Raw genomic sequence first — 53367 nt, forward strand, 5'->3', positions numbered from 1 at the left:
GCAACCTCGACGAGTGCGAGATCGCCACCGGGGTGCGCGAGCCCGAGGCCTGCGCGGAGGCGCTGCTGGCCGCCGGGGTGGAGCTGGCCGTGGTCAAGCAGGGTCCCCGGGGCGTGCTGGCCGTGCACCGGGACGGCACCCGCGCCGAGGTGCCTCCGGTGCCGGTCGAGGTGGTCAACGGTCTCGGCGCCGGGGACGCCTTCGGCGGCTCGCTCTGCCACGGTCTGCTCGCCGGCTGGGACCTGGAGCGGACCATGCGCCACGCCAACGCGGCCGGTGCCCTCGTCGCCTCGCGCCTCGCCTGTTCGTCCGCCATGCCGACCGAGTCGGAGGTCGCGGACCTCCTCGCGCGGGCCGTGGAGCCGGACGCGGCGGACCGGCCGAGCCAGCCCTGAACGGAGCCCTTCCCTTGAATCTGAGCATCCCCGACCTCACCACGGTCCGCGCCCGGCATCCCGAGGCCGTCGCCGAGGCGGCCGCCCGCCGGGCCCGCCGTCCGCTGATCGGCGACAGCGGACGGCTGCTGATCGTGGCCGCCGACCACCCCGCCCGGGGCGCGCTCGGCATAGGCGACCGGCGCCTGGCCATGGCGGACCGGGCCGACCTGCTGGAACGCCTGTGCGTCGCGCTGTCCCGGCCGGGTGTGGACGGGGTGCTGGCCACCGCCGACATCCTGGAGGACCTGCTGCTGCTCGGCGCCCTGGAGAACAAGGTCGTCATGGGGTCGATGAACCGCGGGGGCCTGGCCGGGGCGTCCTTCGAGATGGACGACCGCTTCACCGGCCACCGCGCCGAGGACATCGAGCGGCTCGGCTTCGACGCGGGCAAGCTGCTGGTCCGCATCGACTACGACGACCCCGGCTCGCTGGCCACGCTGGAGTCCTCGGCCCGCGCCGTGGACGCGATGGCCGCGCGCCGGCTGCCGGTGTTCGTGGAGCCGTTCATCTCCCGCCGGGTGGACGGCCGGGTCCGCAACGACCTGTCCGCCGAGGCCGTCACCCGGTCCATCGCGATCGCCTCGGGGCTCGGCGGCACCTCCGCCTACACCTGGCTGAAGCTGCCGGTCACCGAGAACGTCGACGACATGGCGGAGGTGCTGCGCAGCTCGACGCTGCCGGTGGTGCTGCTCGGCGGCGAGGTCGGCGACCAGGAGGCGGCCTACGAGCGGTGGGGCAAGGCGCTGCGGCTGCCCACCGTGCAGGGCATGGTCGTCGGCCGCTCCCTGCTCTACCCGGCCGAGGGCAGTGTGGAGACGGCGGTGGACACGGCCGTCGGCCTGTTGTGACAAGCCCGTACGACGACGTACGCAGACGGAGGCACCGCATGACCCATCACCTTCCCGCGGGCAAGGCCGTCGCCGGCCCCTACACCGTCGACGTCAGCCCGCACAGCGCCGGCTGGGGACACTCCTCGCTGCGGGTGCTGCGACTGGAGCCGGGCGGCTCGCACACCTTCGACACCGGGGACAGCGAGTGGATCGTGCTGCCGCTGAGCGGCGCCTGCACGGTCGCCTCGGACGACGACTTCGGCCACGAGGAGTTCGCGCTCACCGGCCGGACGAGCGTGTTCGACGGCGTGACCGACTTCGCCTATGTACCGCGGGACGCCCGGGTCACCGTGTCCTCGGCGGAGGGCGGGCGGTTCGCGCTGACCGGCGCCCGCTGCACGCGGCGGCTGCCCGCGCGGTACGGCCCGGCGTCGGACGTGCCGGTGGAGCTGCGCGGCAGCGGGAACTGCTCCCGCCAGGTCAACAACTTCGGCGCGGCCGCCCCCGCCGGAGGCGGTGACGGACAGGGTTTCGAGTGCGACAAGCTGATCGCGGTCGAGGTGCTCACCCCGGGCGGCAACTGGTCGTCGTTCCCGCCGCACAAGCACGACGAGCACCGGCCGGGCGAGGAGTCCGTGCTGGAGGAGATCTACTACTTCGAGTTCGCCGCCCACGACGGCACCCCGGGCCTCGGCTACCAGCGGGTCTCCCCGTCCGGGCCCGGCCGGGACACCGACGTGCTGGCCGAGGTGCGCGACGGCGACGTCGTCCTCATCCCGGACGGCTGGCACGGCCCGTCGATGGCGGTGCCCGGCCACCACATGTACTACCTCAACGTCATGGCGGGACCCGAGGACGAACGCGCCTGGCTGATCTGCGACCACCCCGACCACGCCTGGATCCGCGACACCTGGCCGCAGCAGCCCGTCGACCCCCGACTCCCCCTCTACACCGCACCGGAGAGGTCCGCATGAGCGCCACCACCCGCCGACTGACCACCGCCCAGGCCCTGGTGCGGTTCCTGTCCGCGCAGTACACCGAGCGGGACGGCGTGCGCCGCCGGCTGATCGCGGGCACCTGGGGCATCTTCGGCCACGGCAACGTCGCCGGGCTCGGACAGGCGCTCGTCGAGTACCGCGACGCGATGCCGTACCACCAGGGCCGCAACGAGCAGGCGATGGTGCACGCGGCCGTCGGGTACGCCCGCCAGCTCAACCGGCTCTCCGCGCAGGCGGTGACGACGTCCATCGGCCCCGGCGCGACCAACATGGTGACCGGCGCCGCGCTCGCCACCATCAACCGGCTGCCGGTGCTGCTGCTGCCCGGCGACTACTTCGCCTCCCGTGCCGCCGACCCGCTGCTCCAGCAGCTGGAGCACCCCGTCGAGGCCGACGTGTCCGTCAACGACACGCTCCGCCCGGTCTCCCGCCACTTCGACCGGATCACCCGTCCCGAGGCGCTGATCGCGTCCGCGCTGAACGCGATGCGGGTCCTCGCCGACCCGGCCGAGACCGGTGCGGTCACCCTCGCGCTGCCGCAGGACGTGCAGGCGGAGGCGTACGACTGGCCGGAGGAGTTCTTCGCCGAACGGGTGTGGACGGTACGCCGGCCCGCCCCGGACCCGGTGGAGCTGGACGCGGCCGTGGCGGCGGTACGGGCGGCGCGCCGGCCGCTGATCGTCGCGGGCGGCGGCGTCCACCACAGCGAGGCCGAGGACGCGTTGCGGGCGCTGGTGGAGGCCACCGGCATCCCGGTCGCCTCCACCCAGGCCGGCAAGGGTTCGCTGCGCCACGACCACCCCGCCGACCTGGGCGGCATCGGCCACACCGGCACGGCGGTGAGTGACGCGCTGGCCCGCGACGCGGACGTGGTGATCGGCGTCGGCACCCGCTACACCGACTTCACCACCGCCTCCGGCACGCTGTTCCGCGACCCGCACGTGCGGTTCGTGAACGTCAACGTCACCGGCTTCGACGCCCACAAGCTCGCCGCCCGCACCCTGGTCTGCGACGCGCGGACCGGTCTGGAGCGGCTCACGGAGGCGCTCGCCGGGTACCGCGTGGACGAGGCGTACGAGGCGGAGTACCGGGCGGGCAAGGAACGCTGGGACGAGGTCGTCGAGGCGGCCCTGAGCGCCGACGACGACACCGCCGTGCCGACCCAGACGCAGGTGGTGGGCGCGCTGGACGCGGTGGTCGGCGACGACGACGTGGTGATCAACGCGGCGGGCTCGCTCCCCGGCGACCTGCACAAGCTGTGGCGCGCCCGCGGCCCCCGCCAGTACCACCTGGAGTACGGCTACTCCTGCATGGGCTACGAGATCCCGGCCGCGCTGGGCGTCCAGCAGGCCGCGCCCGGCACGCCCGTCTGGGCGCTGGTCGGCGACGGCACGTACCTGATGATGCCCACGGAGATCGTCACGGCCGTCCAGGAGGGCCTGCCGGTCAATGTCGTACTGGTGCAGAACCACGGCTACGCCTCCATCGGCGGCCTGTCGGAGGAGACCGGCGGCGAGCGCTACGGCACCGCCTACCGGTACCGCGCCCCCGACGGCTCCTTCACCGGCGCCCCGCTGCCGGTGGACCTCGCGGCGAACGCGGCCAGCCTCGGCATGGACGTGCTGCGCGCCAAGACGGTGCGGGAGCTGCGCACCGCCCTCGCCGAGGCCCGCGCCTCGGACCGGCCGACCTGCGTCTACGTCGAGACCGACCCGGCGCCGACCGCTCCCCCGGCCGAGGCGTGGTGGGACGTGCCGGTGGCCGAGGTCGCCACCCGCGAGCCCGCGCGAAAGGCCCGCGAACGCTACGACGCCCAGGTCGCCGGGCGCCGCCGCCACCTGTGAACCCGTCGTCCCCCGCGCCCCGGCCGGGAACCCCGACAGGAAGGCACGTCCATGGCGAAGACCGGTGACCCCGCACGCGCGGCGGCCGGACCCGCGCTGCACTCCCTGGACTTCGCCCTGGACCGGGGCAGTCCGGTGCCGCTGTACTACCAGCTCGCCCAGCAGCTGGAGGCGGCGATCTCGCAAGGGGTGCTCGCCCCGGGCGACCTGCTGGGCAACGAGGTGGACCTCTCGGTGCGCCTCGGCCTGTCCCGGCCGACCGTCCGCCAGGCCATCCAGTCCCTCGTCGACAAGGGGCTGCTGGTCCGGCGGCGCGGGGTGGGCACCCAGGTGGTGCACAGCCAGGTGCGCCGCCCGCTGGAGCTGACCAGCCTCTACGACGACCTGGAGGCGGCCGGGCAGGCCCCGACCACGGAGGTCGTCCGCAACGAGACCGTCCCGGCCCCGCCCGGGGTGGCCGCCGCGCTGGGGCTGGCGGAGGGCGGCGAGGTGGTGCTGCTGGAGCGGCTGCGCCGCACGCACGGCCTGCCGGTCGCCCTGCTGAGCAACTACCTCCCGGCGGGCCTGCTCGACCTGGACAGCGCCCGACTGGAGGCGGGCGGCCTGTACCGGATGATGCGGGCGGCCGGCATCACCCTGCACAGCGCCCGCCAGACGGTCGGGGCCCGCTCGGCCACCGCCGAGGAGGCCGAGCGCCTCGACGAGAAGGAGGGCGCCGCCCTGCTCACCATGCAGCGCACGGCGTACGACGACACGGGACGGGCGGTGGAGTACGGCAGCCACATCTACCGCGCGTCCCGCTACTCGTTCGACTTCCAGCTGCTCGTCAGACCGTGAACCGGGAGGCGGTCCCCGCTCGTCCTGACGATCAGAACTGATCACCACGACGTGTGAAGGGGATGCCCGGGTGGACATCGTGAGAACCCGCCCGACCCGGGGGCGGGTGCCCGCGGCCCTGGCCGTACTGACGGCGGGGCTGATGGCGTTCCACCGGGCGGTGCCGGACACGCCGGGCCGGGTGGGGAGCGTGCTGGAGTCGCTCCTGCCGTGGCTCGGCCTGGCGGTCGTGCCCCTGTTCCTGTACGGCCTGCTGCGCCGTGCGCCTGCCACACTGGTGTCGCTGCTGCTGCCCGTGGCGGTGTGGACGCACCTCTTCGGCGGGCTGCTCCTGCCCCCGGACGCGGCGGGCCCGCGCGACCTGGTCGTCGTGCAGCACAACGTCGCCGACGACAACCCCGACCCGGCGGGCACGGCCCGCGCCCTCGCCGGAGCCGGGGCCGGGGCCGACCTGATCGCGCTGGAGGAACTGGTGCCCGACGCGCTGCCCGCGTACGAGCGGGTCCTCGCCACGCGCTATCCGCATCACGTGGTGCGCGGCACCGTCGGGCTGTGGTCGCGGCACCCGCTGAGCGGCGCACGGACGCTGGACATCAAGCCGGCCCGCCTGACCGAGCCGTGGAGCCGGGGCCTACGGGCGGTGGCGGCCACGCCGCACGGCGAGGTGGCGGTGTACGTGGCGCATCTGCCGTCGGTCCGGATCGTGCCGCGCGGGATGACGTCCGCCGGGCGCGACGAGAGCGCCGCGCTGCTGGGGCGGGCGGTGGCGGAGGAGCCGCTGGCCCGGGTGATCCTGATGGGCGACCTGAACGGCACGGTCGACGACCGGGGTCTGGCGCCGCTGACGTCCCGGCTGGAGGTGCCTCGGCGCGGGTTCGCCTTCAGCTTCCCGGCCGGGCTGCCGCTGGTGCGGATCGACCAGGTGATGGCCCGCTCGGCGACCGTGGGCAGGATCGACACCCTGCCCGCCACGGGGAGCGACCACCTGCCGGTGCGGGCCCGGATCGCGCTCGACCGAGGCGCGGACGCGGAAAGGCCGTACCGGAATGCTCCGATACGGCCCGACGACCTGCTGTGTCGCAAGTCGGGACGACAGGATTTGAACCTGCGACCCCTTGACCCCCAGTCAAGTGCGCTACCAAGCTGCGCCACGTCCCGGTGCGCGTCGCGCGGGTGAACCGCGTGATCGCGCGAGAAGCACTTTACAGCACACTCCGCGCCGGACCGAAGCCGGGCGGTGAGCGGGGCGGTGAGCTGTGCGGGCCGCCGGGGCACAATCGGCCGTATGGGCACCACGGACAGCACATCCACGGACCGGGCGGGCGCCGCGGGGCGCGACCGCGACACTGAGGGCCGGGCGCGCAACGCCCGCCCGCGCGACGGACTCGGGCGGCCCCTGCCGTACGGCGAGGAGGGCGTGCCCCGGCAGCCGGAGGGAGTGGTGCGGCGGCCGGAGGAGAGCGTCGCCGAGGCGCAGCGGCTGCTGGACGAGGGCAAGCCGTTCCACGCGCACGAGGTGTTCGAGGACGCCTGGAAGTCGGGTCCCGAGGAGGAACGGGAGCTGTGGCGGGGGCTGGCGCAGATGGCCGTGGGGCTCACCCATGCCGCCCGCGGGAACGTGACCGGCGGGGCCCGGCTGCTGCGGCGCGGGGCGGGCGCCGCCGAGGCGTGGGCGGAAGGGGCGCCGGAGGCGGGGTCCGGGCCGCACGGGATCGACCTGCCCGGGGTGGTCGCGTGGGCGCGGGAGGTGGCCGCGGAGGTCGAGCGGGGTCAGGGTGACCCGGTCGACCCGGCCGCCCGTGCGCCACGGCTGCGGGGCTCCGCCTGACCTGCGGGGGCGACGGCACCTGACCGTGCGTGGGCCGGCCTCCGGGTGCGATGTGATCGTGCCCGGGGGTGTGCGGCAGACTCGGGGCGTGCGGACTATTCATGTGATCGGTATCGGCGCGGGCGACCCCGACCAGCTCACCCTCCAGGCGGTCAAGGCCATGCGGAGCACGGACGTGTTCTTCATCCTCGACAAGGGCGAGGCGAAGGCGGACCTGACCGGGCTGCGCCGGGACATGCTGGACACACACCTGGCGGACCGGACGTACCGCGTCGTCGAGGCGCGCGACCCGGAGCGGGATCGCTCGGCGGGCGGCTCGGCCTACTCCCCCGCCGTGGGCGACTGGCGCAGCGCCCGCGCGGACATCTACGAGCGGCTGATCGCCGACGAGCTGGGCGAGGACGGGACCGGCGCGTTCCTGGTGTGGGGCGACCCGGCGCTGTACGACAGCACCCTCGCCGTCCTGGAGGAGGTGCGGGAGCGGGGCACGGTCGCCTTCGACCACGACGTCGTGCCGGGCATCAGCAGTGTCTCGGCGCTCGTCGCCCGGCACCGCACGGGCCTCAACCGGGTGGGGCGCCCGGTGCAGATCACCACGGGCCGGCGGCTGGCGGAGGAGGGCTTCCCGGACGGCGTGGACGACGTGGTGGTGATGCTGGACGCCCACCAGCGCTTCCGCGCCTTCACCGACGAGGACGTCGACATCTACTGGGGCGCGTACATCGGCACCCCGGACGAGATCATGGTCTCCGGCCCGCTCGCCGAGGCCGCCCCGCGCATCGAGCGGCTGCGCGCCGAGGCACGGGAGCGCAAGGGCTGGATCATGGACACCTACCTGCTGCGCCGCTCCCCCGACGAGCGTTAGGCCGGCTACCGGGGCCCGCGAGGACGTCGTCCAGCCGGCGCAGTGCCGACGGCACGTCGAGGGCGGCGGTGATCCCGGCCGGCAGCGGTGGGCGCCTGACGACGACGACCGGGAGCCCGAGGTCGCGCGCGGCCGTCAGTTTCGCGGAGGTCGCCGCGCCGCCGCTGTCCTTCGTCACCAGCACGTCCACGCGGTGCTCGCGCAGCAGCGCCGTCTCGTCGGCCACGGTGAACGGGCCGCGGGCCTGCAGGACATACGTGTGCGGGGGCAGCGGCGGTTCGGGGGGCTCGACCGACCGTACGACGAAGCTGAGTTCCGTGAGCCCGGCGAAGGCCGCGAGGCCGAGGCGCCCGGTGGTCAGGAACACCCGGCGCCCGAGTGCGGGCAGCGCGGAGGCGGCAGCCTCCAGGGACTGGACCGGGTGCCAGCGGTCGCCGGGGCCGGGCCGCCAGCCGGGGCGGCGCAGCACCACCAGGGGCACCCCGGCCGAGGCCGTGGCACGGGCCGCGTTCGCGGTGATCGTCGTGGCGAACGGGTGGGTCGCGTCGACGACGGCGTCCACGCTCTCCTCACGCAGCCAGGCGGCCAGTCCCTCCGGGCCGCCGAAGCCGCCGACGCGTACCTCGCCGTCGAGCGCGCCGGGCCGGGACACGCGTCCGGCGAGCGAGGTGGTCACTTTGGTGCCGGGGCGGGCGGTCAGTCCGGTGGCGAGCCGGCGCGCCTCGGTGGTGCCGCCGAGGATCAGCACGTGCGGGGACATGCGCCGAGCGTACGAGGACCGGGTACGGCGATCGGCGGCGCCCGTGCGCCGATGATCGCTTTCGGCCCGCACGCGTGTGCGTGCACGCCCTACGATGACGCCGGACGATCGAAGGAGTCATGGCCGTGGACTGGAGCAGGCGGGGCTATCACGCCCAGCGGTGGGCGGCGCGGGGGGCGTTGCTCGCGGCGGCGCTCGCGGTGGCGGCGCCCCTGGTCTACGGCGGGCTGCGCGGACTGCTGCTCCTGGTGCTCGGGGTGGCCGGGCTGGGGCTCAGCGCCGCGGCCCTGTGGTGGACGCTGACCCTGCGCGGGCCGCTGCGGTGGGGGGCGGCGCTGGTCGCCGTGTGCGTCCCGGCGGGCCTGCTGACGCTGTTCGCGGTGACCTTGTTCTGGGCGCTGCTGGTGTCGTTGGCCCTGTGGGGCCTGGCGGTGTGGAGCGGCAGGTACGCGCTGCGCGGGACCGGGGGCCACACCCCGGTGCGCGAGCGGCGGCTGCCGCCGCCCCGCAAGCCGGTGCTGATCATGAACCCGCGGTCGGGCGGCGGCAAGGTGGGCCGGTTCCGGCTGCGGGAGAAGGCCGAGCGGCTGGGCGCCCGGGTGGTGCTGCTGGAGCCCGGCGAGCAGCACGACGTCACCGAGCTGGCCCGGGCGGCCGTCGCGGACGGCGCCGATCTGCTGGGCGCGGCGGGCGGCGACGGCACCCAGGCGCTGGTCGCGGCGGTGGCCGCCGAGCACGGCGTCCCCTTCCTGGTGATCAGCGCGGGCACCCGCAACCACTTCGCGCTGGACCTCGGCCTGGACCGGAGCGACCCGGCCGCGTGTCTGGACGCGCTGACGGACGGAGTGGAGATCCGGGTCGATCTCGGGTTCGCGGGCGACCAGCCGTTCGTGAACAACGCGTCGTTCGGCGCGTACGCGGCAATCGTGCAGAGCCCCGCCTACCGCGACGACAAGCTCGGCACGAGTCTGGAGATGCTGCCCGATCTGCTCACCGGGCAGCAGGGCCCCCGGCTGGTCGCCCGCGCCGGGGACACCACGCTCACCGCGCCGCAGGCGGTGCTGGTCAGCAACAACCCGTACCGCACCGGCGACCCGTTCGGACTGGGCCGGCGCGAGCGGCTGGACTCCGGGACGCTGGGCGTTCTGGGGGTGCGGGTGGAGGGCGCGATCAGTGCCGCCGCGCTGCTGCTGAACCCGGATCCGGCCGGGCTGACGGTGCTGACCGCGCCGGAGGTGGTCATCGAGGCGGACCGGGAGGAGATCGAGGCGGGTGTCGACGGGGAGGCGATGATGCTGCCCGCGCCGGTGCGCTGCCGTACGGCGCCGGGCGCGCTGCGGGTGCGCGTGCCGCGAAGGCGGCCCGGTGTCGCTCCGGCCCCGCCGAAAATGGACTGGCGCCGGCTGCGGAAGCTCGCCGCGACGGTCGGCCGCACGGCGGCACCGACCCGGCTGCACCGCCCGCACGCGGGGCGGCGCGAGTCGTGAGCGGAGCCGCGCGGGGCGGCTCCTGATCAGCGCAGCAGCAGCTGCAGCCCGCCCAGGACGGTCGCCGCGATCACGAGTTGCTCGAAGAGCCGCTGGTTGATCCGGGTCACCGCCCACTTGCCGAGGAACGCGCCGGGCACCACGAACAGCACCAGGGCCGCGTCGAGCAGCAGCGAGTCGGCGTCGATGAGGCCGAGCCCCGCGCTGAACGGCAGCTTGGACGTGTTGACGATGAGGAAGAAGAACGCCGACGTGCCCAGGAAGCCCAGCTTCCGGAAGCCCGCCGAGAGCAGGTACATCGACATCACGGGGCCGCCCGCGTTGGCGACCATGGTGGTGAAGCCGCCGAGGACCCCGTAGGAGCGGGCCTTGGCGCGGCCTGCCTTCGTGGTCACCGCGTCGGGTTCCTCCTCCGCGTCGGCACGGCGCCGCCGCCACACCGTCACCGCGGACATCAGCAGCAGGATCGCCCCGATCGAGGTCCGTACGATGCCGTCGTCCGCCCACATCAGGAACACGGTGCCGACGACCACGCCCGCCGCGACGGCGGGGAACAGCCGCCACAGGGTCGGCCAGTGCGCGTGCCGCCGGTAGGTCAGCACGGCGAGGACGTCCCCGGCGATCAGGATGGGCAGCAGCACGCCGGTGGAGGCGCGGGCGGGCAGGACGGCGGCGAACACGGCGAGACTCACCGTGTTCGCCCCGCTGACGGCGGTCTTGGAGAAGCCGACGAGCAGGGCGGCGAGGGCCAGTGCGGCGAACTGCCAGCCGGTGAGGTCCCAGAGGGTCATGGTGTTCATGCGGCGACCGATGCTACGTGCGGGCATCGGCCGCCTGTACGGCGCCTCCCACCCGGTGACCGCCGGGGGCGGTGCCCCGGCGGCCGCCCGTCAGTGCCGCTCGACCAGCACCGCGCTGCCCTGTCCGACGCCCACACACATGGTGGCGAGGCCCCGTTCGGCGCCGGTGCGGCGCATGCGGTGCAGCAGGGTGGTGAGGATGCGGGCGCCGGAGCAGCCCAGCGGGTGGCCCAGCGCGATCGCGCCGCCGCTGACGTTGACGAGCTCCGGGTCGATGCCGAGCTGGTCCACGCAGGCCAGGGCCTGCGCGGCGAACGCCTCGTTGAACTCGGCCTCCTGGATGTCGCCGATGTCCCAGCCGGCGCGGGCGAGCACCTTGCGGGTGGCGGGGACGGGGCCGATCCCCATGACGTCCGGGTGGACACCCGCGGAGCCGCCGGCGACATAGCGGCCGAGCGACTCCAGGCCGAGGTCGTTCAGGGCCTCCTCGCTGACCAGGATCAGGCCGGCGGCGCCGTCGTTCATCGGGGAGGCGTTGCCCGCGGTGACCGAGCCGCCCGCCCGGAACACCGGCTTCAGCCGGCCGAGCTTGTCCAGGGATGTGTCCTCGCGGACGCACTCGTCGGCGTCGACGACCACACCGTCCGGGCGGGTCACGGGCAGCAGTTCGTCGTCGAAGTGGCCGTTCTTGCGGGCGTCGGCGGCGCGCCGGTGGCTGCGCAGGGCGAACTCGTCCTGGCGCTCGCGTGAGATGCCGTACCGGCCGGCGACCTCCTCGGCGGTCTCACCCATCGCCAGCAGGCCGTGCAGCTCCTTCATCGCCGGGTTGACCAGACGCCAGCCGAGGCGGGTGTCGAAGGTCTCCATGCGGTGCGGGAGCGCCTCGTCGGGGCGGGGCAGCACGAAGGGGGCGCGGCTCATGGACTCGGAGCCGCCGGCGATCACGATGTCGGCCTCGCCGGCCGCGATGGTGCGGGCGGCGGTGGTGACGGCCTCCAGGCCCGAGGCGCACAGGCGGTTGACCGTGGCGCCGGGGACGGACTCGGGGAGGCCGGCGAGCAGGGCGGCCATGCGGGCGACGTTGCGGTTGTCCTCGCCGGCCTGGTTGGCGGCGCCCCAGTAGACGTCGTCGACGCGGGCCGGGTCCAGCGCGGGCACGTCGGCGACCAGGCCGCGGATCACGGCGGCGGCGAGGTCGTCGGGCCGTACGCCACAGAGGGCTCCGCGCAGTTTGCCGATGGGGGTGCGGCGGGCGGCCGCGAAGTGGACGGGACGCACGAGGACTCCTGATCCGGATGCCGACGGCTGGGCTGCGATCGGCGGCTCTTTTAATTAGCACCGCTAGTTTCGGACTATAGACCGCCGGACCCGGCACGGGGAAGATCCGGGAGGTCACGGCGAATCCTCCCTCAGGTCACAGGGGGTCCTCCCGTACCGCGGGGCGGGTTTGTCCTCAGGGGCCGGGGGCACCCGCGCGTTCACGGAGTGGTCACGGAGCGCGGCGCGCGCGGGCGACACCCGGCGCGAAACCCGCTCCTTGTCCACGAGCGCATCAAGAAGGAGGAACACCACTCCATGACCGTCGTGAGGAGCACACTTCCGGACGAGGCCCGCCGCGTTTCCAGCGAGGCCCTCCAGGAGACCCTGGTCGACCTGCTCGGGCTGTCGCTGATCGGCAAGCAGGCGCACTGGAACGTCGTGGGACCGCGGTTCCGCTCGGTCCACCTCCAGTTGGACGAGGTGGTCTCGGCCGCGCGTACGCACGCGGACACCGTGGCGGAGCGCGCCGCGGCGCTCGGCGTACCGCCGGACGGCCGCCCGGAGACGATCGCCAAGGTCTTCTCCCTGCCCGCCCCCGCCGAGGGCTGGCTGCGCGACTCGGAGGCCGTCGAGGTGATGACCGACGCCCTGGGCGCGGCGGTCACGCGGCTGCGCGAGCGCATCGACGCCACCGAGAAGGCCGACCTGGTCACCCAGGACCTGCTGATCTCGATCACCGCCGACCTGGAGAAGCAGCGCTGGATGTTCGAGGCGGAGAACTTCCCCGGGGAGTCCTGAGCGTCTTCCCGGCGCACGACGCACGTGAGCGAAGGGGCACATGATGAGCGACGCCCTCGAGATGGACGCGCTGTGGGAGGACTTCCACCGCGCGGTGAACATGACGTCGGCCGAGCTGTCCGCGTGGCTGCGGGTCAGTGACGCCGACGAGACGACGGAGCCGCTGCCGGACCGGGCGGGCAGCGACACGGGACAGCACGTGCTGTCCATCCTGCAGAAGCGCCGCACCGACCTCACCGAGGACGACCTGCGCGTGATGGAGGAGGTCGTGGACACCGTGTCCGAGGAGACGGACCCGGAGAACGAGCCGGTGGCCGAGGACACGGCCCGCCGCCACCGTCTGATGACCCTGGGCCACGACCCGCTCAGGGGGTAGCCGTGGCAGGCCGCGACGACGAACGGGCCGTGGTGCGCGTCCTCGTCGACGCGCACGGCGAGACGTACGCGCACGAGGCGGGCATCACCCTGCGGAACACGCCCCAGCCGCTGTACCGGCTGCTGGTGCTCGCCCATCTGCTCAGCGCCCGCATCAAGGGATCGGTCGCCGTGGCCACCGCCCGTGCCCTGCACGAGGCGGGGCTGCACGACCCCCGGCGGATGGCGGACGCGGCCTGGCAGGAGCGGGTGGACGCGCTCGGCCGCGGCGGCTACCGGCGCTACGACGAGCGCACCGCCACCCAACTCGGCGAGGCAGCCGAACTGTTGCTGGACCGCTGGGGCGGTGACCTGCGCGGGCTGCGCGCGGAGGCGGACGGCGACGTCCGCGAACTGCGGGTCCTGCTCCAGGAGTTCCCCGGCATCGGTCCGGCCGGCGCGGACATCTTCCTGCGGGAGGTGCAGGCCGTGTGGCCCGAGGCCTCCCCGCAGGTGGACGCCAAGGCGCTGCGGGGCGCGCGGCGGCTGGGGCTGCCGCAGGACCCGGACCGGCTGCTCGGCCTCGCCGGGCGGACCGAACCGGCCGTGCTGTCCTCGGCGCTGGTGCGCGCGGCGCTCGACAAGAGCGTCGCCGAGGACACCCTGCGCAGAGCCGGGTCACGCTGATCCCCGCTCAGTTTCCTTTCGGGTCGCCCCGGTTCACGGGGCGACCCGTTCCGTTCCCGGGACAACGTGATCACCGCGATGCACAATGGCCGGGGCGGCCGGCACGGGCCGTACGCGGGCGAGGGAGAGGGAGAGACCGTGAGTGAGAGCCACACCCCGACGAGCGGCTCGGCGAGGCTGAACACCGGTGTGGCGCACAACGCGCGCGTGTGGAACTACTGGATCGGCGGCAAGGACAACTACGAGGTCGACCAGCGGGTCGGTGACCACGTCGCGTCGATCATCCCGGTGATCCGGGACATCGCCCGCGCGGACCGGGACTTCCTGGGCCGCGCGGTGACGTATCTGACGCGGGAGCGCGGTGTGCGTCAGTTCCTCGACATCGGCACCGGACTGCCGACGGCGGACAACACCCATGAGATCGCGCAGCGGATCGCCCCGGACACGCGGATCGTCTACGTCGACAACGACCCGATCGTCCTGGTCCACGCCCGCACCCTGCTCACCGGCACCGGCGAGGGCGCCACCGACTACATCGACGCCGATGTGCACGACCCGGACGCCATCGTGGCGCGAGCGTCCGCGACGCTCGACTTCTCCCGGCCGGTCGCGGTGATGCTGCTGGGCATCCTCAACTTCGTGCTGGACACCGACAAGGCTCGGGAGATCGTGCGCCGGATCATGGCGGAGATGCCCTCCGGCAGCTTCCTCGCACTCACCCACCCCACCTACGACGCCGAGGTGGGCGGTGAACTCCAGGTCCCCGCGATGGAGTTCTGGAACGCCAACGCCACTCCCCCGATCACCGCCCGCGGCGCGGCGGACATCTCCGCGTTCTTCGAGGGCCTGGACCTCGTCGAGCCCGGTCTGGTCTCCTGCTCGCAGTGGCGCGCGGAGCCCGATTCCACCCTCGTGGTACCCCAGTACGGCGCGGTGGCCGTGAAGCCCTGACCCTCGAAAGTATGATCAAACAATGTCTGACATGACCGAGACCACGCCGGGCTGGCTGTCCTCCGACGACCTGGAGATGGCACGCGCCCAGATGCCGATCCTGTACGTCGAGGCCGTCCCCGTGCGGGTGGACGACAGCGGTGAAGTCACCAGCATCGGTCTGCTGCTGCGCATCGGACCCGACGGGACGGTCAGCCGCTCCCTGGTCTCCGGCCGGGTGCTGCACCACGAGCGCGTCCGGGACGCCCTGCTGCGTCATCTCGAGAAGGACCTCGGCCCGGTGGCACTGCCCCGCGTCCCGGCGTCGCTTCAGCCGTTCACGGTCGCGGAGTACTTCCCCACCCAGGGCATCACCCCGTTCCACGACCCTCGGCAGCACGCGGTGTCGCTGGCGTACATCGTGCCGGTGACCGGTGACTGCCGGCCCCGGCAGGATGCCCTGGACCTGGTGTGGTTCACCCCGCAGGAAGCCGTGTCGCGGGCCGTGCAGAGCGAGATGCCCGGCGGGCACGGGGTGCTGCTGAAGCAGGCGCTGGCGCACGCGGGCTGCGTGATCTGACCCGCGCACCCGTCGGGGCCGCTCCGCGCGGAGGCGGCCCGGACGGGTACGCGGTCAGCTCTCCGGGTGGGTCAGGTTGGTGCCGTTCGACGGGTCGAAGACGTGCGCCTTGCCGAGGTCGACCCGCAGCTCGACGGGGGCGCCCTCGCGGGCGCGGGTGGCCGCGTCCAGCCGGGCCACGATCTGCTGGGCCGCCCCGGCACCGGTGTCCTTCAGGCCCGAGTCCGAGGCCAGCTCCTCCAGTTCGGCGGTGCTCACCGGGCCGCCCTCGGCGCTGAAGTAGACGTACGCGTCGGAGCCCAGCGACTCCAGCACGTCCACGGTGACGGTGACGACGGGGCCGCCGGTGTCGCGGGCCAGGCTCGCGTCCTCGAACGCCTCGGGCCGCAGTCCGACGATGACGTCGCGGGGCGCGTCCCGGCGTTCCAGCTCCCGGCGCATGCGGTCGTCCAGCGGCAGGTCGCCGAGCGGGGTGTGCAGGGTGTCCGTGGTCAGGGACGCCTGGACGAAGTTCATCGACGGGGAGCCGATGAAGCCCGCCACGAACAGGTTGCGGGGCATGTCGTACAGCTCGGCGGGGGTGCCGACCTGCTGGACCACGCCCTGGCGCATCACGACGACCCGGTCACCGAGGGTCATGGCCTCGGTCTGGTCGTGGGTGACGTACACGGTGGTGGTGCCCAGGCGGCGCTGCAGCCGGGAGATCTGGGTGCGCATCTGCACGCGGAGCTTGGCGTCGAGGTTGGACAGGGGTTCGTCCATGAGGAACGCCTTGGGGTCGCGCACGATGGCCCGTCCCATGGCGACCCGCTGGCGCTGTCCGCCGGAGAGGTTGGCCGGCTTGCGGTCCAGGAACTCGACGAGGTCGAGCACCCGGGCGGCCTCCTCGACCTTGCTGTCGATGGTCGCCTTGTCCACCTTGGCCAGTCGCAGCGGGAAACCCATGTTCTCCCGCACGCTCATGTGCGGATACAGGGCGTAGCTCTGGAAGACCATGGCCACGTCCCGTTGCTTGGGCGCGAGGTCGTTGACGACCCGTCCGCCGATGCGCAGGGTGCCCTCGGTGATGTCCTCCAGGCCCGCGATCATGTTCAGGGTGGTCGACTTGCCGCAGCCGGAGGGGCCGACCAGGATCACGAACTCGCCGTCGGCGATGTCGAGGTCCACGTCCCGCACGGCGAGGGATCCGTCGGGATAGCGCTTGGTGACTCCCTCGAGGACGATCTCGGCCATGGGTGCTGCCTCCTTGCCTTCGGGCTCATCCCTTGACCGCGCCGGAGGTGAGGCCGGCGACGATCCGCCGCTGGAAGAGCAGGACGAAGATGATGATCGGGACGGTGATCACCACGGCGGCCGCGGCGATCGATCCGGTGGGCTGCTGGAACTGCGAGCTGCCGGTGAAGAACGCGATCGCGGCGGGCACCGTGCGCGCGGACTCGGTGGAGGTCAGCGAGATCGCGAAGAGGAAGTCGTTCCAGCAGAAGATGAACACGAGGATGGCCGTGGTGAACACGCCCGGCGCGGCCAGCGGCACGATGACCAGCCGGAAGGCCTGCGCGGGCGAGGCCCCGTCCACCTTGGCGGCCTTCTCCAGGTCCCAGGGGATCTCCCGGAAGAACGCCGACAGGGTGTAGATCGCCAGCGGCAGCGAGAAGGTCATGTACGGGATGATCAGGCCGGGCCAGGTGTCGAAGATGCCGATGCTGCGTTCGATGTTGAACAGCGGCGACACCAGGGAGATCGGCGGGAACATCGCGATCAGCAGCGACATCCCGATGAGCACCTGCTTGCCGGGGAACCGCAGCCGGGCCACCGCGTAGGCGGCCATGGTGCCCAGGACCACCGCGATCGCGGTGGCGATGAGCGCGATGCCGATGGAGTTGATCAGGGCCCGGGTGAACTCGGAGGTCTGGAAGATGCCCCGGTAGTTCTCCCAGGTCCAGTCGGTGGGGATGTAACTGCCGTCGGTGAGGGTGCTGGGCGCCTTGAACGACAGTGCGACGATCCACCACACCGGGAACAGGGCGTACAGCACCACCACGACGTTGACGACGCCCCATCGCGTCGCGTGCGACCTGCCGGCGGCGGCCATCAGCGCTTCACCTCCGCGCCCGGAGCTGCGGCGCCGAACAGCTTGACGAACGTGAAGGCGATGATCCCGACGCAGATGAAGATCAGGACCGAGATCGCCGACCCGATGCCCAGGTTCAGCGCGGTGAACAGGTTGTCGTAGCCGAGGATGGACAGGGATCCGGTGCCGTGGGCGCCCGCGGTGAGGATGTAGATGTTGTCGAAGATCCGGAAGGCGTCCAGGGTGCGGAACAGCAGGGCGACCAGGATCGCCGGTTTCATCAGCGGCAGCATGACCTTGACGAACCGCTGCCAGGGGGTGGCGCCGTCGACCATCGCGGCTCTCAGGGTCTCTTCGGGAACCAGGGCGAGGCCGGCGAGCAGCAGCAGCGCCATGAACGGGGTGGTCTTCCACACCTCGGCCAGGATGATCAGCCACAGCGCGGGCCACTGCTCGGTGAGCGGGGCCTCGCCACTGGGCAACAGGTCGGCGAGGTAACCGAGTTCGGGTGTCCAGGCGTACTGCCAGGAGAAGGCGGCGACGACGGTGACGATGCCGTACGGGATGAGGACGGCGGTGCGGACCGTGCCGCGCGCGAAAAGCGTGCGGTGCATCACCAGGGCGAGGCCCATGCCGAGGACCAGTTCGATGGCCACGGACACGACGGTGAGGAACAGCGTGACCCAGAAGGCGTCCCACCAGAACGGAGAGGTCAGCACGGCCCCGTAGTTGCTGAGGCCGGTGAACTCGGCGCGGTTGGGGAAGCGCAGGTCGTAGCGCTGGAGGGACAGGTAGACCGCGTAGCCGATCGGGTAGGCGGTCACGGCGACCATGACGATCACGGCGGGCGCGCACAGCAGCCAGCCCAGCCGGCGTTCCTGCCGGGCGCCCGCCGACAGCGCCTTCTTCGTCTTCGCCTCGTCCTTCGCCGGCTCTGCCATGGTGCTCACGGGATCACACCCTCGGATCGCAGGGCCTCGTCGATCTGTTCCCTGATGGTGGAGACGTCGCTCTCCGGCTGGATGTCGGAGGGCGGGGACAGGGTGTGCGAGACGGCGATCGACACGTTCTGGTAGGCGGGGGTGAGCGGCCGTACGCTCGCCGACTCCAGGGAGGCCAGGACCTCCTGGGAGAAGGGGTACTCCTTCATGAACTCCGGCTCGTCGTACAGGGCGCGGAGGGTGGGGGGCAGTCCGCCTTCGAGCGCGGCGGTGAGCTGGTTCTCCCGGTTCCGCAGGCACAGGGCCGCGTCGAACGCCAGGTCGGGGTGGCGGGAGAAGGCGCTGACGGCCAGGTCGATGCCGCCGATGGTGGGCCGGGAGGGGCGGTCGGCGTCGACGCGGGGGTAGACCGCCCAGCGGAAGTCCTTGAAGAGTTTCGGGTTGTTGCTTTTCATCGACGGATAGACGAAGGGGTAGTTGATCTCGAAGGCCGCCACGCCCGACTCCATCGCGAGCCGGTTCTGGTCCTCCATCTGGTTGGGCAGGGAGGGGTCGGCGGCCGGGGAGCGGGCGAGGTCCCGCATGATCGAGGCGGCCCGGACGGCGGGCGGGCCGAGCGACGGCTCGGTGACGCTCGGGTTGAGGATGGAGCCGCCCGCGCTGTTGACCAGGGAGTTGAACCAGACGGTCAGGCCCTCGTACTGGGCGCCCTGGATCTCGACGTAGTGCGGTTTGCCCTGCCGGGCCAGGTCGCGGGACATGTCCAGCATCTCGGCCCAGGTCGTGGGCGGCTTCGGCACGAGGTCCTTGCGGTACCAGAGCAGCTGGATGTTGGTGTTGTACGGGACGGCGTAGAGCTTGCCCTTCCAGGTCGCCGTCTGCAGCGGCACCTCCAGCGTGCCCTCGGTGGCCCGGCGCTTGGCGTCACCGGTCCACTCGCGGATCCAGCGCGCCTCGGCGAACTCGGCGGCCCAGGTGACGTCCAGGCCGAGGATGTCGAGGGAGTCGTCCTCGGCGGCGAGCCGGCGCACCATCTGCTGGCGCTGGCCGTCGGCGGCGCGGGGCAGCTTGTTGTAGACGATCCGGTAGCGGCCGCCGGACTCCCGGCTGCACCGGTCGGCGGCCTGCTGGAGGGCGCCGGAGTCGTCGGGGAAGTTGTACCAGTTGAGGGTGGGGCGGGAGCCGTCGTCGTCCCCTCCGCAGGCGGCGAGCGTGGACGCCAGCAGGGTGAGTGCGAGCAGCGCCCGCGTGCGTCGCGGCCTTCTGTGACGTCCGCACCTCACGTGCACGCGCTCCACACCTCGCTCCCGGGCCGGCGGCGCGGGCGTCGTGACCCGCGGCGATGTCCTCCCGCCGGAACGTTAGGCAGTCATGAATGCGACATCAAGGACATACGCGGGCGATTATTCAAGCGTCGGGGCCGATGAGTTCGCGGCTCCCGCCCGGTCCTGGCTCGTGACACACAAGAAGAGTTCTCAAGGAAGGGACAGCGCCATGTCGGAGCTTCTCGTCGATTTCATCACCTCCCTCGACGGCTACGCCTCGGGAGAGGGGTGGCCCGGGTTCTGGGGCCTGGAGGGTCCGGAGTACCTCGCCTGGCTCGGCGAGCAGCCCGAGGTCACCTATCTGATGGGAGCGAACACCTACCGTCTGATGTCGGGCTTCGCCGCGGGCAAGGTGCCGGCCGGCCAGGACGAGTTCAGGCCCGAGGAGGAGGAGTCGGTCGACGAGCTCACGCAAGCGCCCAAGGTGGTGTTCTCCTCGAAGCTGGAGGAGCCGCTGGAGTGGGCGAACTGCACGCTCGTCCGCGACGACGCCGTCGAGGCCGTCCGCGCGCTGAAGGCGAACGGCTCGGGGCTCCTCAGCACGATCGGCAGCCTCAGCCTGAGCCGGTCCCTGCTGCGGGCCGGGCTCGTCGACCGCTTCCGGGTGGTGATGTTCCCGGTGATCACCGGGGCCACGGGCGAGGAGCGTATCTACGACGGCTATCCGGACGTCGCCCTGGAGATGACCGAGCACCGCACCTTCGACGGCCGCATCCAGCTGGTCGAGTACAAGCCGCGGGTGCTGGAGCACCCGCCGCTCGGCGCCCCCGCCTGACATCGCCACGGTCTCCGGTGCACCGGAGGCGGTGCGCGCAAGGGTGAGGGCCGGTTCGGATGCTTCCGAACCGGCCCTCACCTACGACTCCGACGAGTCGGGACGACAGGATTTGAACCTGCGACCCCTTGACCCCCAGTCAAGTGCGCTACCAAGCTGCGCCACGTCCCGTTGCCCGTCTGACCTGGGGATTCCCCCGGCCGAACGCGCACGGAAACCATACCGCACTCGGGGCGGTGATCGCGCATCCGTTTCCCGGCGCCCCTGCCCGCGGGTGCCACTTGACCTCAAGCGAGCTTGAGGTCGCAGGATCGGTGGCATGACGATCACCGAGCGGCGCACACAGACGTACGGATACGCCGGTCTTCCGGGCCTGATGGGGCTGATGACCGGGGACGAGAAGCACGGACCGGCGGCCACCTCGACGCTGGACGTGCTGTGGGTGCTCTACGACCGGGTGCTCCGCGTCGGCCCGGGGAGCGTGGACGATCCCGGGCGGGACCGGTTCCTGCTGTCCAAGGGGCACGGGCCGATGGCGTACTACGCCGTCCTCGCCGCGAAGGGGTTCCTGCCGGTGGACCGGCTGCCCGGCTTCGGCTCGTACGACTCCCCGCTGGGCCACCATCCGGACCGGACGCTGGTGCCGGGGGCGGAGATCGGCAGCGGGTCGCTGGGGCACGGGCTGCCGATCGCGGTGGGCACGGCGCTGGGGCTGCGCGCCCAGGGCCTCGGTGAACCGGCGGTATGGACGCTGATCGGGGACGCCGAGCTGGACGAGGGCAGCAACCACGAGGCGATCGCCTTCGCGGGCCCGGCCGGTCTGGACCGGCTGCACACGGTCGTGGTCGACAACTCCTCGGCGACGTACGCCCTTCCAGGCGGGATCGCCGCACGCTTCGAGGCGGCCGGCTGGTCCGCCCGCACGGTCGACGGGCGGGACCACGACGCGCTGTACGCCGCGTTCACCGCGCCGCACCCGGGCAGGCCGCACGCGGTCGTGGCCCGGGTCGAGCCCAAGTCCGCCTGAGCCGTCCCTTCCTTCCCGTCACCTCACTTCCCTTCTCCCCTCCCGTCACCTCACTCAACGAAAGGACGATCCCCGTGGACAGCATGCGTGATCGCTTCGCCCCCGTCGTCACCCGGCTCCTCGACGAGGATCCGCGGGTCGCCGTGGTCCTCGCGGAGGTCGGCGCCGACCGCTTCACCGAGGCGCTGCGCCGGCACCCGGACCGGATGGTCAACGTCGGCATCCGGGAGCAGTTGCTGGTGGGAGCGGCGGCCGGGATGGCGCTGACGGGGCTGCGGCCCGTGGTGCACACCTTCGCCTCCTTCCTGGTCGAGCGGCCGTTCGAGCAGGTCAAACTGGATCTCGGGCACCAGGGCGTGGGGGCGGTGCTGGTGAGCGCCGCCGCGTCCTTCGACTGGCCGGCCGGGGGCTACACGCACATGGCGCCGGGTGACGTGGCGCTGCTTGACACCCTGGACGGCTGGACCGTGCATGTGCCGGGCCATCCGGACGAGGCGGAAACGCTGCTGCGGCACGCGGTGGCCGCCGGCGACGACAAGGTGTACGTGCGGCTGTCCCTGCAGGCCAACGCGGTCGGACTGCCCGTGGACAGGGAGCGGTTCCACACCGTCCGCGAGGGGCGCGCCGGGGTGGTGGTCGCGGTGGGGCCGATGCTGGACGCGGTGATCGCGGCGACGGAGGGCCTGGACGTCACGGTGCTGTACGCCACCACGGTCCGCCCCTTCGACGCGCCCGCGCTGCGTCGTGCCACCGCGACGGCGGGGACGGACGTGGTGCTGGTGGAGCCGTATCTGACGGGGACGTCGACGGCCGCGGCGAACGACGCGCTGGCCGACGTGCCGCACCGGGTACTGGGGCTGGGTGTGGGCCGGGCCGAGCTGCGGCGCTACGGGCAGTTCGAGGAGCATGTCGCGGCACACGGCCTGGACGCGCGGTCCCTGCGCGAGCGGATCACCCGGTTCACCGCCAAAGCCGTGCCCGCAGGCGTCTGACCTCGTGCGACGAGGCCGCGGACGCGCGATGCGGCCGCCGGGACCCCCCTCCGGACCCGGCGGCCTCGCGTGATCGGGATACTGCCACGAGCCACTGACAACGGGATGAGGCCGTACGCCCCCGAAGCCATCAGCCCTCCGGCGGCAGTCCCAGCCGGGGGTGCGCCTCCAGCAGCCGGGTCGGGGCCGCCTGGCGCCAGGAGTCGGCGAGGATGTCACGCAGTTCGCCCTCGTCCTCCAGGGCGGCGAGACGGACCCTGACCCACGCGAACATGGCCTCGTGGTCCGCGATCCAGAACTTCTCCGGCTCGGCGAGGGCGAGTTCGTCGCGCTCCTCCTTGGGACAGCGCACGGCGACGGACGTCTCGTCCTCGGGCAGGGTGGCGAACATCTTCCCCGCGACCCGGAACGTGGGCATGTTCCAGGCGACCTTCTCCGTGGTGTCCGGCAGGGACAAGGCGATCCGTCGTACGTCTTCGGCATCCGGCATGGCAGGCACGGTAGCCGGTGGGACCGACAGTCACCGTCCGGTGCCTGCCCTCCCGTTTCCGGGGGCTCGGCCCCCGGGCTCCCGGTTGCGCAGTTCCCCCCGCCCCTATGGGGCGTTGCCCTCCCGCGATGTCACAAAGGGCAGCCTCTTGTAGTAGATCGTCGTCGGCCGCAGCACCCCGCCCGGGTCCGCCGCGTAGTCCGGGATCGCGCCGACCTCGGTCCAGCCGGACGTGCGGTACAGGTGCTCGGCGGGGCTGCCGGTCTCGGTGTCCAGGTGCAGCAGGGTGATGCCCTGCCCGGCCGCCGCCTCCTCCGCCACGGTCAGCAGCCTCCGGGCGAGGCCCTTGCCGCGCGCGGTGCGGTGCACCATCAGTTTCACCAGTTCCGCGCGGTGCGCGCTGTTGGGCTTGTCGGGCAGGACGAGGCTCACGCTGCCCAGCACCCGGCCCGGTTCCTCCCACGCCGTCCACACCGCGAGCCGGCCGGCGGCGACGGCCGCGCACCGCTTGGCCCACCAGGCCCTGGCGGCGGCACGGTCGAGCGACGCGAGGAAGCCTACGGAGGAGCCGCCGTCCACGGTGTCGGTCAGCAGCTCGGCCAGCGTGTCGGTCATGCCCAGCAGCCGGGCGGCGTCGGGGCGTTCGATGTTCACGGCCGCACCACCGCCAGCACGTAGCGCACGTCCTCGGGGCCGGGGCAGCGGAACCGGGTGGACCCCCGGACCCGCAGGCGCAGGCAGTCGCCTCGGCCGAGGCGGTGCCCGGTGTCCCCGACGGTGACGGCGAGGGTGCCTTCGAGCACCCAGATGTGCTGTTCCAGGCCGGGCACCGGCGGCCGGTCGTAGGAGATGTCCGCGCCTGCGGTGAGGCGTCCCTCGACGAGTTCGCCGCGCAGCCCGCCGTGCGGCGGGGACACGGAGCGGCGGACGAAGCCGGAGGCGCGGTCCTGCCACACCGGCTGGTCGGCGGCGCGGACCACCGGCGCGGGCTCCGCCTCGATCTCGCTGAGCAGCTGGGACATGGTGCGGCCGTAGACCGCGCACAGCCGGTTCAGCAGGGAGGCGGTGGGGCTGGTCTCGGCCCGCTCGGCCCGGGACAGCGTGGACCGGCTGACGCCGCTGCGCTCCGCCAACTCCCCCAGGGACCAGCCACGTTCGGCCCGGAGTGCGGACAGACGCGCACCGAGCCGGACGTCGACGGGATCGGGGCCGAGCCCCTGCTCCTGTTTCATATCCGGGACGATATCCCGAATGTGAGCGGCTCGGAAGCCGGCATCCTGAAGCCGCCCGGCGACGTCGACCGCCCGCGTCCCCTCAGGCTGCCGCCCGGTCGTTCGGAGGAGGGCGCCGCCGGAAACCTCGGTCCGCTGGGCGGTGACCCGGCGCAGACCCTCGGCGGCCGGCGTGGCGACACGCGTGTCGCCTCCACCCGGCGGCGCGAGGGGCTCTCAGGCGTCCTCGGCGGCGGCGCGGAGCGCGTCGAGGACCGGGCGGATCAGCGGGTGCCCCTCGGCGCCCCGGCGCACGGCGGCGAACACCCGGCGCGTGGGCGCCACCCCGTCGACCGGGCGGACGACCACGCCCGCCAGGTCCATGCCGCGCAGCGCCGAGCGGGGTACGAGGGCCACGCCCACGTCGGCCGAGGCGAGGGCGACGACCGCGCGGAAGTCGTCAGAGGAGTGTTCGAGCCGCGGCTGGAACCCGGCGTTCTCGCAGGCCAGCACGACCACGTCGTGGCACGGATTGCCGGGATACGGGCCGATCCAGGGGTCCTTGGCCAGCTCCGCGAGCGGCACCTCGGGACCGTCGGCCAGGCGGTGGGTGACGGGGACGACCGCGTCGAACGGCTCGGCGTACAGGGGGACGTGCGTCAGCCGCGGGTCGTCGGCGGCGGGCGCCCCCCGGTACTCGACCGCGACGGCGACATCGACCTGCCGGTCCAGGACCATCGGCAGGCTGGCGTCGCCCTCCGCGTCCTGCACCCGGATGCGGATGCCGGGCGCCGACCGGGCGAGCCGGGCCACCGAAGGGGCCACGACCTGCGCGATACCGGTGGCGAAGGCGGCGACCGTGACGGTGCCGGCCTCCCCCGCCCCGTAGGCGGCCAGCTCGGCCTCGGCCCGCTCCAGCTGGGCGAGGACCGCGTTGGTGTGGCTGAGCAGGATCTCCCCGGCCGGGGTGAGCCGTACTCCCTTGGCGCCGCGCTCGACCAGGCGGTGGCCGGTCTCCTGCTCCAGCGCGGTGAGCTGCTGGGAGACGGCCGAGGGGGTGAGGTACAGCGCGGCGGCCGCCGCGGTGACCGTGCGGTGGTCCGCCACCGCACGGAGGATGTGGAGCCGCCGCGCTTCGATCATGGGATCGATTGTCTCAAATGACGCGGTGCGCGACGGTCAGGCGTCGAGCTCCGCACGGGCCGCGACGAAGGCGTCGACGGCACGGTTGACGTCGTCCGTGGAGTGCGCCGCCGACAGCTGCACGCGGATGCGGGCCTGGCCCTGCGGCACCACCGGGTAGGAGAAGCCGATCACGTAGACGCCGCGTTCCAGCAGCAGCTCCGCCATGCGTCCGGCGCGGGAGGCGTCGCCGATCATCACCGGGGCGATGGCGTGGTCGCCGGGGAGGATGTCGAAGCCCTCCTCGGTCATCCGGCGGCGGAACAGGGCGGTGTTCTCGGCCAGGCGGATACGCAGGTCGTCGGCGGACTCCAGCAGGTCGAGGACCTTCAGGGAGGCGGCGGCGATCACCGGGGCAAGGGTGTTGGAGAACAGGTACGGGCGGGAGCGCTGGCGCAGCAGGGCGACGATCTCGGCGCGGGCGGCGACATAGCCGCCGGAGGCGCCGCCGAGGGCCTTGCCGAGGGTGCCGGTGATGATGTCGACGCGGTCCATGACGCCGTGCAGCTCGGGGGTGCCGCGCCCGCCCGGGCCGACGAAGCCGACGGCGTGCGAGTCGTCGACCATGACCATCGCGCCGTGCCGGTCGGCGAGGTCGCAGATCTCGTCCAGCGGGGCGACGTAGCCGTCCATGGAGAAGACGCCGTCGGTGACGATCAGCGTGCGGCGGGCACCGCCCTCGGCGGCCTCCTTCAGCTGGCGCTCCAGGTCGGCCATGTCGCGGTTGGCGTAGCGGAAGCGGCGGGCCTTGGAGAGCCGGATGCCGTCGATGATCGACGCGTGGTTCAGCGCGTCGGAGATCACCGCGTCCTCGGGGCCGAGCAGCGTCTCGAAGACACCGCCGTTGGCGTCGAAGCAGGAGGAGTAGAGGATCGTGTCCTCCTGGCCGAGGAACGCCGACAGACGCGCCTCCAGCTCCTTGTGCACCTCCTGGGTGCCGCAGATGAAGCGGACGGACGCCATGCCGTAGCCCCAGCGGTCCAGCGCCTCGTGGGCGGCGGCGATCACCTCGGGGTGGTCGGCGAGGCCGAGGTAGTTGTTGGCGCAGAAGTTGAGGACCTCGCCGGGGCGGCCGCCGGCGGTGACGTTCACGGTCGCGGACTGCGGGGTGCCGATGACGCGCTCGGGCTTGTGCAGGCCGGCGGCGCGGATCTCGTCGAGGGTGGCGCGCAGGTCGTCGCGCACGCTGTCGAACATCTCAGAAGCTCCTTGGAGGAAGGCAGATGACTTACGCGGTCCAGTCGAGGATGACCTTGCCGCCCTTGCCGCCGGCGGCGTCCTCGAAGGCGGCCTCGAAGTCACGGTGGGAGTAGCGGCCGGTGATCACGGGGGCGAGGTCGAGTCCGCCCTCCAGCAGCACCGACATGGCGTACCAGGTCTCGAACATCTCGCGTCCGTAGATGCCCTTGATGGTGATCATCGAGGTGACGACGCGGGCCCAGTCGACCGGGAACTCCTCGGCGGGCAGGCCGAGCATCGCGATGCGGCCGCCGTGCGTCATGTTGGCGATCATGTCGCGCATCGCCTCGGGGCGGCCGGACATCTCCAGGCCGATGTCGAAGCCCTCGCGCAGGCCGAGGGTGTGCTGCCCGTCGGCGATCGTCGACTCGGCCACGTTCAGCGCCAGGGTCGCGCCGATCTTGCGGGCGAGCTCCAGGCGTTCCTCGCTGACGTCGGTGATCACGACGTTGCGCGCGCCCGCGTGGCGGGCCACGGCGGCGGCCATCAGGCCGATCGGTCCCGCGCCGGTGATCAGGACGTCCTCGCCGACCAGCGGGAAGGACAGCGCGGTGTGCACGGCGTTGCCGAACGGGTCGAAGATCGCGGCGACGTCGAGGTCGACGGGGACGCGGTGCACCCAGACGTTCGTGGCGGGCAGCACGACGTACTCGGCGAACGCGCCGTCGCGCCCGACACCCAGGCCGACGGTGGCCCGGCACAGGTGGCGGCGGCCGGCCAGACAGTTGCGGCACTTGCCGCACACCAGGTGGCCCTCGCCGCTGACCCGGTCACCGGGCTTGATGTCGTCGGGGACGTCCCGGCCGGTCTCCACGACCTCGCCGACGAACTCGTGTCCGAGGACCAAGGGGGTGTCGATGGTCTGCTGCGCCCAGCCGTCCCAGTTACGGATGTGCAGGTCGGTGCCGCAGATACCGGTGCGCAGCACCTTGATCAGCACGTCGCCGGGTCCGACAGCGGGCTCCGGGACGTCCATGAGCCACAGCCCGGGCTCCGCCTTCTCCTTGACCAGCGCCTTCAACGCTACGGCTCCTGAGGGTGAGTCCCGTGCCCGGGCATGCCGGAGCGGCCCGGTCCGGGAAGAGGAGTGGAATGCACTGCAATCTGCCGTACAACACCCTCACCGGTCCATCGAGGATTTCTTAAGCGCGGCCACAGCTTTGCTTCACGCGTCACCCGTCCGGCCGCGGGCGCGCGCCTCTCCTCACAGCGGCAGCCCGTCGCCCTCCCGGCGCTCCAGCCGTACGACGAGTTCGGCGGCCTGCGCCTTGATGGCGGCGAGTCCGGGCTGCCCCCAGCCGCGCGGCCGGATGTCGCTGACCGCGACGGTGCCCAGCACCATGCCGGTGCCGTCGATGAGCGGCGCCCCCATGTAGGAGCGGACGCCGAACTCGTCCACCACCGCGTTGCCCGCGAATCTCGGGTAGTCGCTGACGTCCTCCAGGACCAGCGCCTTGCGCCGGGCCACCACGTGAGGGCAGAAGCCGTGGTCGCGGGGCAGCGCCCGGCCCAGCAGTGCGCCGGTGCCGTCGCTGCGCAGGACCGGGGCGACGCCCGGGGTGTGCAGGCCCGCGAAGAGCTGCCCGTGTTCGCCGGGGAAGTTGACCACGGCGTACGGCGCCCCGGTGAGCTCGGCGAGACCGCGGGCGAAGGCGTCGAGCTCGGGATCGGGGTGCTCCCCGAGGCCCAGCCGGCGCAGTCTGCGGGCGCGTTCCGGGGCCTGTCGGTCCTCCGGGGTGAGCAGCAGTCGACCGGCCGGGCGGGGCGGGTCGTAGCTCATGGGCGGACTCCGGGGAGGTGGGCGTGGTTCATGGGCGGGCTCCGTGACGGTGTGCGGGGATCACAGGGGGGCGCCGTACCCCGTGGGGGTGGCGGAGGTGTGGGCGATGAGGTGACGGACGAGGGTCAGCAGGGTCCTCACGCCGGAGCTGGAGATGCGGGCGTCGCAGCAGACGACGGGCACCTCGTCCGTGAGGTCGAGGGCGGCCCGTACCTCCCCGGGGTCGTAGCGGAAGGCGCCGTCGAACTCGTTGACGGCGATGACGAACGCGAGGCCGCGCTGCTCGAAGAAGTCGACCGCCGCGAAACACTCCTGCAGGCGCCGTGTGTCGGCGAGGATCACCGCGCCGAGGGCTCCCTCGCACAGTTCGTCCCACATGAACCAGAAGCGTTCCTGGCCGGGCGTGCCGAACAGGTACAGCACGTGTTCGGCGTCGAGGGTAATGCGGCCGAAGTCCATGGCCACGGTCGTCTCGACCTTGTTCTCGATGCCGTCGAGGTTGTCGGTGGCGGCGCTGACGGTGGTGAGCAGTTCCTCCGTGCTGAGCGGCGCGATCTCGCTGACCGCGCCCACGAAGGTGGTCTTGCCCACCCCGAACCCGCCCGCCACCAGGATCTTGAGGGCGGTCGGGAACAGGTCGTCGCCGTGCTCGGCGCCGTCGACCCGGTCAGAGCTGTCGTCGTAGTCCATCGAGCACTGCCTCCAGAAGGGCCCGGTCCGTCGGGTTGTGGTGGAACACGGGGGGTTTGTCGGTCAGCGCGCCGCAGTCGACGAGGTCCGCCAGCAGCACCTTGGTGACGGCCACCGGCAGCCCGAGGTGGGCGGAGACCTCGGCGACCGGGACGGGTGCGCGGCACAAATCCAGGGCCTGCGCATGCTCGGGGCCGAGGTAGCCGAGGGGGGTGGCGCCGGTGGCCCGCACCTGCGACATCAGGTCGAGGGCGACGGTCGGACGGGTACGCCCGTTGCTGACCGTGAAGGGACGTACCAGCCGGCCGGCCGCGTCGTCGAGCCACGGCCCGTCACCGGCCGCCCGCACGCTCAAGGCCTCATCGCCGGGGGCTCGACGCCCTGCTGCCGGGGAGCGGTCATCAGGTACGGCCGGACGGACTTCACCAGCATCGCCATCTCGTAGCCGAGGACCGCCGCGTCGGCCTCGCGGCCGGCCATCACGGCGAGGCAGGTGCCGGAGCCGGCCGTGGTGACGAACAGCAGCGTCGAGTCGAGCTCGACGACGACCTGCCGGACGTCGCCGCCGTCGCCGAAGCGGATGCCGGCGCTGCGGCCGAGGGAGTACAGGCCGGAGGCGAGGGCGGCCATGTGGTCGGCGGCGTCCGGGTCGAGGCCGTGGACGGACTTCACCAGTCCGTCGCAGGACAGCAGGACGGCGCTGTGGGTGTGCGGCACGCGTTGCACGAGGCCGCTCATCAGCCAGTCGAGGTCGGATACCTGGGCGGTCGGCGCATCGCTCGCCATGGTGGATCGACTCCTTGGGGTACGAAGGTCTGCGGGAGCGGTGGGGGTGGGGGTGGTCATCCGGCGGACGCGCTCCCGTCGTGCCGGGCGGTGTGGTCGGCGCGGGGTGCGGGCACGGCGGGCCGCGTGGGCGCGGGGGACTCCGCCTGGGACTCCGCGAGGCTGATACCCCGTTGGAAGGCGGCCATCAGCTGGGGGTCGTGGCCGGGGACGTGGTCGCTGTCCTGCCGGGGCGCGGGCCCGTCGCGCAGCTGGGGCGCGATGTGCTCCTGGGCGCGGCGGCGGGGCAGTTGGGGTCTGCCCATGGTGCCGCGGACCGGGGTGGCGCGCGGGACCGGGGGCGTGGGCGGCCGGTCGCCCGCGGTGTCCTGCTCGCCGTGGCCGGTGGGGTGGACGCCGGGTACGGCCTCGGCGGGGGTGGGGCGTGCGGTCCGGGAGCCGCGCAGGGGCAGCGGTGGCGGTACGGCACCGTTGTCGGGGGACGCGGCCGGAGCGGGCCGCGCGAGCGGGGTCAGGGGGGACGCGGGAGTGGGGGCCGGGGCGGCGGCGTGCCCGGCGCCGGGTGCGGGTGTGTCCGCCAGGACGTCCGCCGGGCTGCCGGACGACATGTCCGTCGGGGCGGGCGAAGGCCCGGACAGGGCCGGCGTGTGACGGGCCGTGGGCATCGCGCCGGTGTCCGCCGGGGACAGGGGCGCGGTGGTTCCCGGTGCGCCGGCGAGGACGGCCGGTTCCCCGCCGAGCAGGGCCTGCGGCACGACCAGCACGGCCTGCACCCCGCCGTAGATGTTGGTCTGCAGCCGGACGTGGATGCCGTGCCGCCGGGCGAGCTGGGACACCACGAACAGGCCGATCCGGCCGTCCGCCAGCAGGCTGGCGACGTGCACCTGGTCCGGGTCGGTGAGCAGCGCGTTCATCCGGTCCTGCTCGCCGACGGGCATCCCGAGGCCCCGGTCCTCGACCTCGACGGCCAGTCCGGAGGTGACGAGGTTCGCCCGCAGCAGCACCTGGGTGTGCGGGGCGGAGAACACCGTGGCGTTCTCCACGAGTTCGGCCAGGAGGTGGATGACGTCGGCGACCGCGTGCCCGCGCAGGGTGCCGTCGATCGGCGGGACGAGCTTGACCCGCGAGTACTGCTCGACCTCGGCGATCGCCGAGCGCAGCACCTCGGTCATGGGGACCGGGTTGCTCCACTGCCGGCGGGAGACGGCCCCGCCGAGCACGGCGAGGTTCTCGGCGTGGCGGCGGATGCGGGTGGCGAGGTGGTCGACGTGGAAGAGGCCCTTGAGCAGGTCGGGGTCCTCCATCTCGTTCTCCAGCTCGTCGAGGATGGAGATCTCGCGGTGGACGAGGGACTGCAGACGCCGGGCGAGGTTGACGAACACTTCGAGCTTCTGTTCGCTGCCCGCCTGGCTGGAGAGCTGCACGGCCTGCACGACGGCGGCCACGGCGCCGTCGTGGGCGCGGGCGAGGTCGGCCGCGAGCAGGTCGAACTCGTCGCCGTCGCCCGGCCGTTCGTCGCGCCGGCCGCGCGGGGGCGGCGGTTCGCCGTTGCGCAGGGCCTCGACGAGGGCGTGCAGGTCGGCCTCGCGCCGTGCGGTGCTCCGGCGCAGGGCGCCGACGCGGTCGTGCACGGAGCGGGCCGCGCGCTCGGCGGCCACGGCGGCGATGACGATGCCGGCGAGGGCCACCGCGGTGGCACCGGCGAGCACGGCCCACAGGGAGGCGCCGGGCCGTACGCCGGTGGAGCGGACGGTGAACAGCACGGCGGCGCAGGCGCTCAGGGCCACCGCGACGGGCGGCAGTACGGCGAGCCGGAGGAGCTGGGACCGTATGTGCGTCTCGGGCAGGCCCGCGGTGGTCCGCACGGGGGGCCGTCCGTGGCGTCCGCCCTCGCGGCGCTCCGGCCGTCCGGCCGGGCCGCCCCGGCGGGCGCCGGGGCCGGTGGACCGGGGGGCGCCGCGGCCTGGCGTGCGGGCCACGATCGTGGTGCCGGCCGCGGTCGGCGCGGCCGCGCCGCCGGTCCGGGTTCCGGACGGGCCGGGCGTGCCGGCCGGTCCCGGGTGTCGGGGCCCCTCGCCCCGTCGGCTCCCTCGTCCGCCTTGTGGCTGCACGTGCCGGTCCCCGCTCCCTGATCCCGATCCCTACGACGCGGCCCCCGGCGCGAGGCGTGCTGCGACATGAGCCGTCGCGAGCCGTCACGCCGGGCGACCGACACTCACCGTAGTCGCCACCGCATCATGTGCGGTGGGCAGTTGACAAACTCGTGCGGACGGCATCGCGCTCTGGTATGAGGCGTCGTACGACAGACCGATAACCGTTCGACTGTATCCATCGGGAGCGATCACCCGACGATCAGTGCTGGTCAGAAGCGGTCGGCAGATCACCGGGGGCGTGGGAGTGCGAGTGGGGGCGCGAGGGAGACAGACGTACGCCCCAAGTGCGGCCACGAGCGTCAGGGGCCGCAGAGGACCTTGAGACCCCCCGGCCAGAACATCACGCTCCGCAACGATGGGCGGTCGCGTCCGGGCAGGCGTCGACGCCCGTCAGCGGCGCGGCACCGGCGTCCGCGCGGCCGACGACCGGAGCTGTTCGATCACGTCGTCCAGGTGTGCGGCGGCCGCCCGCGCCGCCGCCTCGGGGTCGCCGCCGACCACCGCGTCGATGATCGCCAGGTGCTGCGGCAGCGACTGGGCGGGGCGCCCCGGCCGCAGGGCGAGCCGGAACTGGAAGCGGACCATCGGCCCGTTCAGCCGCTCGAGCTGACGCCGGGCCACCTCCTGCCCGCTGGCTTCGATCACCAGTTCGTGCAGCCGCTGGTTGAGGGCCGAGTACGCGTCCCAGGCGCCGTCCGCGACGGCCTGCCGCATGTCCGTGCCGATCCGCTCGAGCTCGGCGCGCTGCCCCTCGTCCGCCCGGGTGGCCGCCTTGCGCGCGCACAGCTGCTCCAGCGCCGACCGGCACTCGGTGATCTGCACGGCCTCCTCGACGGACACCGCTCGGATCCGGGCGCCGCGACGGGGGACGATCTCCACGATGTCCTCGGCCGCGAGGTCCTGCAGCGCCTCGCGGACGGCGCCACGCGTGGTGCCGTAGGACTCGGCGAGCTCGAGTTCGACGAGCCGCTGCCCGGGCACCAGGTCCCCGGAGCGCAGGGCCTGCCTGATGGCGTTCGCCACATACTCGCGGCCGGCAGCGCCCGTAAGCTTGTCCGTCACTCCGTCGACCTCTTCCTCGTCTTCCGTCGCCCGTTCCCGGCGGCCCTCGCTGGAAGAACCCTAGTGCGCGGTCCGGAGGCGACGGCACCCGGGATCCCATCAGGTGAGCATTTTCGTCGGAACATCTTGTCAACAATCTCGTTGATGATTTAGCTTCCTTGCACGTTCGCACCGCCCCACTCCCCCAGACCGATCCACCGAAGGAGCGACCATGTCCGCCGTCGCAGCCGCCCGGGTCCCCGAGGTCACCCGTCGCGGCTCCCAGACCGCGATCCCGTGCCTGTTCATGCGGGGCGGCACGTCGCGCGGGCCCTTCCTCGACACGCGGCTACTGCCCGCCGACCCCGGCCACCGGGACGCCGTCCTGCTGGCGGCGCTGGGCTCGCCGGACCCGCGGCAGATCGACGGCGTCGGCGGGGCGCACCCCCTGACCAGCAAGATCGGTCTGGTGCGCCCGGGCAGGCGGACCGGCGTCGACGTGGAGTGGACCTTCGGGCAGGTGCAGCCCGACGGGGACACCGTCGACACGTCGGCCAACTGCGGCAACATGCTCGCCGCCGTGCTGCCCTTCGCCGTGGAGACCGGCATGGTCGTACCCACCGGGGACCGTACGACGGCCCGGGTGCTGACCCGCAACACCGGCATGGTCGCCGAGATCACCGTCGCCACCCCGGCCGACGCCTCCGGGATCCGGCACGTCGCCTACGAGGGCGCCGCGCGCATCGACGGCGTCCCCGGCACCGCCGCCCCGGTCGAGATCGGTTTCCTGGACACCGCCGGATCCGTGGCGGGGGCGCTGCTGCCCACCGGGCGTCCCCGGGACACCGTGGAGGTGCCGGGGCTGGGCGCCGTGGACGTCACCCTGATCGACAACGGCCAGCCGCTGGTGGTCGTCGAGGCGGCCCGGCTGGGCGCGAACGGTTACGAGTCCCCCGCGGAGATCGACGCCGACGAGGCGCTGAAGGCCCGCGTGGAAGCGCTGCGCCTGGTGTGCGGGGAGGCGATGGGCCTGGGCGACGTGAGCGGCCGCAACTACCCGAAGATGACCCTGGTCGCGCCGCCCCGGCACGGCGGCACGCTCAGCACCCGCAGCCTCATCCCCCGGGTCTGCCACCAGTCCATCGGCGTGCTGGCCGCCGTCACCGCGGCCACCGCCTGCGTCATCGAGGGCACCGTCGCGCGAGACGTGGCGGCCGGGGTGTCCGGCGCGGACCCCACCGTCTCCGTCGAACACCCTTCCGGTGAGTTCAGCGTCACGCTCGGCCTCGACCCCGCCCACCCGCAGCGGGTGACACGCTCGGCGCTGCTGCGCACCGCCCGGCTCCTCATGGCCGGCGACCTGCTCGTCCCCCGATCCGTCTGGGACCCCACGCCCACCCGTCAGGAGAAGCACGCGTGATCATCGACATCCACGGTCACTACACCACGGCCCCCGCCCCCCTCGGGCAGTGGCGTGACGCGCAGGTGGCCGCGCTCACCGACCCGCTGCGGGCACCCGGTCCGGCGGGGCCGACGATCGGCGACGACGAGATCCGCGAGTCGATCGAGGGCAACCAGCTGCGGCTGATGGACGAGCGCGGCATCGACGTCACCGTCTTCTCCCCCAGGGCCTCGTTCATGGCGCACCACATCGGCGACTTCGCCACCTCCGCCGCCTGGGCGCGGATCTGCAACGACCTGTGCCACCGGGTCTCCGAGCTCTACCCGGACCGCTTCGTCCCCGGCGCGATGCTGCCGCAGTCCCCCGGCGTGGACCCGGCCACCGTGGTTCCGGAGATCGAGCGGGCGGTGCTGGAGCTGGGCGCGGTCACCGTCAACCTCAACCCGGACCCCAGCGGCGGCCACTGGACCGCTCCCCCGCTGACCGACCGGTCCTGGTACCCCGTGTGGGAGAAACTCGTCGAGCTGGACGTGCCGGCCATGGTGCACGTCTCCACCAGCTGCAACCCGGCCTTCCACACCACCGGGGCGCACTACCTCAACGCCGACACCACCGCGTTCATGCAGCTGCTGGCGGGCGACCTGTTCGCCGACTTCCCCGGCCTGCGTCTGGTGATTCCGCACGGCGGCGGCGCGGTCCCGTACCACTGGGGCCGGTTCCGGGGTCTGGCGCAGGCGCTCGGCCGGCCCGAGCCGGAGGAGTCGCTGCTGCGCAACGTCTTCTTCGACACCTGCGTGTACCACCAGCCCGGCATCGACCTGCTGCTGGAGGTGATGCCCGTCGAGAACGTCCTCTTCGCCTCCGAGATGGTCGGCGCGGTGCGCGGCGTCGACCCGCGCGCCGGCCACCACTTCGACGACACCCGCCGCTACGTCGAGAAGGCGGGCCTCGCCCCCGAGGACCTGGCGGCGGTCGAGGAGCGCAACGCCCGGCGGGTCTACCCCCGCCTCGACGCCCGTCTGACCGCCCAGGGCCGCTGACCCCGCCCGTCCCCCGCAGGGCACGAGCCCCACTGAAGCAAGGAGCCGCACCATGCACCACCTCGGAGTCGTCCACCGGACCGTCGACCGCGCCGGCCCGGCCGCGGTCGAGGCCCTGTCGCGGTTCGGGGTCGCGACCGTGCACGAGGCGATGGGCCGCCTCGGCCTGATGCGCCCCTACATACGGCCGGTGTACGAGGGCGCGAGGCTCTGCGGGACCGCGGTCACCGTGCTGCTCCAGCCCGGCGACAACTGGATGCTGCACGTCGCCGCCGAGCAGGTGCGCGAGGGCGACGTGGTGGTCGCCGGCTGCACCACGGAGAGCGAGGACGGCTTCTTCGGCGAGCTGCTCGCCACCTCGCTGCGCGCCCGGGGCGCCCGGGGCCTGGTGATCGACGGCGGCTGCCGTGACGTGGACGAGCTGCGCGGGATGGACTTCCCCGTCTTCTCCCGGGCGGTGAACGCCAAGGGCACGGTCAAGGCCACCCTGGGTTCGGTGAACGTGCCCGTCGTCGTCGCCAACGCCCTGGTCGAGCCCGGTGACGTGATCGTCGCCGACGCCGACGGCGTGGTGGTCGTCCCCGCCGCCCGCGCCGCCGAGGTCGCCGAGGCGTCCGCGCGGCGCGAGGCGGCGGAGGAGGACAAGCGGCAGCGGTTCCGCGCCGGTGAGCTGGGGCTCGACATGTACGGCATGCGCGGCCCGCTGGCCGAGCTGGGCCTCACCTACGTCGACTGAGATTCGAGGAGCACGATGACCGACCACGACACCGCGGTCACCCCCGGCTGGCTCGACCGGTACCGGGGACCGAGCACACCCACGTTCGTCCTGCCGCCGGGAACGGTGGACGCCCACTGCCACGTCTTCGGCCCCGCCGCCGAGTTCCCCTTCGTCCCCGAGCGGAAGTACACGCCGGTCGACGCCTCCAAGCACGACCTGTTCGCGCTGCGCGACCACCTCGGCGTCGACCGCAACGTGATCGTGCAGGCCACCTGCCACGGCGCGGACAACAGCGCCCTGGTGGACGCCCTGCACGCGGCCGGCGGGCGCGCCCGCGGGGTGGCGACGGTCCGCCCGGACGTCACCGACGCGGAGCTGCGCCGGCTGCACGCCGCCGGGGTGCGCGGGGTGCGCTTCAACTTCGTCCGCCGCCTGGTGGACGCGGCGCCCCGCGAGGCGCTGGAGGCGGTGGCCCGCAGGATCGCGCCGCTGGGCTGGCACGTCGTCCTGTACTTCGAGGCGGCGGACCTGCCGGACCTGGAGTCGTTCTTCGCCTCCCTGCCGGTACCGCTGGTGATCGACCACATGGGCCGCCCGGACGTCACCGCCGGCCCGGACGGGCCCGGCTTCGCGCGCTTCCTGCGGTTCGTGGAGGCGAACGACGTGTGGGTGAAGGTGTCCTGCCCCGAGCGGCTGACCGTCACGGGACCGCCCGCGCTCGACGGGGAGCGGCACGCCTACCGGGACGTGGTGCCGTTCGCCCGCAAGGTCGTCGAGGAGTTCACCGACCGGGCGCTGTGGGGCACCGACTGGCCGCACCCGAACCTGAAGGACCACATGCCCGACGACGGTCTGCTGGTCGACCACGTCCCGCACATCGCGACCACCGCCGAGCGCCGGCGGGCGCTGCTGGTCGACAACCCCTCGCGTCTGTACTGGCCCGAAGAGGCCCGCTGACGTCACCCCGGCCCCGTGAGACCGGTCCCACCTTCCCAGGAGCGTGCAGTGCAGCACATCCGCACCACCAACGCGGCGAACCGGCTCGACCGGCTGCCGATCACGAAGTTCCACAAGAAGACGATCCTCGCGGTGGCGTTCGCGTACTTCTTCGAGTTCGCGGACATCAACACCTTCGCCATCACGGCACCGGTGGTGCGCGAGCAGTGGGGCTCCGACGTGAACCACGTCGCGTACGTCACCTCGCTGTCGTTCGTGGGCATGTTCGTCGGCGCGGTCGTGGCCGGCGGGATGGCCGACCGGCTGGGCCGCAAACGGACGCTGACCTTGACCACCCTGTGGTTCACGGTGTGGTCGTTCGCCTGCGTCTTCGCCTGGGACATCTGGTCCCTCGGGCTGTTCCGCGTGCTGACCTCGGCGGGCCTGTCCGCGATGACCGTGGTCGCCGTCGTCTACATCAGCGAACTGTTCCCCAGCGCCAAGCGCGGCAAGTTCCAGGCGTACGCCATCGTCGTCGGGATCTGCGGCACGCCCGTCACCAACCTCATCGCCTCCGCCGTGGTGCCGATGTCCGACTGGTCCTGGCGGCTGGTCTACCTGTGGGGCTCGCTGGGCGCGCTCTTCCTGTTCCTCGTGCGCCGGCTCGAGGAGTCCCCGCTGTGGCTGGAGTCGCGCGGCCGGCACGAGGAGGCGGAAGCGACGCTGGCCCGCGTCGAGGCCCACGCGGTGGCCGAGCACGGCCCGCTGCCCGAGCCCCGGCAGCCGAAGCCCAAGGGTCCGGTGGTCAAGCCGGGCCTCGGCATGCTCAAGGACAAGAAGTTCCTGTACCCGACGATCCTGCTGTCGGTCCTGTGGATCACCCAGACCATCGGCTTCTTCGGGTACTCCAGCTGGGCGCCGACCCTGCTGGCCGCCGAGGGCGTCAGCGTGGAGGACTCGATCTTCTACGTCGCGCTGACGACGGTGGGCGCGCCGCTCGGCTCCTTCCTCGCGGCGATGGTCACCGACCGCTTCGAGCGCAAGTGGTGCCTGGTGGTGTTCGGCCTGGTCATCGCGGTGTCCGGCCTGCTCTACGGGCTGACGTTCACCCCGGTGCTGATCGTCGTCTTCGGTTTCCTGGTCAACCTGTTCGAGCGCGGCTACACGGCCCTGGCGTACGCCTACGCCCCCGAGCTGTACAGCACCGAGGGCCGCTCGCTGGGCACCAGCATCGCCTACGGTCTGGGGCGGCTGTCGAACGCGGTGGGGCCGCTGATGATCGCCGGTGTGTACAACGGCGTCGGCTACCAGGCCGTCTTCATGGTCATCGCGGGCACCTGGACGCTCGGCGCGCTGGTCCTGGCGGTGTTCGGACCGGCGACCCGGCGGCGCCGGCTGGCGGCGGAGGCGGCCGCCCAGGCCCGGCCGCGGTCCGTCACCACCACCCCCTGAGGACCCGGCGTACGACGGGCGGGCCGGAGAGCGACTGCGGCCCGCCCGTCGTCGTGCGGCGTCCCCGCACACCGGCGACCGCCCGCGAGGTGGCGCACCGGGCGCTCACCGGAACAGGCGGGCAGTGGATCAGCGCCTCCCCATCTCCGGGTAACGTCGAGGTATGAGTCATCCACACCCCGAACTGAAAGCCGCCCCACCCCTTCCCGAAGGAGGGCTGCGGGTCACCCCCCTGGGCGGCCTGGGTGAGATCGGCCGCAACATGACCGTCTTCGAGCACCGCGGCAAACTGCTCATCGTCGACTGCGGCGTGCTCTTCCCCGAGGAGACCCAGCCCGGCGTGGACGTGATCCTGCCGGACTTCACCTCCATCCGGGACCGGCTGGACGACGTCGTGGCGGTGGTACTCACCCACGGACACGAGGATCACATCGGCGGTGTGCCGTACCTGCTGCGCGAGCGGTCCGACATTCCCGTCGTGGGCTCCAAGCTGACCCTGGCCTTCCTGGAGGCCAAGCTCAAGGAACACGGCATCCGCCCGCGCACGGTGCGGGTGCGGGAGGGCGACCGGCGCGACTTCGGGCCCTTCGACTGCGAATTCGTGGCGGTCAACCACTCCATCCCCGACAGTCTCGCGGTCGCCCTGCGCACCCGGGCCGGGATGGTGCTGCACACCGGTGACTTCAAGATGGACCAGTTCCCTCTCGACGACCGCATCACCGACCTGCGCGCCTTCGCCCGCCTCGGCGAGGAGGGCGTGGACCTGTTCCTCACCGATTCCACCAACGCCGAGGTCCCCGGCTTCACCACCTCCGAGCGTGAGCTGAACCCGGCGATCGAGCAGGTGATGCGCACCGCTCCGCGCCGGGTCATCGTCTCCAGCTTCGCCAGCCACGTGCACCGCATCCAGCAGGTCCTGGACGCCGCCCACCAGTACGGCCGCAAGGTCGCCTTCGTCGGCCGGTCGATGGTCCGGAACATGGGCATCGCCCGTGACCTCGGCTATCTGAAGGTCCCCTCCGGTCTGGTCGTCAGCACGAAGGAGCTGGAGAAGCTCCCGGACCACAAGGTCACCCTGGTGTGCACCGGCTCCCAGGGCGAGCCGATGGCCGCGCTGTCCCGGATGGCCAACCGCGACCACATGATCCGCATCGGCAAGGGCGACACCGTCCTGCTGGCCAGCTCCCTGATCCCCGGCAACGAGAACGCCATCTACCGGGTGATCAACGGACTCACCCGGTGGGGCGCCCACGTGGTCCACAAGGGCAACGCCAAGGTGCACGTCTCGGGGCACGCCAGCGCCGGCGAACTCGTCTACTGCTACAACATCGTCAAACCCCGCAACGTCATGCCCGTGCACGGCGAGTGGCGCCACCTGCGGGCCAACGCCGACCTCGCCATCCGGACGGGCGTCGACCCCGAGCGGGTCGTCATCGCCGAGGACGGTGTCGTCGTCGACCTGGTCGACGGCAAGGCGTCCATCACCGGGAAGGTCCCCGCCGGCAACGTCTACGTGGACGGCATGGAAGTCGGCGGCGCCACCGAGGCGTCCCTGAAGGACCGCCTCACCCTCGCCGCCGAGGGTGTCGTCACCGTGGTGGCGATCGTCGACGCGGACACCGGCGCCCTCACCGAGCCCCCCGACTTCCTGGCCCGCGGCTTCGTCCACGACGACACCACGTTCGAGCCGGTGATTCCGGTCATCGAGAAGACCCTGGCCACCGCGGCCGAGGAGGGCGTCGGGGACGCGCATCAGCTGGAACAGCTGGTCGCCCGCGCCGTGGCGAACTGGGCGTTCCGCACCCACCGCCGTCGGCCGCTCGTCATCCCGGTCATCATCGACGCCTGAGCCGGGATCCGGCCGCGCGACTCCCGTCACCGGCCGACGCGTACGACGTTCCGTGCCCGCCGACACCGGCGGGCACGCTCGTCTCATTCGGCCGTCGGGTGCCCCGCTTCGGCGGCGCGCCGGTACTCGGCGTTGAGGCGCTGGGCCTCCTCCAGCTGGTCCTCGAGGATGACGATCCGGCAGGCGGCCTCGATGGGCGTGCCCCGGTCGACGAGTTCCCTGGCGCGGGCGGCGATGCGCAGCTGGTAGCGGGAGTAGCGGCGGTGGCCGCCCGGGGAGCGGAGCGGCGTGATGAGACGGGCCTCGCCGAGGGCGCGGAGGAAGCCCTGGGTGGTACCGAGCATCTCGGCGGCCCGGCCCATGGTGTAGGCGGGGTAGTCCTCGTCGTCGAGACGGCCGAACGTGTCGTCTGCTGTCATTGCACCTCTCTGCGGAACTCGTGGTGGGGCCCTGGTGCCGTCCGGCACCAGGGCCCCACAGGAACTACTACACCATCCGCCGGCTCCGATGCCGCACCGGCCCTGCCGACGCCGACCCGCTTCACGCGGTGTGGGCCCCGCCGGCGTACCGGTGGGGCCCACACCGTGAGTGGCGACTTCGGTCGCGCCGAAGCGAACGCGTGGTGTCTCAGCAGGCGGCGAGCGAGACGCGGTCGCGGTCGCCGAGGATGTCGCGCAGGCGGACGCGGTCCGGGTGGGCGCCGCTGTCGCGGACGGCGGTGAGGTCGCTCCGGGTCACCAGGCCGACGCGCTGGTCGTCCTGGTCGCAGACGGCCAGCCGGCCGGTGCGCGCGGCGGCCATGACGGCCAGCGCCACCTCGACGCTCATGTCGTCACAGACCCGCGGTCCGGCCGCGTCCATGACGTCGACGGCCTTCCTGCGCGCGGTGTCGGCGTCCGCCGAGCGGTGCTTCATCCGGATCACGGTCAAAGGTGCCTCCTGCGGAGATGGGCGGGCTGACGCGCAACGGAAGACCCTAGGCCGCCGTGTCGAGGACGGGCCGGCGCACGGACGCGCGCCGGGCCGCCGAGGAAGGGCGGCGTCGGCCCCGGGGCGAGGTCCCGCGCCTGGGGCGTTCGGTCACCGGTGCCGTGATGACGACCGGGACGCCGGACGGGGCCTGCGCCCCGGTGATCCGGCTCAGTGCCTCGTCGCCCGGGCGGACCAAAGTGGTGCGCGGCCGGATACCGGCATCCGCCATGAGGCGGACCATGCCGCGGCGCTGGCTCGGCGTGACGAGCGTGACGACGCTGCCGGACTCCCCGGCGCGGGCGGTACGGCCGCCGCGGTGCAGGTAGTCCTTGTGGTCGGTCGGCGGGTCGACGTTCACGACGAGGTCGAGGTTGTCGACGTGAATGCCGCGCGCCGCGACGTTGGTCGCCACCAGCACGTTGACGTGCCCCGTCTTGAACTGCGCGAGCGTGCGGGTGCGCTGCGGCTGCGACTTGCCGCCGTGCAGGGCGGCGGCCCGGACTCCGCTGTCGAGCAGGTCCTGGGTCAGCCGGTCCACGGCGTGCTTGGTGTCCAGGAACATGATCACGCGGCCGTCACGGGCCGCGATCTCGGTCGTGGCGGCGTGCTTGTCGGCGCCGTGGACGTGCAGGACGTGATGCTCCATCGTCGTGACCGCGCCGGCCGACGGGTCCACCGAGTGCACGACGGGGTCGGTCAGATAGCGGCGGACCAGCAGGTCGACGTTGCGGTCCAGGGTGGCGGAGAACAGCATCCGCTGCCCGTCCGGGCGCACCTGGTCGATCAGCGCGGTGACCTGCGGCATGAATCCCATGTCGGCCATCTGGTCGGCCTCGTCCAGCACAGTGGTGTCCACGTCGTCCAGCGTGCAGTCGCCGCGGTCGATGAGGTCCTTGAGCCGTCCGGGCGTCGCGACGACGATCTCGGCCCCGCCGCGCAGCGCGCCGGCCTGCCGTCCGATCGACATCCCGCCCACCACGGTGGCCAGCCGCAGCCTGACGGAGCGGGCGTACGGCGTGAGCGCGTCGGTCACCTGCTGCGCCAGCTCACGCGTCGGCACGAGGATCAGCCCGAGCGGCCGGCGGGGTTCGGCACGCCGGCCGGCGGTGCGGGCGAGCAGGGCGAGACCGAAGGCGAGGGTCTTGCCGGAGCCGGTGCGCCCGCGGCCCAGTACGTCACGGCCCGCCAGGGCGTTGGGCAGTGTCGCGCCCTGGATCGGGAACGGCACGGTCACTCCCTGGTGGCCGAGTTCGGCCAGCAGCCGCTCGGGCATGACGAGATCGGCGAACGTCTCGACGGGGGGCAGTGCGGGGGTGATCGTCCGGGGCGGTGCGAACTCGCCTCGCACGGCGGCAGGCCGACGGCCGCGGCCGTTGCCACGTGTGCGGTCGTTGCCACGTGTGCGGTCGTTGTTACGCGCGCGGTCGTTGTTACGCGTGGGGTTCATGGGAACCTTCCTCGACATGGCGCATATCAAGGAATTTCCCGCGGAAACGAGCAGCGCGGAGAATTACGAGTATGGACCGATGGGAAAAGAAACAGATGCGGGCCGACCAAGAAATCGGGGATGCAGCTGGGGCCCGCACCCCGAAGGATGCGGGCCCCAGCTGCAGTCTGTGTGCGGGCGTCAGGCCGGGACGATGTTCTCGGCCGTCGGGCCCTTCTGGCCCTGCGCGATGTCGAAGGTCACCTTCTGGCCTTCGAGCAGCTCGCGGAAGCCCTGCGCGGCGATGTTCGAGTAGTGGGCGAAGACGTCGGCGCCGCCACCGTCCTGCTCGATGAAGCCGAAGCCCTTTTCCGCGTTGAACCACTTCACGGTTCCAGCAGCCATGTTCATATCTCCTTCGGGGCAGTGCATCGGCATCCGCACCGTGCGGACGCCGTGTCGCCGCGATGATTACCCCGCCCGGAAATGACCGGAAAAGCAGGCGCCCCCAGCCGGCGGAACCGGATGGGGCACCCGATGTTTTCGGGAACCACAACTGCAACTGAGACAGACAGTAGCACGCGGAAATGACCTGGCCTAATGACGAGATTTCGCTCCGGTCATTGCGCCACAATCTCTCATGTCACAGCCCGTTCAATTCTCACTTCGCCGGCACAGACTTTTTGTTCATCGCGAAGAGGTGCGGAACTCGAGTTCGGGACGGTCCCACGGTATGGCGGGCGGGTTCGCGGGCACGGTCCCGGTCCGCACCGCGCCGACGCGGTGGTAGAAACCCTCGGCGGGGACGTGCGAGACGACCAGGACACGGTCGAGCCCGGCGGCCCGGGCCTCGGACCGCATGTGCGCGACGAGCTGTCGTCCGATCCCCCGTCCTTGCGCCTCGTCGGCGACGAACAGCAGGTCGAGCTCCGGCGGCGCGAGGACGAGCGAGTAGAACCCGAGGACCCGCCCTTCGTGGCCGTCTCCGTCGGCGTCGACCGCCACGAAGACACGGTGGGCCTCGATGTAGTCGGGACCGACCCGGTAGCCCGCGACCGCGGTGGCGTATCTGCCCTCGTAGGCGCCGGAGCCGCGCACGATCCGCGTCAGCCGCTTGGCGTCCCTCGCGACGGCTCTCCGGATCGTGACCGTCCGGCCGGCCGGGGACGTGCGTGGACTCATCGGGAGATCCACACGCTCTCGCGGCGCGGCATCAGTCCTCACCCACCAGGTCGAGGCCGTCACGGGACGCCTGCGGGGTGATCTCAGGAACGGGCCACTCGCGGTCCAGCGGCCGGGACACGTCCCGCCACCAGGGACGTACGGGAAGGTCGCCGGCCGGCTCGAAAGGCCGGCCCGGAACCGGGAAGGCGACCGCCTGCCCGACCGCGCCGGCCGCGGCCCGCATCCACTCCGCGGGCTCCGCCCACGGGTGCGGGGCCAGGTTGAAGGTGCCCCAGTGGATCGGCAGCAGGACACCGCCCGGCTCGCCTCCCTGGAGGTCGAGGTGCGAGCGCACGCCCTCCTCGGGCGTCATGTGGATGTCCGGCCAGAAGTCCGAGTAGGCGCCGACCTGGATCATCGTCGCGTCGAACGGGCCGTGGGCCGCGCCGATGTCCCGGAAGCCGTCGAAGTAGCCGGTGTCGCCGCTGTGGTAGATCCGGTGCCGCTCGCCGGTGACGACCCAGGAGGCCCACAGGGTGTGCTGGGTGTTGCGCAGGCCCCGGCCGCAGAAGTGACGGGCCGGGGTGGCGGTCAGCGTGAGGCCGCCGACCCGCGTCGACTCCTGCCAGTCCAGCTCGCGCAGCCGGTCCGCGGACACGCCCCAGCGCTCCAGGTGCGCGCCCACGCCGAGCGGCACCGCGAACACGGTGTCCGTGCCGGCCAGCTCCTTGATCGTGGGCAGGTCCAGGTGGTCGTAGTGGTCGTGGGAGATCACCACGACGTCGACCGGTCCGAGCGCGGCGAGCGGCAGCGGCACGGGGTGCAGCCGCTTCGGCCCGGCGAAGGGGAAGGGGGAACAGCGCTCACCCCACACGGGGTCGAACAGCACCCGCTGCCCGTCGATCTCCGCGAGCACACTGGAGTGGCCCGCCCACGTCACGCGCAGCCCGGTGGCGGGCGGGCGGGAGATGTCCGCGAGGGTGGTGGGATGCACCGGGATCGCGCCCTGCGGGGCGCGCCGGGAGCGGGCGTCCTTGTCCAGGTAGAGCTTCGCCAGGTCACGGTTCGACCCCGTGGGGCGCATCCGGGCCGGGCCGCCCGGGTTCCGGAAGACGCCGTTCTCGAAGTGCGGGGACCTGCGGATGCGCGCCATGCGCCCGCCGCTCGGGTCCGCGCCGAAGGCCAACGGCCGCAGGGCCCTTGAACCCGGCCCGAGGTTCGGAGAAGCGGCCACGGTACCTCCACGTGGAATCGATCGGAGATTCCATTATGTGCGGCGCCCGCGACGCCAGGGCCGGGTTGTGGAAGAGCCCACGGGGCCGGGTCCGGTCCAGGAGGTTCCGGAGGGGCCCGGACCCGGCCCTCGCGTGAGGGGCGTTCGGCGCTCAGGCGACCGCCGCGATCCGTACCCTGATGTCGTCCGGGGAGAGCGTTCCCTTGGGGATCACGTGGTCACCCGAGGACTCGCCGCGCAGCCGGCGACCGATCCAGGGCACCAGGTACTCGCGGGCCCAGTGGACGTCGTCCCGGCGGATCTCCAGGGTGCCGCGCGGCGGCAGCGGCGGCCAGGCCTGCTCCGGGTCGGCGGGGACCGTCAGGCCGAGGGCCAGGCCCGCGCGGAGCGCGACCCGGGTGTGCCCCTCGGGCGACAGGTGCAGCCGGTCGGCGTCCCAGGCCCTGCGGTCCTGCACGCTGCGCAGGGACCACAGGTCGAGCACCGGGCAGCCGTAGCGGTCGGCGACGGCCCGCACGTGCCCGTTGTACGTGGCGATCTTGCCGCGCAGATGCTTGAGCAGGGGGACGCCACGGGTGTCGAACCCGGTGGTCACCAGCACCGTGCCGGCCGTCGCGGCGAGCCGGGCGACGGCCCGCTCGAAGCGCTCGGCCACCTCGTCCGGGTCGGTCCCCGGGCGCAGGATGTCGTTGCCGCCCGCACAGAACGAGACCAGGTCGGGGGCGAGTTCGACCGCCCTGGGAAGCTGGTCGGCCACGATCTGGTCCAGCAGCTTGCCGCGCACGGCGAGGTTGGCGTACCGGAAGTCGCCCTCGGGCCTGCGGTCGGCGAGCAGGACGGCCAGCCGGTCGGCCCAGCCGACGAACGACCCGTCGGGGCCGGGGTCGCCGACGCCCTCGGTGAAGCTGTCCCCCACCGCCACGTACGACCCGATCACTCTTGCCTTGTCACTCTTCGAATCGTCTGCCACAGCCGGACATGATTCACCTTCCGATGTGACCTACGCGACCGTAGGGGAGGGTTGACGTGCGGTGAGATAAGCCACTCCCCAAATGTTGACCAAGCCCGGAATACGCCGAAGACCGGCCCCGTGGATCGGGGTCGGCCTTCGGCGTGCGTGTCAGGAAGGGTGCCGCGAGGGGTCAGAGAGCGACGCCCTTGGAGCGGAGGTAGGAGAGCGGGTCCACGTCCGAGCCGTAGTTCGGGCTGGTGCGGATCTCGAAGTGCAGGTGCGGGCCGGTCACGTTGCCGGTCGCACCGGAGAGACCGACCTGCTGGCCGGCGCTCACCGTCTGGCCCGCCGAGACGGACAGCGAGGACAGGTGGGCGTACTGGGCGTAGTGGCCGTCGTTCAGCTGGATGACGACCTGGTTGCCGTACGCGCCGCCCCAGCCGGCGGAGACGACGGTCCCGGCGCCGACGGCCTTCAGGGAGGTGCCGGTCGGCACGCTGAAGTCCACACCGGTGTGGTAACCGCTGGACCACATGCCGCCGGCCACCTTGTAGGCGGTGCCGATGCCGCCGCCGGACACCGGGGAGGTGAAGCCGGAGGTGGTCTGGGTGGAGGCCCCGGAGGAGGACTCCTCGGACGACTTCTGCGCCGGCTTCTCGGCGGGCTTCTCCGCCTTGGGCGCGGCGGGCTTCGCGGCCTTGGGCGCGGCCGGCTTCGACTCCTGCGGCGAAGTCGACTGCTGGGGGGCGCTCTTGGCGGCCTCACCCTGGAGGGAGAGCTTCAGACCCGGGTGGATGAGCGACGGGTCCTCGCCCACGGCCTCGCGGTTGTCCGCGTAGAGCTTCTTCCAGCCGCCGTCGACGTGCTCCGCCTCGGCGATCCTGGCGAGGTAGTCGCCGGCCTTCACGGTGTACGTGCGGGCCTCGTCGCCCTTGTCGCCCGTGGCCTGGTGGCTGGAGACGGAAAGGGACTGAACGGCCTTCTGGGGGGCCGACTGCGGGGTCGCCGCGTGCGCGCCGGTCGCGCCGAGCAGCGGCAGGGCGAGTGCGGCGCCACCGGTTCCGGCGACGGCGATGGAGCGGGTGAAACGCTGAGCCTTGGTGCTGCGGTGCTTACCCTTCGCGGGCATGTCGAATTCCTCTCCGGCGCCTACGAGGTGAGCTGTCGGGTGCGGACTGGAGATGTCCGGCCGCGTCGCTGCGCGGCTGTACCCCAAGCCTGTTCTCCGGGGTCCGGAACAGGCGGTTGTACCTGTGGGTCCCCCGCTCCTGCCGTGCGTCGGGTCAGTGTGTGCGGGCTCCGGGCGGCGGCAGGATTAGGCGTCCGTCCGGATCGGTTGGGAACGTAAGCGACCGCGACGCGGCGAAACAAGCGCGTGTTCCCGCGAACCGGCTTTTTCCGTGATCGAAAGGGGAAAATGACGTCACCCTGCGTGGACCGCACAAGCAGCCCGAGAGTGAATTCCCTTGCCATGAAGGGGGATTACGTGAGCATGGCGACAGCACACGGTCACCGGTATGACGATGCTCACGCACCCCATCCTCAACTCCTCTTCTATCGGGGCACTTTATGACTAAGTGACCCAAACGGACAGAACGCATGAATCGCCGCAAGCACGACGGCACACGCGGAGCATTCGCGACATCTGGATCTTCCTGTCGGCAGCCCCTCGACGGATGCACACAATCCAACAGAATCACTCACAGCCAGACAGCGCGCACACACCCCGCTCGCCCCGCATCTGCCCTGTGGACAACTCATTGCCCCTGGCAGGCATGTCGTATCGTCGAGTGGTGCCCGTCGACGAGCCGCGGCGACGGCGCCGAGTGGGAGGAGCCGTCCGTGACGCAGGAGATCCCGTCGACCGAGCCCCAGCTGACCGGGGTGCGCAACTTCCGCGACGTCGGAGGACTGCCGACCGTGGACGGCCGGCGGGTGCGGCACGGTGTGCTGTTCCGCAGCGGCCACCTCGCCCACGCCACCACGGAGGACGCCGCCTTCCTCGCCTCGCTCGGCCTGCACACGGTGTTCGACTTCCGCAACGCGGCCGACCAGAAGCTGGAAGGGCCGGACGTCGAGCTCCCGGGCGTACGCAACGTGAACCTGCCGCTCAGCGACCCGGCCGACGGCGCGGAGTTCTGGAAGATGGTGCGCGACGGCGACATCGACCAACTGCGCGCGATTCTCTCCGGCGGCCAGGCCGCCGACCGGATGATCAACTCCTACCGCACCACCATCAAGGCGCGTACCGGCGAGCACTCCCAGGTGCTGAGCGCGCTCGCCGAGGACAGCGTGCCCGCGCTGATGCACTGCGCGGCCGGCAAGGACCGCGCGGGACTCTCGATCGCGGTGACACTCCTCGCCGTGGGCGTGGAGCGGGACGCGATCGTCGAGGACTACCTGAAGTCCAACGCCAAGCACCGCCGGTACAAGGTGCGCCGCAGCGGCAGCTCCCCCGACACCTACTCCCCCGAGGTGATGGAGCTGCTCAGCCCGCTCTTCGACGCGCGCGAGGAGTATCTGGCGGCGGCCTTGGAGACGATCGAGGAGACCTGGGGAGGGGTGGATCCGTACCTGGAGCAGGGGCTCGGCCTCACGCCGGCCCACAGGGAGCGGCTGCGCGAGCGCCTGCTCGACTGACGTCCGTGTGCCTCTGCCGCGGCACGCTCACTTACTTCTTCGGGGCCATCTCGAAGAGGAAGTAGATGAAGGCCGCGAAGAGGTGCCCGACCACGACGTAGACGAACAGCCTCACCCACAGGGCCCTCGGGAACTTCTCTTCCATGTCTTTGCCGGTCACGGTGTCTCTCCATGGGTCGGGCCCAGGCACAGGGTGGCCGTGGGACTCTGCAGCAGGGTGTGGACGAACAGCAGCTCGACCCCGTCGGGGTCCTGGGCGGCGATGCGGTGCGGGGTCAGCGAGTCGAAGTGCGCGCTGTCGCCCGGACCGAGCCGGTGCAGGGTGTCACCGAGGCGCAGCCGCAGCCGCCCCTTGAGGACGTACAGCCACTCCTCACCGGGGTGGACGCGCACGATGTCACCCTGGGAGCCGTGCGGCACCTGGACCCGCAGGGCCTGCATGCCGCGCGCGGCGGCACCGGCCTGCCAGTACGTCCAGCCGCCGGCCGCCGTGGATTCCATGTCCGCGGCGCGCACCACGGCGTCCCGGTCGGCGGCCGACTCCCCGAGCAGCTCGGAGACGGTCGTGCCGTAGATCCGGGCCAGGGAGAGCAGCATGGGCAGCGAGGGCTGGCGCTGCCCGGTCTCCAGCCGGGAGAGGTGGGCGGGCGACAGGCCCGCCTGCCGGGCGGCGGCCTCCAGTGTCAGGGAGGACCGCCGGCGCAGGGCGCGCAGCTGCGGAGCGACCGCGGGGAGCGCCTCGGCAGGCTCGTCCCGTGGTTCGGTCTCGGAGGAGCTCATACCTCTATTGAGCACCCGACCTTGCCCCTGAGGCAATTTCCTTGCCTCTGAGGCAAAGCCGGTGAGGTTCCGTGCGCTCGCCGCGGCCGGCGAGGTGCGACCGCGCGGTCAGCGGTTGGCGACCGCCTGCTTCACCAGGGTCTTGCCGAAGTCCCAGATGAGCCCGCCCTCGTGGGCGTCGTCCATCACCGCGGTGAAGGCGTCCACGAACCGGTTCACGTCGTCCTCGTCGATGATCAGCGGAGGGATCAGTTTGATCACCTCCAGATGGTCGCCGGAGACCTGAGTGAGGATACGGTGCCGCTGCAGCAGCGGCACCACCACCATCTGCGCGAACAGCCCCTTGCGGGCCGCCTGGAGCATCGTCCAGCGCGAGCGCAGCTTCAGCGAGCGGGGCCGGCCGAACTCGATGCCGATCATCAGGCCCCGGCCGCGGACGTCGGCGAGCAGCTCGTAGCGGTCGGTCAGGGCGGCCAGCCGGGTCCGCAGCAGGTCGCCGGTGGTGCGCACGTGCGCGACGATCTGCTCGTCCTCCATGACCGACAGGACCGCGAGGCCCGCGGCCATGGCCTGGGCGTTGGAACCGAAGCTGGCCGAGTGCACCAGCACCCGGTCCATCGAAGAGAAGACCTTCTTGAAGATCCAGTCCCTGCCGAGCGTCGCCCCCACCGGCACGTATCCGCCGGACAGCGCCTTGGCGACGCACACCAGGTCAGGCTCCACCCCCTCCTCGTGCTGATACGCGTAGAAGTCGCCGGTGCGGCCGAGCCCGGTCTGCACCTCGTCGACGATCAGCAGTGCCTTGTGCCGGTGCAGCAGCTCCTGCGCGGCCCGCAGACAGCCGGGCGGTGCCTCGAGCACGCCCTTGCCCTGGATCGGCTCCACGATCAGGGCGGCCACGTCGCCCCTGCGCAGCTCCCGCTCCAGGGCGTCGAGGTCCCCGAGCGGTACCGCCGTGTCGGGGAGCAGCGGGGCGAACCCGTCCCGGAAGCCGGCCTCGCCGTTGACGGAGAGGGAGCCGGTGGTCAGGCCGTGGAAGGCGTGCTCGCAGTACAGCACGCGCGGCCGGCCGGTGGCGTACCGGGCGAACTTCAGGGCGCCCTCCACGGCCTCCGTGCCGCTGTTGCCGAAGAACACCCGGTCCAGGTGGGGGCTGTGGGCGAGGAGCCTCTCGGCGAGCAGGCCCGGCAGCGGCTGGCAGTCGAAGCGGGTGAGGTCGGCCAGGGACAGGTCCAGCACGTCGTGCAGCGCCTTGCGGACCACGGGGTGATGGCGGCCGAGGCCCATCACCCCGAACCCGGCGAGCATGTCCAGGTGGTCGTTGCCGTCGGCGTCCCAGAAGTGGGCGCCCTCGGCCCGCTCGTAGACCTTGTCGAAGCCGATGGTGTGCAGCATGCGCGGGAGCTGCGGGTTGAGGTAGCGGTTGTGCAGCTCGTAGCGTTCGGCCCCGCGCTCGGCGAGCAGCGCGCCGAGGTCGAACGTCCCGGCCAGTGACGACTCCGACGCGGACTCCGCGGTGGTCATACCTGGTGCTCCTGTGCGTCCTGTGGCTGTTTCACGAGTTCTTCCCCGACGGCGAGGCTCGCGCTGATGCGCCCGGCGATGTCGACCGGGGTGAGACCGATGTCGGCGAGCACCTCGCCGCGCTTGGCGTGCTCGAGGAACTCCTCCGGGATGCCGAACCGCCGTACCGGCACGTCGATCCCGGCGTCGCCCAGTGCCAGCGCGACCGCCGAACCGACCCCGGCGGCGCGGCTGTTGTCCTCCACGACGGCCACCAGCCGGTGGTCGGCGGCCAGGTGCGGGAGGGCCGGGTCGACGGGCTTGACCCAGCGGGGATCGACCACGGTGCAGCCGATCCCGCGCGCCTGGAGCAGGTCCGCGGCCTGGAGGCAGACCGGCGCCATCACGCCGACCGCCACCAGCAGCACCTCGGGGTCGTCCGCCCGGTGCAGGACGTCCAGCCCGCCGACGCGGTCCACCGCCAAGATCGCCGGGCCGGCGGACTCCTTGGGGAAGCGCAACAGGGTCGGCGCGTCGTCCACGGCGACCGCCTCGCGCAGCTGGGCGCGCAACTGGTCGGCGTCGCGGGGCGCGGCGATGCGCAGGCCGGGCACCACCTGGAGGACGGACAGGTCCCACATGCCGTTGTGCGAGGGCCCGTCGACACCGGTGACGCCGGCCCGGTCCAGGACGAAGGTGACCCCGCAGCGGTGCAGGGCCACGTCCATCAGGAGCTGGTCGAAGGCGCGGTTGAGGAAGGTGGCGTAGACGGCGACGACCGGGTGGAGTCCGCCGGTGGCGAGGCCGGCCGCGGACACGGCCGCGTGCTGCTCGGCGATACCGACGTCCCACACCCGGTCCGGGAAGCGCTCGGCGAAGGCGCCGAGGCCGACCGGGTGGAGCATGGCGGCCGTGATGGCCACCACGTCCTCGCGTTCCTCGCCGATCCTGACGATCTCCTCACCGAAGACGGAGGTCCAGGACGGCCCGCCGGAGGGGGCGAGGGGCGCGCAGGTGAGGGGGTCCATCACACCGACGGTGTGGAAGTGGTCCTCCTCGTGGGCGAGGGCCGGTTCGTAGCCGCGGCCCTTCTCGGTGAGGCAGTGCACCAGGACCGGGCCGTGGAAGCGTCTGGCCCGGCGCAGCGCGGACTCCACGGCCTTGATGTCGTGGCCGTCGATCGGTCCGACGTACTTCAGCCCCAGGTCCTCGAAGAGTCCCTGGGGGGCGAAGGCGTCCTTGAAGCCCTTCTTCGCGCCGTGCAGCGCCTCGTAGACGGGCGGGCCGACCACGGGGGTGCGCTGGAGGACGTCCTTGCCCCAGGCCAGGAAGCGTTCGTAGCCGTCGGTGGTGCGCAGGGCGGCGAGGTGGTTGGCGAGTCCGCCGATGGTGGGGGCGTAGGAGCGTTCGTTGTCGTTGACGACGACGATCAGGGGCCGGTCCTTGGCGGCGGCGATGTTGTTGAGCGCCTCCCACGCCATGCCGCCGGTGAGCGCGCCGTCGCCGATCACCGCGACGACGTGCCCCTGCTCCCCGCGCACCTGGCGGGCCTTGGCGAGCCCGTCGGCCCAGCCGAGCGCGGTGGAGGCGTGGCTGTTCTCGACGACGTCGTGCTCGGACTCCTCCCGGCAGGGGTAGCCGGACAGGCCGCCCTTGCCGCGCAGCTTGGAGAAGTCCTGACGCCCGGTCAGCAGCTTGTGCACGTAGCTCTGGTGGCCGGTGTCCCACAGGATGCGGTCGACCGGCGACTCGAAGACGCGGTGCAGGGCGATGGTGAGTTCCACCACCCCGAGGTTGGGTCCGAGGTGGCCTCCGGTCCTGGCGACCGCGTGCACCAGGAACTCCCTGATCTCGTGGGACAGTTCACCGAGTTCCGCCTCGGACAGCGCCTTCAGGTCACGTGGTTGCCGAATGTTCTCCAGAATCGTCACGCTCGGGCCCCCTTCGGTTCCGTGCTGTTCAGCTCACGGTGACGGCCGGCTCCCCCGACGCGATACCGTCCTTCTCCATCTGCTCGGCGATCTTCATCGCCTCCTCGATCAGCGTCTCCACGATCTTCGACTCCGGCACGGTCTTGATGACCTCGCCCTTCACGAAGATCTGCCCCTTGCCGTTGCCCGACGCCACACCCAGGTCCGCCTCGCGCGCCTCACCCGGACCGTTCACCACGCAGCCCATCACCGCGACCCGCAGCGGCACCTCCATGCCGGTCAGACCCGCGGTGACCTCCTCTGCCAGCTTGTACACGTCCACCTGCGCGCGCCCGCACGACGGGCAGGAGACGATCTCCAGACCCCGCCG

54 protein-coding genes, 2 tRNA genes, 2 pseudogenes and 1 riboswitch (1 of these 59 cut by a window edge) are annotated in these 53367 nt (G+C 72.4%); of the genes and pseudogenes, 24 read left to right on the plus strand and 34 right to left on the minus strand.

The window, feature by feature from the left end; translation table 11 throughout:
• The 6 genes and pseudogenes from iolC to B100_RS37520 all read left to right on the plus strand — a co-directional run.
• Positions 1-395: the 3' portion of a 5-dehydro-2-deoxygluconokinase gene (gene iolC, locus B100_RS0106840; RefSeq protein WP_024883697.1), read on the plus strand. The gene continues 595 nt to the left of window position 1, outside the view; 395 of the gene's 990 nt are visible here — the last part of the coding sequence; its start codon lies beyond the left edge, outside the window; the stop codon is at positions 393-395.
• A 14-nt stretch (positions 396-409) separates the two neighbouring features.
• Complete coding sequence (locus B100_RS0106845) at positions 410-1285, plus strand: Cgl0159 family (beta/alpha)8-fold protein (protein WP_024883698.1); 876 nt, start codon at positions 410-412, stop codon at positions 1283-1285.
• A gap of 38 nt (positions 1286-1323) precedes the next feature.
• A complete protein-coding gene (iolB, locus tag B100_RS0106850; RefSeq protein ID WP_024883699.1) occupies positions 1324-2241 on the plus strand; it encodes a 5-deoxy-glucuronate isomerase in 918 nt (305 codons plus the stop codon).
• Entirely contained in the window at positions 2238-4109 is a 1872-nt protein-coding gene (gene iolD, locus B100_RS0106855) for a 3D-(3,5/4)-trihydroxycyclohexane-1,2-dione acylhydrolase (decyclizing) (protein ID WP_024883700.1), read from the plus strand. The genes iolB and iolD overlap by 4 nt, the downstream gene beginning before the upstream one ends.
• A 51-nt stretch (positions 4110-4160) precedes the next feature.
• Entirely contained in the window at positions 4161-4946 is a 786-nt protein-coding gene (locus B100_RS0106860; protein ID WP_024883701.1) for a GntR family transcriptional regulator, read from the plus strand.
• Positions 4947-5088: 142 nt separating this feature from the next.
• Positions 5089-5871: pseudogene (locus B100_RS37520) on the plus strand (endonuclease/exonuclease/phosphatase family protein); the annotation flags it as partial.
• A 159-nt stretch (positions 5872-6030) separates the two neighbouring features.
• Here the strand turns inward: B100_RS37520 and B100_RS0106875 are convergent.
• Positions 6031-6104, minus strand: a tRNA-Pro gene (locus B100_RS0106875).
• Positions 6105-6231: 127 nt separating this feature from the next.
• Between B100_RS0106875 and B100_RS0106880 the strand changes: the two genes are divergently transcribed.
• Positions 6232-6774 carry a DUF309 domain-containing protein gene (locus B100_RS0106880; protein WP_024883704.1) on the plus strand — a complete coding sequence of 181 codons (543 nt, stop codon included), beginning with the start codon at positions 6232-6234 and terminating at the stop codon, positions 6772-6774.
• A gap of 88 nt (positions 6775-6862) precedes the next feature.
• Positions 6863-7639, plus strand: coding sequence for a precorrin-6A synthase (deacetylating) (cobF, locus tag B100_RS0106885; RefSeq protein WP_024883705.1), 777 nt, complete (start codon positions 6863-6865; stop codon positions 7637-7639).
• On the opposite strand, the gene B100_RS0106890 is transcribed toward cobF, so the two are convergent.
• Positions 7596-8399: a cobalt-precorrin-6A reductase gene (locus B100_RS0106890; RefSeq protein WP_024883706.1), complete on the minus strand. Its 804-nt coding sequence runs from the start codon at positions 8397-8399 to the stop codon at positions 7596-7598. The two genes, cobF and B100_RS0106890, sit on opposite strands and share 44 nt — an antisense overlap.
• A 119-nt stretch (positions 8400-8518) precedes the next feature.
• On the opposite strand from B100_RS0106890, the gene B100_RS0106895 reads away from it, so the two are divergent.
• Positions 8519-9886, plus strand: a complete 1368-nt coding sequence (locus B100_RS0106895) for a diacylglycerol kinase family protein (RefSeq protein WP_024883707.1) — start codon at positions 8519-8521, stop codon at positions 9884-9886.
• A gap of 26 nt (positions 9887-9912) precedes the next feature.
• Here the strand turns inward: B100_RS0106895 and B100_RS0106900 are convergent, their stop codons facing one another.
• Both B100_RS0106900 and B100_RS0106905 read right to left on the minus strand, forming a co-directional pair.
• Positions 9913-10686: a sulfite exporter TauE/SafE family protein gene (locus tag B100_RS0106900; protein WP_024883708.1), complete on the minus strand. Its 774-nt coding sequence runs from the start codon at positions 10684-10686 to the stop codon at positions 9913-9915.
• 90 nt (positions 10687-10776) lie between these two features.
• Positions 10777-11964 (minus strand): thiolase family protein, encoded by a 1188-nt coding sequence (locus tag B100_RS0106905; RefSeq protein WP_024883709.1) that lies wholly within the window; start codon positions 11962-11964, stop codon positions 10777-10779.
• A gap of 297 nt (positions 11965-12261) precedes the next feature.
• On the opposite strand from B100_RS0106905, the gene B100_RS0106910 reads away from it, so the two are divergent.
• From B100_RS0106910 to B100_RS0106930, 5 genes are all read left to right on the plus strand, one after another.
• Positions 12262-12744: a Dps family protein gene (locus tag B100_RS0106910; protein WP_024883710.1), complete on the plus strand. Its 483-nt coding sequence runs from the start codon at positions 12262-12264 to the stop codon at positions 12742-12744.
• A 43-nt stretch (positions 12745-12787) separates the two neighbouring features.
• On the plus strand, positions 12788-13120 hold the full coding sequence (locus tag B100_RS0106915; protein ID WP_024883711.1) for a DUF3140 domain-containing protein: 333 nt from the start codon (positions 12788-12790) through the stop codon (positions 13118-13120).
• Between the two features lie 2 nt (positions 13121-13122).
• Entirely contained in the window at positions 13123-13785 is a 663-nt protein-coding gene (locus B100_RS0106920; RefSeq protein WP_024883712.1) for an endonuclease, read from the plus strand.
• Positions 13786-13923: 138 nt separating this feature from the next.
• The gene (locus tag B100_RS0106925; protein ID WP_024883713.1) at positions 13924-14736 is read left to right on the plus strand and encodes an SAM-dependent methyltransferase; all 813 of its coding nucleotides are present in this window, start codon (positions 13924-13926) and stop codon (positions 14734-14736) included.
• A 31-nt stretch (positions 14737-14767) separates the two neighbouring features.
• Entirely contained in the window at positions 14768-15295 is a 528-nt protein-coding gene (locus B100_RS0106930; protein ID WP_024883714.1) for an NUDIX hydrolase family protein, read from the plus strand.
• 54 nt (positions 15296-15349) lie between these two features.
• On the opposite strand, the gene B100_RS0106935 is transcribed toward B100_RS0106930, so the two are convergent.
• The 4 genes from B100_RS0106935 to B100_RS0106950 are packed head-to-tail and all read right to left on the minus strand — an operon-like array spanning position 15350 to position 19590.
• A complete protein-coding gene (locus B100_RS0106935; protein ID WP_024883715.1) occupies positions 15350-16528 on the minus strand; it encodes a sn-glycerol-3-phosphate ABC transporter ATP-binding protein UgpC in 1179 nt (392 codons plus the stop codon).
• A 25-nt stretch (positions 16529-16553) separates the two neighbouring features.
• The gene (locus B100_RS0106940; protein WP_024883716.1) at positions 16554-17387 is read right to left on the minus strand and encodes a carbohydrate ABC transporter permease; all 834 of its coding nucleotides are present in this window, start codon (positions 17385-17387) and stop codon (positions 16554-16556) included.
• Positions 17387-18316, minus strand: coding sequence for a carbohydrate ABC transporter permease (locus tag B100_RS0106945; protein WP_024883717.1), 930 nt, complete (start codon positions 18314-18316; stop codon positions 17387-17389). The genes B100_RS0106940 and B100_RS0106945 overlap by 1 nt, the downstream gene beginning before the upstream one ends.
• On the minus strand, positions 18313-19590 hold the full coding sequence (locus B100_RS0106950) for an ABC transporter substrate-binding protein (RefSeq protein ID WP_199785214.1): 1278 nt from the start codon (positions 19588-19590) through the stop codon (positions 18313-18315). Before B100_RS0106950 ends, B100_RS0106945 begins: the two co-directional genes overlap by 4 nt.
• A 211-nt stretch (positions 19591-19801) precedes the next feature.
• Between B100_RS0106950 and B100_RS0106955 the strand changes: the two genes are divergently transcribed.
• Positions 19802-20407 (plus strand): dihydrofolate reductase family protein, encoded by a 606-nt coding sequence (locus B100_RS0106955; protein ID WP_024883719.1) that lies wholly within the window; start codon positions 19802-19804, stop codon positions 20405-20407.
• A gap of 97 nt (positions 20408-20504) precedes the next feature.
• Here B100_RS0106955 and B100_RS0106960 read toward each other — a convergent pair.
• Positions 20505-20578, minus strand: a tRNA-Pro gene (locus B100_RS0106960).
• Positions 20579-20726: 148 nt separating this feature from the next.
• Between B100_RS0106960 and B100_RS0106965 the strand changes: the two genes are divergently transcribed.
• A complete protein-coding gene (locus tag B100_RS0106965) occupies positions 20727-21434 on the plus strand; it encodes a transketolase (protein ID WP_024883720.1) in 708 nt (235 codons plus the stop codon).
• Between the two features lie 74 nt (positions 21435-21508).
• Positions 21509-22426 carry a transketolase gene (locus tag B100_RS0106970; protein WP_024883721.1) on the plus strand — a complete coding sequence of 306 codons (918 nt, stop codon included), beginning with the start codon at positions 21509-21511 and terminating at the stop codon, positions 22424-22426.
• Positions 22427-22556: 130 nt separating this feature from the next.
• On the opposite strand, the gene B100_RS0106975 is transcribed toward B100_RS0106970, so the two are convergent.
• The 12 genes from B100_RS0106975 to B100_RS0107030 all read right to left on the minus strand — a co-directional run bounded on the left by B100_RS0106975 (position 22557) and on the right by B100_RS0107030 (position 33019).
• Complete coding sequence (locus B100_RS0106975; protein WP_024883722.1) at positions 22557-22916, minus strand: MmcQ/YjbR family DNA-binding protein; 360 nt, start codon at positions 22914-22916, stop codon at positions 22557-22559.
• A gap of 105 nt (positions 22917-23021) precedes the next feature.
• Positions 23022-23570 (minus strand): GNAT family N-acetyltransferase, encoded by a 549-nt coding sequence (locus B100_RS0106980; RefSeq protein WP_024883723.1) that lies wholly within the window; start codon positions 23568-23570, stop codon positions 23022-23024.
• Positions 23567-24148 (minus strand): XRE family transcriptional regulator, encoded by a 582-nt coding sequence (locus B100_RS0106985; RefSeq protein ID WP_024883724.1) that lies wholly within the window; start codon positions 24146-24148, stop codon positions 23567-23569. The genes B100_RS0106980 and B100_RS0106985 overlap by 4 nt, the downstream gene beginning before the upstream one ends.
• 216 nt (positions 24149-24364) lie before the next feature.
• Positions 24365-25270: a LysR family transcriptional regulator gene (locus B100_RS0106990; RefSeq protein ID WP_024883725.1), complete on the minus strand. Its 906-nt coding sequence runs from the start codon at positions 25268-25270 to the stop codon at positions 24365-24367.
• Between the two features lie 36 nt (positions 25271-25306).
• Positions 25307-26506 carry a glycine C-acetyltransferase gene (locus B100_RS0106995; RefSeq protein ID WP_024883726.1) on the minus strand — a complete coding sequence of 400 codons (1200 nt, stop codon included), beginning with the start codon at positions 26504-26506 and terminating at the stop codon, positions 25307-25309.
• Between the two features lie 31 nt (positions 26507-26537).
• Entirely contained in the window at positions 26538-27569 is a 1032-nt protein-coding gene (gene tdh / locus B100_RS0107000) for an L-threonine 3-dehydrogenase (RefSeq protein WP_024883727.1), read from the minus strand.
• Between the two features lie 183 nt (positions 27570-27752).
• Entirely contained in the window at positions 27753-28328 is a 576-nt protein-coding gene (locus B100_RS0107005) for a GAF domain-containing protein (protein ID WP_024883728.1), read from the minus strand.
• A 60-nt stretch (positions 28329-28388) separates the two neighbouring features.
• Positions 28389-29018 (minus strand): ATP/GTP-binding protein, encoded by a 630-nt coding sequence (locus B100_RS0107010; RefSeq protein ID WP_024883729.1) that lies wholly within the window; start codon positions 29016-29018, stop codon positions 28389-28391.
• The gene (locus B100_RS0107015; RefSeq protein WP_024883730.1) at positions 28996-29367 is read right to left on the minus strand and encodes a DUF742 domain-containing protein; all 372 of its coding nucleotides are present in this window, start codon (positions 29365-29367) and stop codon (positions 28996-28998) included. The genes B100_RS0107010 and B100_RS0107015 overlap by 23 nt, the downstream gene beginning before the upstream one ends.
• 2 nt (positions 29368-29369) lie before the next feature.
• Positions 29370-29804 carry a roadblock/LC7 domain-containing protein gene (locus B100_RS0107020; protein WP_024883731.1) on the minus strand — a complete coding sequence of 145 codons (435 nt, stop codon included), beginning with the start codon at positions 29802-29804 and terminating at the stop codon, positions 29370-29372.
• A 56-nt stretch (positions 29805-29860) separates the two neighbouring features.
• Positions 29861-31669: a sensor histidine kinase gene (locus B100_RS0107025; RefSeq protein WP_486585598.1), complete on the minus strand. Its 1809-nt coding sequence runs from the start codon at positions 31667-31669 to the stop codon at positions 29861-29863.
• 678 nt (positions 31670-32347) lie between these two features.
• Entirely contained in the window at positions 32348-33019 is a 672-nt protein-coding gene (locus B100_RS0107030) for a GntR family transcriptional regulator (protein ID WP_024883733.1), read from the minus strand.
• Between the two features lie 211 nt (positions 33020-33230).
• On the opposite strand from B100_RS0107030, the gene B100_RS0107035 reads away from it, so the two are divergent.
• The 6 genes from B100_RS0107035 (at position 33231) to B100_RS0107060 (ending at position 40395) form a co-directional block, all read left to right on the plus strand.
• On the plus strand, positions 33231-34418 hold the full coding sequence (locus B100_RS0107035; protein WP_024883734.1) for a 4-oxalomesaconate tautomerase: 1188 nt from the start codon (positions 33231-33233) through the stop codon (positions 34416-34418).
• Positions 34415-35440, plus strand: a complete 1026-nt coding sequence (locus B100_RS0107040; RefSeq protein WP_024883735.1) for an amidohydrolase family protein — start codon at positions 34415-34417, stop codon at positions 35438-35440. Before B100_RS0107035 ends, B100_RS0107040 begins: the two co-directional genes overlap by 4 nt.
• Positions 35441-35492: 52 nt before the next feature.
• A complete protein-coding gene (gene ligK / locus B100_RS0107045; RefSeq protein ID WP_024883736.1) occupies positions 35493-36176 on the plus strand; it encodes a 4-carboxy-4-hydroxy-2-oxoadipate aldolase/oxaloacetate decarboxylase in 684 nt (227 codons plus the stop codon).
• 15 nt (positions 36177-36191) lie between these two features.
• A complete protein-coding gene (locus B100_RS0107050; protein ID WP_024883737.1) occupies positions 36192-37115 on the plus strand; it encodes an amidohydrolase family protein in 924 nt (307 codons plus the stop codon).
• Between the two features lie 48 nt (positions 37116-37163).
• Positions 37164-38546, plus strand: coding sequence for an MFS transporter (locus B100_RS0107055; protein WP_024883738.1), 1383 nt, complete (start codon positions 37164-37166; stop codon positions 38544-38546).
• A gap of 163 nt (positions 38547-38709) precedes the next feature.
• The gene (locus B100_RS0107060; RefSeq protein ID WP_024883739.1) at positions 38710-40395 is read left to right on the plus strand and encodes a ribonuclease J; all 1686 of its coding nucleotides are present in this window, start codon (positions 38710-38712) and stop codon (positions 40393-40395) included.
• 83 nt (positions 40396-40478) lie between these two features.
• Here B100_RS0107060 and B100_RS0107065 read toward each other — a convergent pair whose 3' ends face one another.
• The 8 genes from B100_RS0107065 to B100_RS0107100 form a co-directional block, all read right to left on the minus strand.
• A complete protein-coding gene (locus tag B100_RS0107065) occupies positions 40479-40814 on the minus strand; it encodes a MerR family transcriptional regulator (RefSeq protein ID WP_024883740.1) in 336 nt (111 codons plus the stop codon).
• A gap of 208 nt (positions 40815-41022) precedes the next feature.
• Entirely contained in the window at positions 41023-41310 is a 288-nt protein-coding gene (locus tag B100_RS0107070) for a CBS domain-containing protein (protein ID WP_486585601.1), read from the minus strand.
• Between the two features lie 61 nt (positions 41311-41371).
• Complete coding sequence (locus B100_RS0107075; protein ID WP_024883742.1) at positions 41372-42814, minus strand: DEAD/DEAH box helicase; 1443 nt, start codon at positions 42812-42814, stop codon at positions 41372-41374.
• Positions 42815-42994: 180 nt separating this feature from the next.
• Entirely contained in the window at positions 42995-43198 is a 204-nt protein-coding gene (locus B100_RS0107080) for a cold-shock protein (RefSeq protein ID WP_023586116.1), read from the minus strand.
• A gap of 282 nt (positions 43199-43480) precedes the next feature.
• Positions 43481-43975, minus strand: a complete 495-nt coding sequence (locus tag B100_RS0107085) for a GNAT family N-acetyltransferase (protein WP_024883743.1) — start codon at positions 43973-43975, stop codon at positions 43481-43483.
• Between the two features lie 31 nt (positions 43976-44006).
• Entirely contained in the window at positions 44007-45110 is a 1104-nt protein-coding gene (locus tag B100_RS0107090; protein ID WP_078540747.1) for an MBL fold metallo-hydrolase, read from the minus strand.
• 232 nt (positions 45111-45342) lie between these two features.
• Positions 45343-46128, minus strand: a complete 786-nt coding sequence (locus tag B100_RS0107095; protein ID WP_024883745.1) for an SGNH/GDSL hydrolase family protein — start codon at positions 46126-46128, stop codon at positions 45343-45345.
• A gap of 205 nt (positions 46129-46333) precedes the next feature.
• Positions 46334-47272 (minus strand): LysM peptidoglycan-binding domain-containing M23 family metallopeptidase, encoded by a 939-nt coding sequence (locus tag B100_RS0107100; protein WP_024883746.1) that lies wholly within the window; start codon positions 47270-47272, stop codon positions 46334-46336.
• A 4-nt stretch (positions 47273-47276) separates the two neighbouring features.
• Positions 47277-47435, minus strand: a riboswitch (cyclic di-AMP (ydaO/yuaA leader).
• A 550-nt stretch (positions 47436-47985) separates the two neighbouring features.
• On the opposite strand from B100_RS0107100, the gene B100_RS0107105 reads away from it, so the two are divergent.
• Positions 47986-48783 carry a tyrosine-protein phosphatase gene (locus B100_RS0107105; RefSeq protein WP_024883747.1) on the plus strand — a complete coding sequence of 266 codons (798 nt, stop codon included), beginning with the start codon at positions 47986-47988 and terminating at the stop codon, positions 48781-48783.
• Between the two features lie 31 nt (positions 48784-48814).
• Here B100_RS0107105 and B100_RS33735 read toward each other — a convergent pair whose 3' ends face one another.
• The 5 genes and pseudogenes from B100_RS33735 to B100_RS33740 all read right to left on the minus strand — a co-directional run.
• Entirely contained in the window at positions 48815-48943 is a 129-nt protein-coding gene (locus tag B100_RS33735) for a DUF6126 family protein (protein WP_078540748.1), read from the minus strand.
• The gene (locus tag B100_RS0107115) at positions 48940-49563 is read right to left on the minus strand and encodes a helix-turn-helix domain-containing protein (RefSeq protein WP_024883748.1); all 624 of its coding nucleotides are present in this window, start codon (positions 49561-49563) and stop codon (positions 48940-48942) included. The genes B100_RS33735 and B100_RS0107115 overlap by 4 nt, the downstream gene beginning before the upstream one ends.
• Positions 49564-49671: 108 nt before the next feature.
• Positions 49672-51087 carry a class-III pyridoxal-phosphate-dependent aminotransferase gene (locus tag B100_RS0107120; RefSeq protein ID WP_051489940.1) on the minus strand — a complete coding sequence of 472 codons (1416 nt, stop codon included), beginning with the start codon at positions 51085-51087 and terminating at the stop codon, positions 49672-49674.
• Entirely contained in the window at positions 51084-52997 is a 1914-nt protein-coding gene (gene dxs, locus B100_RS0107125; protein WP_024883750.1) for a 1-deoxy-D-xylulose-5-phosphate synthase, read from the minus strand. Before dxs ends, B100_RS0107120 begins: the two co-directional genes overlap by 4 nt.
• A 28-nt stretch (positions 52998-53025) precedes the next feature.
• A pseudogene (locus B100_RS33740) lies at positions 53026-53367 on the minus strand (flavodoxin-dependent (E)-4-hydroxy-3-methylbut-2-enyl-diphosphate synthase); the annotation flags it as partial.

Source organism: Streptomyces sp. CNH189 (genome assembly GCF_000527195.1).

Excerpts from the sequence above, each read along its gene's own strand:
- iolB (WP_024883699.1), top strand. The coding sequence starts at position 1,324 with ATGACCCATCACCTTCCCGCGGGCAAGGCCGTCGCCGGCCCCTACACC.
- iolD (WP_024883700.1), top strand. The coding sequence starts at position 2,238 with ATGAGCGCCACCACCCGCCGACTGACCACCGCCCAGGCCCTGGTGCGG.
- B100_RS0106860 (WP_024883701.1), top strand. The coding sequence starts at position 4,161 with ATGGCGAAGACCGGTGACCCCGCACGCGCGGCGGCCGGACCCGCGCTG.
- B100_RS0106880 (WP_024883704.1), top strand. The coding sequence starts at position 6,232 with ATGGGCACCACGGACAGCACATCCACGGACCGGGCGGGCGCCGCGGGG.
- B100_RS0106890 (WP_024883706.1), bottom strand. The coding sequence starts at position 8,399 with ATGTCCCCGCACGTGCTGATCCTCGGCGGCACCACCGAGGCGCGCCGG.
- B100_RS0106895 (WP_024883707.1), top strand. The coding sequence starts at position 8,519 with ATGGCCGTGGACTGGAGCAGGCGGGGCTATCACGCCCAGCGGTGGGCG.
- B100_RS0106900 (WP_024883708.1), bottom strand. The coding sequence starts at position 10,686 with ATGAACACCATGACCCTCTGGGACCTCACCGGCTGGCAGTTCGCCGCA.
- B100_RS0106910 (WP_024883710.1), top strand. The coding sequence starts at position 12,262 with ATGACCGTCGTGAGGAGCACACTTCCGGACGAGGCCCGCCGCGTTTCC.
- B100_RS0106915 (WP_024883711.1), top strand. The coding sequence starts at position 12,788 with ATGAGCGACGCCCTCGAGATGGACGCGCTGTGGGAGGACTTCCACCGC.
- B100_RS0106930 (WP_024883714.1), top strand. The coding sequence starts at position 14,768 with ATGACCGAGACCACGCCGGGCTGGCTGTCCTCCGACGACCTGGAGATG.
- B100_RS0106935 (WP_024883715.1), bottom strand. The coding sequence starts at position 16,528 with ATGGCCGAGATCGTCCTCGAGGGAGTCACCAAGCGCTATCCCGACGGA.
- B100_RS0106940 (WP_024883716.1), bottom strand. The coding sequence starts at position 17,387 with ATGGCCGCCGCCGGCAGGTCGCACGCGACGCGATGGGGCGTCGTCAAC.
- B100_RS0106955 (WP_024883719.1), top strand. The coding sequence starts at position 19,802 with ATGTCGGAGCTTCTCGTCGATTTCATCACCTCCCTCGACGGCTACGCC.
- B100_RS0106965 (WP_024883720.1), top strand. The coding sequence starts at position 20,727 with ATGACGATCACCGAGCGGCGCACACAGACGTACGGATACGCCGGTCTT.
- B100_RS0106975 (WP_024883722.1), bottom strand. The coding sequence starts at position 22,916 with ATGCCGGATGCCGAAGACGTACGACGGATCGCCTTGTCCCTGCCGGAC.
- B100_RS0106985 (WP_024883724.1), bottom strand. The coding sequence starts at position 24,148 with ATGAAACAGGAGCAGGGGCTCGGCCCCGATCCCGTCGACGTCCGGCTC.
- B100_RS0106990 (WP_024883725.1), bottom strand. The coding sequence starts at position 25,270 with ATGATCGAAGCGCGGCGGCTCCACATCCTCCGTGCGGTGGCGGACCAC.
- B100_RS0106995 (WP_024883726.1), bottom strand. The coding sequence starts at position 26,506 with ATGTTCGACAGCGTGCGCGACGACCTGCGCGCCACCCTCGACGAGATC.
- B100_RS0107005 (WP_024883728.1), bottom strand. The coding sequence starts at position 28,328 with ATGAGCTACGACCCGCCCCGCCCGGCCGGTCGACTGCTGCTCACCCCG.
- B100_RS0107010 (WP_024883729.1), bottom strand. The coding sequence starts at position 29,018 with ATGGACTACGACGACAGCTCTGACCGGGTCGACGGCGCCGAGCACGGC.
- B100_RS0107020 (WP_024883731.1), bottom strand. The coding sequence starts at position 29,804 with ATGGCGAGCGATGCGCCGACCGCCCAGGTATCCGACCTCGACTGGCTG.
- B100_RS0107035 (WP_024883734.1), top strand. The coding sequence starts at position 33,231 with ATGTCCGCCGTCGCAGCCGCCCGGGTCCCCGAGGTCACCCGTCGCGGC.
- ligK (WP_024883736.1), top strand. The coding sequence starts at position 35,493 with ATGCACCACCTCGGAGTCGTCCACCGGACCGTCGACCGCGCCGGCCCG.
- B100_RS0107050 (WP_024883737.1), top strand. The coding sequence starts at position 36,192 with ATGACCGACCACGACACCGCGGTCACCCCCGGCTGGCTCGACCGGTAC.
- B100_RS0107060 (WP_024883739.1), top strand. The coding sequence starts at position 38,710 with ATGAGTCATCCACACCCCGAACTGAAAGCCGCCCCACCCCTTCCCGAA.
- B100_RS0107065 (WP_024883740.1), bottom strand. The coding sequence starts at position 40,814 with ATGACAGCAGACGACACGTTCGGCCGTCTCGACGACGAGGACTACCCC.
- B100_RS0107070 (WP_486585601.1), bottom strand. The coding sequence starts at position 41,310 with ATGAAGCACCGCTCGGCGGACGCCGACACCGCGCGCAGGAAGGCCGTC.
- B100_RS0107075 (WP_024883742.1), bottom strand. The coding sequence starts at position 42,814 with ATGAACCCCACGCGTAACAACGACCGCGCGCGTAACAACGACCGCACA.
- B100_RS0107080 (WP_023586116.1), bottom strand. The coding sequence starts at position 43,198 with ATGGCTGCTGGAACCGTGAAGTGGTTCAACGCGGAAAAGGGCTTCGGC.
- B100_RS0107085 (WP_024883743.1), bottom strand. The coding sequence starts at position 43,975 with ATGAGTCCACGCACGTCCCCGGCCGGCCGGACGGTCACGATCCGGAGA.
- B100_RS0107090 (WP_078540747.1), bottom strand. The coding sequence starts at position 45,110 with ATGGCGCGCATCCGCAGGTCCCCGCACTTCGAGAACGGCGTCTTCCGG.
- B100_RS0107100 (WP_024883746.1), bottom strand. The coding sequence starts at position 47,272 with ATGCCCGCGAAGGGTAAGCACCGCAGCACCAAGGCTCAGCGTTTCACC.
- B100_RS0107115 (WP_024883748.1), bottom strand. The coding sequence starts at position 49,563 with ATGAGCTCCTCCGAGACCGAACCACGGGACGAGCCTGCCGAGGCGCTC.
- B100_RS0107120 (WP_051489940.1), bottom strand. The coding sequence starts at position 51,087 with ATGACCACCGCGGAGTCCGCGTCGGAGTCGTCACTGGCCGGGACGTTC.